The following is a 55,763-nucleotide window of genomic DNA, read 5'->3' on the forward strand; positions in this document are numbered from 1 at the left end:
GCTCATGCTTTGCGCATTGCGTAGCGTAGGAGTTGCGTTGAGAGCGTTAGGGGCGGCGGATCAAAGCCGGTCGGCCTGACCGAATGGCCGAAAGACATCCGTCGGTTACAGCCGACTTTTGCAACAAAATCGGCCAAATCCGGACATCAACAGGACAATGCCAAAGACATGACAGCTTGTCGGGCGCGTCTTTGCCTTGCCTTGATCCCTACCTCAATCCATCCCGCCAATGACGCCAAGAAAGGAACCACCGAAGAAAGAGGCAACAAGCATCATCAGATAGGTCGTCGCGGTGGGACCAAGTTCTGCCTCGTGTTGAAAATGATGAAATCCGAGCAGCCCAAGCAGACAAAACCCCGCGCAGATTGTCGGCCAAAGCGCCCGCCGCCGTGCTGCGAGCCGCTGGGCCGGTGTAGCCCACTGAGGCTGTGATAGAGTTCTGGATCGACGAAGCGATACCGTGGCACTCACGACTACCACGATCAGACAGGCAGTGAGGAAGTACATCATACACTATCCTTAACGCCAACCGTGACCATCTCGAAGGCCACAGGCCGAGCCAATAGCGTGAATTGATTGCCACAACCCTAAATCGATAGAGAAAACGTCAGTCGCAACGGAGTGCTATAGCTGGCAGTGTCCTGTCTTCTTGACGCGCCGCTCTGGGTCAAAAGCGGCGGTCGAGGCAAGCGCGGCCCTACGTCCGGTCCACCGTCCTTCGGCTAAGGGCCGGAAGGCACAGTAGGCGCCCTTTGCAAACGCGAGATGCAGCTAATTCGAGCGATTTGAGCAAGAGTGCTTGCAGATTTCTATGCGAACAGGTTGGAATGGTCTGGATCATTGCTGTTGCGTTCTTAGGCTTTTGCTGGTGGCGCGTAACACGCGCTCGCGAACGGACTGCTGAACTGACAGCAGCGGGGATTTTGCGCTCGCCCTTGTACTGGTTGTCGAACTCGCTGGTCGGCCTGTTGTTAGCGTTAGTGCTCCACATCGCCCACATTCAATCGCCCGTTCCGACCTTCCTCTGGCTCGCCGCCCTCGCAATCATTGTCGCTTTGCTTTTCCTGCGCCGCACGTTGAAATGGCGCTACCCCGTTTGAATTAGCTGGCCGGAGTTTCTCAAGGGCACGTTCTATGCTGATGAACAGATCAGGGAAGCAATTGCGGCCTTGGAGAGCTACTCTCCAGGTATTTGGGAAATCATGAAGAAGATGGCATTGGTCGCAGATCCTTCCACGGACGAACATGCAACAGAGCAATCCGTCATCGTCCGCGCACTTACCGTCGTCTTGCCCAAGGTATCGTTCGTCGCACAGGCCCAGGACCCATTCGAAGCCCAGAACCTTCTGCTTATAGACTTGCGCAAGGCCATTTGGGCCGAAGTCGATGCGGCCAGGAGCGGTTCTTAGAGCGCAACTATACGTCCACAACGGGTCAAAGGTTGACCTCGGCATCTTGCAGGAGCTTTGTCCGTTCACCGTCTAGCAGCAGACATCGCGGTGCTCGCAGGGATGGTCAGCTACGGGCCACATCCGGACTCACGCAGCGCAACAAGATACGCACTCAGCCGATCACTTTATCAGTGCGCGCGAGTACCATCGGGAGTCGAACCTTGCAATTCGCTTCGAATTGCGCGGCGCTTCATTCGGCTAACTTTGTGCGTCGGCGCCAAGTTCGAGGCTATGTCCTGCGATTGGTCGAATCTTGGCTTCCAGGCTCCGCGCATCACCGGCTCCAACGGTCCGATCTTGGGCGCCAACACTAGTTCAACACTCTCACCAGATCATCAGCCTCGCTCAGATCGCGGGAAGTTTCCGCGGATGCGAATTTCGCCCGGGTCGATATTAGCAGGTCTCGTGCCTCAGTGCGTCCGTCTGCGCTCTCGCCTGCGCTGACCAGGCGCGCGATGCTGATCGCCGTGCGCAATTCCCAACCGACCGCCCCGAGCTTCCTGGCAGATGCAAGCGAGCGCTTGAACAAGCGCATGGCGGCCCGGTCGTCCCGCGATGGATCGCGACACAGCAGCGAGCCGTGGATCCGGTAAATCTCGGGAGCAGCCCAGCGCTCGCCGGTTTGCTTCACCAGGGCCTCAGCCGAGGCAGCGAAGTTTCGAGCCCTGCCCATTTGCCCGATCCGTCCGAATTCCGTGGCAAGCAGAATTCGATAGAGCGGCATCTGGATGCACCGGTTCTCGGCGGGTAGCTTATCGAGCAAGCCGCATAGCTGCTCGAGCACATCCGGCGCGGGGCCTCGTGCCGCCAACGCTGCGGTTGCCCACAATGGACCGATGACCCGGTACATCGGATAGCCATACTCGTCAGCGACCTTCAGACCACGCTTCACGCTGGCAAGGTTCTCCGCAAGGTCACCCTCATACCAGTGATCGGCGACGCCGAGAATGGAGGCAAAAGCCACCATGAACGGATGTCCGATCTCGTTCGCAAGCTGCCGCGCCGTCACGCAGCACTCTCTGGCTCGGCCGGGCCGGCCCAACAGCCATTCAATGTGTCCGGAATAGACGAGCGATACAATCAATGGATCATGCTGATAGATCTGGACCAGCTTGCCGTGCTCGCGCGGATTGTAGCGAGCGCTGACCAGAGCCGCGAGCTCACTCGCCTGCTGCAAACGACCGAGGAAAAAATTGGCGATCACGGCGGCGGTGTAGGCCATGAGGGCGGCCTCGTCGTTGCGCCACTCTTCTGCCCGCCGGACGAAATTTTCCGCGTGTTCGAGGCCCTTGGTGAGCTCGCAGTTGACCAGCTTGGCTATGGTACTTCCCCAGAGCACCGTCGCCTTCTCGCGAATGGTGCCATGGCTCGCGCAAAGCTCGAGTGCACGACTGTAGGGGCCATAGACGTTCGGGTCGGACCATCCGGCGTTGGCTGTGTACGCCATCGCCAGATTGGATTGCAGTCCGATTTCAGCCTCGAAGCGCCGTGGCGACGCCGGCATCTTGGATATCAGCGAGAGGCCTTCGCGAAGGTGAGCCACGGCTTCCTTGGTAGCAGATCTGCGCAGCGCGGATTTGCCAGCCTGGAGCCAGGCCTCGATCGCCTCCGGAATGTTGCCTGCGCGCGCATAATGATAGCCTAATACCGCCGGCTGGCCGCTTTCTTCAATGGAGGCTTCCTGGAGCAGCCACGATGCCACGCGCGCATGGAGTTCACGCCTTTCCTCCATGAGCAACGAGGAGTAGGCGACTTCCTGTATCATCGCATGTTTGAACGTGAAGACCTCGCCTTGAGGTTCCTTGCTGCGATACACGATCCCCGCTTTCTCGAGAGCTCGCAACGCCTGTGGCAGCGTTTGGCTCTTATCCGGAAACACGTTGAAAATGCCTTCATAGTCGAAACGCCTTCCGAAAACGGAGGCGATCTGGGCGACGCGCTTGGCAGGACCGAGACGATCAAGGCGCTCCATCAGGGAATCGTGAATACTTGACGGCACCAGGGGTTCCGGCAACTTCGGCGCAGGGCTTTCGGCGGCCAGCGGGACCGCACCGGCATCGACGACGGCCCGCGTGAACTCCTCGACAAAGAGTGGCACGCCGTCGGTCCTTTCCACGATCTGGCTGGTAATCTGGCGCGGCACGAAATCGCTGCCCGCGACGGCTGCGACCATCTGCTCGCATTCATGCGCCGCCAGCTTCCGGAGGGGGATCCGTCTAATTGCCGTGCTTGACAACCAGTCGGCCTTGTAATCATCGCGATGCGTGATCAGGACCATGATCCGCTCGCCAGGACAGCGAGCCATCACGCGCACCAGCAGTTCGATGGTGGTCGGGTCCATCCACTGGACGTCCTCGACGATCCCGAGGATCGGCTGCTTGCGCGAGGCGGCGACAAGAGCGTCGACGAACACCTGAAACGCACGCTCGCGCTCCAAGGGAGATCCGAAATCCGCGGGCTCGTATCCCGCGCATGCGGGGATCGATAGCACCGCCCCGTAGTAACGAAGCGCCTGCTTGAGATCGGTGACGGCGCTCGCCAACAGCGCTTGCAGTTTTGCCAGCGCGAGTTCCGCGTTGTCGGTCTCGTGGATGCCAGTCGCGCGTATGAGGCGCTCGATTTCCGGGGCAAGCGGCGTGTTGATGTGGAACGGTGAACATTGCAGCGACAGAACATCACGCGGAGACGCACCGAGCGAACTGCGGAACTGGCGGATCAAACGTGACTTGCCGATGCCGGGCTCGCCGGAAATGACGCCAACTTGCCCCGAGCCGGCGAGAGTCTGCCGCCACATCTCGGCAAGTAACGCACTTTCGCTGATTCGGTTTATCATCGGGGCAAGAGGCGACCTCCGCGCGCGGTCGAACCTGCTTTCGTTTGACCCAAGCGCCTCTGCACGCCAAGCCTCGACCGGCTCCTCCACGCCCTTGAGAGCTTGTCGGCCAAGCGGCGCATAGCTGAAGGTTCTGCGGGTCAGATCGTAAGTGCTCGAGCCGACTACGATACCGTTCTCACTCGCGAGTCCTTGCAGGCGGGCAGCGACATGCGCCGTACTGCCGAACACTTCCCGTCGATCGGGGGGCTCGCCGGGCACGCTGCCGACGACGACGACCCCCGTGTTGACCCCGATGCGCACGCCCAGGCGAACGAAGCTGCCGTCCGATAGCAGAAACTTGTGTTCCTTGATCGCCGCGGCAATCGCCAGAGAGGCGCGGACCGCGCGCTCAGGATCATTTTCATGGGCTTGCGGGACGCCAAAAAATGCGAGTAACCCGTCACCAATCATTCTCGCGATATGACCGCCGTAGCGGCGAATCTGCTCGTCGCAGATATCGCGGTAAGTTCTGATAATCGCGAAGAACTCCTCGGGATCGATCCGCTCGCTCAGGGGTGTCGAACCGACGATGTCGATAAATGTCACGGTGAGCTGGCGGCGTTCGGCATGCGGAGCCTCATTCTCGACATTCGGCGGCCCCTGTGTCCGCTGAAGTCCGCCCAAACGATCGGGCTTCGGCTCGCTGCTCATGACCCACCAAGTTCACTTTCCGCCGTACTTGCCGCGAGGCAAGATAGACGGTGAGCCGCATCCAGTTGACGCTGCCGAGCGGACCGTGCCCAGGCAGACAGTTCCAGGGATTGAATACCATGTGCTCGCAGTCGTACAGCGCATTCTGCGTCAAACTCTTGAAATGGCAGTGCTTCCCAGGCGCGCTTTAGGACGGGTCCACGGCCGCGAAGCGTCCCTGACGTCATCCGACGTGACGGCGTGCCGTACCCTTTTGGAGAAATCGAACACGACGTCATCGCCGCCTTCTTGCGTGCGCGGGTGCGGATCCCTCGCAAGCGATTCCTGAAGAAAGCTTTTCGATGGGCCCAAAACGCAGACGTCCACCATCTGATATCCTCATTCGACCATCGGGGGGACCGACCAAAATAGCGCACGACCTTGTGCTCGCCGATCTCGGCTTCGGGTCAAGCTCGGAAGTCGGCGGGTCCATGGTAGATGGTCTGCTCTGCCACTGTGAGCGGACATCACCGGATCCGCGGTTCAGGTCCGCGAGGCCACGAGCGGAAGTTGCTGGTTTGGCTGTATGAGCAAGATCGCCAACTGAGGCGGCCTTACTTGCTTTTCTGTTCTAGGGCGTTTTGCAAGTTGGCAGATTGAGCAAGTACGGTGGCGCTTTGGGCTAGAAGGCGATAGCTGCGCTCCATGGTATCAAGGCGTTCACGGATGAACGGGTCGGTGGCGCTGCTCTTTTGTTCGGCTATCCGATCTGCAAGGTTGAGATATTCGGCCGGGGTTTTCATAAGGCCAGTCCTCCCAGATTTGTGCCCCGCACTGGCCGCCAATTGCGCCTTACTTCTCTGGTTTCGAATGCATCGCCAACTTCTGGGCCTCGTACTGTTTCGCCAAACCATCGAGGGCTTCGTTGGTCAGCTTATCGTTCGCCCGCTCGGCGAGTTCTCGATAGTGCTGGAGCTTCTCGTCCAATTGAGCGCATCGATTGCACATGATCGCCGCCCTGCAATGGACGACAATTATCATATGTTAATTTTGTTCCCTAAGCGACTTAGATCACTCCACTTTCGAACTTGGGGTCGGAAACAGGCCAGCGCATAGGAACGAACCGCGACACGGGTACACTTCAGGAACGGGCGGCTGTTAGTCCGTTATGAGTCAAAATCGGCAATACTCTGATTGAGGAAAGAATGTCTGCTTAGACCCCAAAAGCCGACGTCTGCTCCTTTATGAGTACACGCCCTAGCGTTCGTCGACACCTCATTGCCCGCCCCCGGCGTGCATTCGTGAAAGCCCGCGCCGGCCCGGAGCAGGATCAGGCAAAGCAAGGCCGCTTCAGGCAAGACGACCAGCCGTCGCAGCGCATAGAACGCTCCCGACCCGTACTAATACGGACGACCGATCAGAGATCAGCTGGAGCCAAGCCATGACCGGGAGCACCGCACTCATGCGCAATCCCTCACACAAGGGACTGCCAGCCGTACCCGGCGCACAGCCGGACGACAGCGCGACGTCCGAGCGGCGCGCCGCCGACGCGGAGATGGCGCGCGTGCTCAAGACGCGGCCGCTTCGCATGGCCTCGGATTCTCAAAGCGGCGCCATCGCCTATTGGAAGCACGAGGCGCTGCACGACGTCGTCGAACCCATGGCCGATCACGTCATCATGACGTATCCCGCCGGCTCGCAGGCGCTGGAACGGCGCACGGGAAAGACGGCCGCGATCTCAACGGCGCGTCCCGGCGTCGTGACGATCATTCCGGCCGGCTCGACGTCGCGGTGGGACATTCACCGGCCCATGCATGTCGTCCAGCTCTACCTTCCGCAAAGGACGCTTCTGCGCATCGCCAATGAGGCCAATACCGCAAGCTCCGACGACCTGCAGGAAAGAACCGGCCATCCCGACGCTATCACGTCGCGCCTGCTGCTGAGCGCGGCAGACGCGCTCGACGGCAGCGCCACGCTGGACACGCTGTTCAGGCAGCAATTGACGGATCTTCTCGCCACCCGCCTGTTGGCCGCTCATGCCGGTGTGCCGGCCACGCCGCAGCCGATCATCGGCGGACTGTCACCATCGGTCTTGCGCCGCGCGATCGAACGCCTGCGCTCGGACAGCGATGCGGATGTCTCGCTCTCGGCGCTGGCTTGCGATGCCGGCCTGTCTCGCTTTCACTTCTGCCGTTCCTTCAAGGAAAGCACCGGACTTTCGCCACATGCCTGGCTGCGCCAGCACCGGCTCGAGCAGGCAATGAACATGCTGCGCGATTCGGACGAGTCGGTCGTCTCGATCGCCGCGGCGCTCGGCTATGCCTCGCAGACCGCCTTCGCCGCGGCTTTCAAGAAGCTGACGGGCGAGACGCCGAGCGATTGGCGCAGGCGGGTGCGTTAGCAGCAATCTCTCGACAGGGACGGCAATCGCTCTGGGGCAGTCGACGATCCGGTTCGCTAAACATCGCAACGTCACATCATGCGGACGGAGACAAACGATGGACTGGAAACGGCTCGCGATTGCGCCACGGCGGAAGGCCGTCTCGACGGCGCTCATATACGGACTCTCACTGACTGTGCGTTTCACCTCGCCGACGGCCGAAGAGGCAACGCCGCAGGCCGCGCAAAACGCCAATGCCTCGACGTCGATCCTGATCGATCGGAGCTGGCCCAACAAACCGACGCTGCCGATCGCCCTGCGCGGCTGGCCACTGGGCCCGCGAAGCTGCCGCGCAGGATGTGAAGGCCCCGCGCTGCTGTCCTCGCTGCCGAACTGCATCGCACCGTAAGGGCCCGGCAGTCTCCGTCTCACCTCTCCGCGTCATCACCGATCGCAACGGCTCCGCTCGCATCGGGCGGCGGCGATGGCGCGCGTTTCGAACCAAGCAAACCCAGAACCAAATCCAGGAATCAACAACATGCGACTGCTCATCATTGGCGCCGGCTTCGCCGGCATGTACGCCGCCCTCTCCGCCGCCCGCCTGCGCGACATTCAGGGCGCCTCGCCGGAGGAGCTTGAGATCGCACTCATCGCACCGGAGCCGACGCTGGTGGTCCGCCCCCGGCTCTATGAGCCGAAGCCGGAAACCCTGACGGCGCCGTTGCTCGATGTCCTCAAGGCGATCGACGTCGACTACATCCAGGGTAGCGCCGAGACTGTCAACACCGAAGCGCTGACGGTGCAGATCTCGACGCCCAAGGGCACGCGCAAGACCCTGTCCTACGACCGTCTCGTCGTAGCCACCGGCAGTCGCCTCTTCCGACCCAACATTCCCGGCCTTGCCGAGCATGGCTTCAGCGTCGACTCGCTCGACGATGCGGTTGCCCTCGACAAGCATCTGCATGGCCTCGCCGACCGGCCGGCCAGGAACGGACGCGATACGGTCGTCGTCGCCGGCGGCGGCTTCACCGGCATCGAGGCGGCAACTGAATTGCCTGCACGCCTGCGCAATATCTTCGGCAAGGAGTCCAGAACGCGCGTGATCATCGTCGAGCGCAACAGCGCGATCGCTCCGGACATGGGCGAAGGCCCCCGCCCGGTCATCGAGCAGGCGCTGCGCAAGCTCGGCGTGGAGACCCGGCTCGGCGCCGGCGTTGCCTCGCTCGACAAGTCCGGCGTGACGCTGTCGACCGGCGAACACATCGAAACCGAGACACTGGTCTGGGCAGCCGGCATTCGCGCCGCGCCTTTGACGGCGCAGATTCCCGCCGAGCGCGACAATTTCGGCCGGCTGCTGGTGGACCGTGATCTGCGCGTGGCTGGTGTCGCCGGCGTCTTCGCCACCGGCGATGCCGCGCGAGCCGCATGCGACGACGAGGGCAATTACGCGCTGATGTCGTGCCAACACGCCACGCGGATGGGCGCCTTTGCCGGCAACAACGCCGCCGCCGAACTGCTGGGCGTCCCGACCAGGCCGTATCACCAGAAGGCTTACGTCACCTGCCTCGACCTCGGCGAAGCCGGCGCGCTGTTCACGCGCGGCTGGGAACGCAAGGTCGAGATGGTCGGCGACGTCGCCAAGAAGACCAAGCAGGAGATCAACACCGTCTGGATCTACCCGCCCTGCGCTGAGCGAGCCGTCGCGCTCGCGTCAGCCGATCCGGAACGTGTGACGAGCCTCTAGGGGCACGCAACGATGACGGCCGCACTTCCCTGGCTGCGCGGCCTGCTCAACCAAGACCAGCCGGGAGCCCTACCTTGAAACAGGAGACAAACATGAACCTGCACAACACCTCATACCCCGTGACATCGGGAGCCGAAGAGCTCGTTCCGTCGCGCTACGCGCTGAAGGTCGGCGAGATTGACGTGCTGGTGGTCAGCGACGGGGTGCTGCCGCTGCCAACCACGATGCTGGCGCACAACGCCGACCCAGCCGTCCGGGCGACTTGGCTGCACGACATGTTCCTGCCGCAGGACGCTTTCGACTGGGCGCTGAATGCGGTCGTGGTCCGCAGCGGCGGCAAGACCATCCTGATCGACGCCGGACTGGGGTCCGACCCGGACCTGCATTTGCCGCGCGCCGGCCAGTTGATCAAGCGACTGGAGGCCGTCGGCATCGATCTTGGGTCCGTGACCGATTTGGTGCTGACCCACCTGCACATGGACCACATTGGCGGGCTGCTCGTCGACGGCGTGAAGGAGCGGCTGCGCCCGGACCTGCGGATCCACGTGGCGGCCGCCGAGGTCAAATTCTGGGAGGCGCCCGATTTCTCCCAGACGGCCATGCCGCCGGGCTTCCCGGACGCGCTTCGGGCAACCGCCAAGCGGTTCGTGAAGGAGTACGGCAGCCAGCTGCGGCAGTTCGATGAGCAGCACGAGGTTGCGCCGGGCGTCGTCGTCCGTCGCACCGGCGGTCACACCCCTGGACACAGCGTGGTTCGCGTGGCGTCCGGCGGCGACGCACTGACGTTCGCCGGCGACGCCGTGTTTGCTGTCGGGTTCGACCAACCCGACTGGCACAACGGTTTCGAACACGACCCCGAGGAGGCGGCACGCGTTCGGGTCCGCCTGTTGCGAGAGCTTGCCGAGAGCGGCGAGATGCTGGTGGCGACTCACATGCCGTTCCCGTCCGTCGGCCATGTCGCGGTCGCCGGCGACGCCTTTCGCTGGGTGCCGGTCTTCTGGGATTACTGACGGCTTGCTGCGTTAAGGCCAAATCAGGGCGCGTGCTCTTGGCGTAATGAGTTCGCGCCCTGGTTTCCACACTGCCGATCGAGCCGGCGACAGAGGCAACTATGCTGCCCCCCTTCGCCGCGCCGCGACCGGCCGGCACGATGTCGAGGCGGCCCAGCATTGCCCTCGTCTGCTCGGCGCAGTGCTCGATCAGCCAGCGTTCGAATGCGACCGGCGGAAGCGCAGGCGCGCAGAGCAACCTATTCAGCGCCGGTTCCCGCGGGAATCCTGTGCAGCCGGCCCGCGACGGCCCGCACCTTGCCCGGCGAGGCCCGCCATACCGCCAGCGCCGACAAGCCGCTCACGGCCATGGCGATGACGAAGGCGAGCGTGTAATCGCCGGTGCGATCATAGAGGAGACCCGTGAGCCAGGGTCCGGCGGCGCCGCCCGCCAGGGCTGCCAGCATGATCATGCCGAAAATGCTGCCCTGGTGCCTGCCCTGGAATATCTCGAACACCACGGCACCCATGATCGAGGTGAGGCCGTAGCCGAGCGCGCCTTGCGTGAACACCATGACGTAGACCAGCCACAGCGACGGCTGGAACTTCAGCGCGGTCAGCGCTGCGAAGCAGATCGCAAAGCCCGCGCAGCTGATCGCCCACACCGCCTCCCGCCCGATCCGGTCGGAGACGTGGCCGAGCAGGATCTGGCCGGGAATGCCGAGCAGGCTGACCACGCCGAGCGCCCACACCGCGACGCCGGGACTGAAGCCGATGTCGAGCAGGAATTTGGTTTGATGCACCTGCACCGCGTACCAGATGTACAGGCCGGAGAAATAGCCGACCGCGATCCACCAGAATCGCGCCGTCGCCACCGCACGTTTCAAAGTCCAATCGGTATTGACCCAGTCGTGGTCGACGACGTTGGAGACTGGCTTTGCAGCGCCCCCGGCCGGTGCGGCATCACCGTCCGGCTGAAGCCCGATATCCTCGGGACGCTTGTGCAGAAAGAGGTTGATCGGCGCCAACACGATCAGGATCATCAGGCCCATCGCGGTGCAGGCGGTGCGCCAGCCGGTCTGCTCGATCATGTGCTGCACCCAGGGCAGCAGCGTCACCGAGCCGATGCCGACGCCGGCGAACGCGATGCCGATCGCAAAGCCGCGCTTGCGGATGAACCAGTTCGGCAGGAACAGCGATTGGCCGGAATAGCCGAGACAGACGCTGCCGGCGCCGACCATGACGCCGAGCGTCAGGTAGAGATGCCAGGGCACGCTGGTGAGTGGGGCGAGCAGCATCCCCCCGCCCATCAGCACGACGCCGAGCTCCATCACCGCGCGCGGGCCGGAGCGGTCCATCAGGCGGCCGATCAGCGGGCTCGCCACGGCGGAAGCGATGAATCCGAAGGAGAAGGCGCCCGCGGTGACGCCCCGCTCCCAGCCGAACTCGGAGAGGATCGGCGGAAAGAACAGAGAGAAGGCGGTGCGCGCGTTGACGCCGATGGCCATGGTGACGAAGGTCACTGCGACGACGACCCAGCCGTAGAAGAACGGAAGACGCATGATGTGCTTATTTCATCCCTGGATGGTGCTACCGACCATCCGGGGCTGCCCTGGTCAAGCGATTTTCGCGAATGTATTTCTTGGCGGGACGCAGAAGCTGCCACATCGTCATGGCCGGGCCTGCGCTCAGGCCGCGTCGCGCTGCGAGGGCCGGACGGGCGCGTCGAACGTGATCTGGTCGACCGGCTGCGGGCGTCCGAACAGATAACCTTGCGCAAAATTGACGCCGAGCACCGTCAGCCGCTCGAACTCCTCAGCTGTCTCGACGCCTTCGGCAGTGACCGACATATCGAGTCCGCGCGCGAGCGTCACGATCGAGGCGATGATCGCGGAACTGCGCGGCCGATGCGTGAGGTTGCGGATGAAAGACTTGTCGATCTTGATCTTGTCGAACGGGAACGCGGTCAGATAGCTCAGCGAGGAATAGCCGGTGCCAAAATCGTCGAGCGCCAGCTCGATGCCGATGTGCTTCAGCCGCTCCATGAAGGCAAGGTTCTCGACGCCGCGCTCCAGCAGCACCGATTCGGTGATCTCGATCTCCAGCCGATGCGGCGCCAGGCCGGAATCTGCCAGCGCCGCGCAGATCGTCTCGAACAGCTCGGCTTCCTTGAACTGGATCGGCGACAGGTTCACCGCAACCATGAGATCGCACGGCCATGCGGCGGCGTCCGCACAGGCGCGCCGCAGCACGAATTCGCCCAGCGGCACGATCAGCCCGGTCTCCTCGGCAAGCGCGATGAACTGGTCCGGCGGGATCAGGCCGCGGCTCGGATGCCGCCAGCGCACCAGCGCCTCGAAGCCGCGACGACCACCGCTGGCGACGTCCACGAAGGGCTGATAGTGCACTTCGAGCTGGCACTGCGCGATGGCGTCGCGCAAATCGCCTTCCAGCGTATTGCGAGCCTCGAGCTCGGCCGACATTGCCTCGTCGTAGATGGTGAAGCAGTTGCGGCCGGCCGATTTCGAGCGGTAGAGCGCGAGATCGGCTTTCTTCAGCAACTGCTCCTGGTCGATGCCGTGGTCCGGAGCGATCGCGATGCCGATGCTGGTGCCGATCTCGACGCGATGGCCGGGCAGCAGGAACGGTTCGGCGACCAGCTTCGCGATCCGCGCGGCGAGCTCGGTCGCGCAGGCCCGCTGATCGTCGCAAGCCTCCTGGATGATGGCGAACTCGTCGCCGCCGAGCCGCGCCAGCACGTCGGTGGCGCGCAGCGCAGATCTCAGCCGCAGCGCCACCTGGCGCAGCAGCGCATCGCCCGCACCGTGGCCGAGCGAGTCGTTGACGTTCTTGAAGCGGTCGAGATCGAGCATCAGGATGGAGAACGGCAGGCCCCTCACGCTCAGCTGGCTGTTCATCATGTCGAGCCGGCTGAGGAAGAAGGCGCGGTTCGGCAGCCCGGTCAGGATGTCGGTCTGGGCGAGCTCCAGCACCCGCCGGTTCGCCAGCGACAGCCGCCGCGAGTTGCGGCTTGCGAGCATGAGATAGGTTGCGAGCGACAGCGTCAGCAGCAGGCCGACGACGATGACCGCAGCCGCGCGGTCGTAGGCCGTCTCCAGCGAACCGCCGGCCGTCGGCATGGCGCGCACCTGCCAGTCGGTATCGCCGATCTTGAGGCTGCCCGACCAGTGCAGCGCGCGGGCGACGTCCCGCATCGACTGCGGCGACGTGGCGGCCGACGAATAATCCGGGAGGGTTTGTTCCAGGCTGACGATCTGTCCCGTGAAGGGCGGATAGACGTTCACACTGACCGCGGGGCTTGCTCCCGTGGTCACGCGAATGGACTGGATCAGCAGCGGCAGGTCGAAGACGCCGACAACGAAGCCCGCCAGATTGCGGCGCCGGTCCGCCACCGCCTCGCGGGAGGTCCCCTTGGCGTAGACGGGAATGGCGACGAGCACGTCGGGCTGCCGGCCGCCCTCCTTCGAGTCGTAGAGCCGCGTACGAATGGCGGCGACGCGGTCGTTGTCGCGCGCACGCTCGAGGGCCGCCCGGCGCTCCGGAACAGTCGCGTAATCCATGCCGTAAACCGACGACGTCTTCGGCTGGGTCGAGTAGAACACCGGGAAATATTCATCGGCTTGCGGCGCGGTCGCGAAGGCCTCGCCCTGGAGCGACTTGATGCGATAGCCGGACACGCCGTCCGTGGCCGCGGCGGCCTCGTATTCGGCGCGCTCCTTGCGGTTGACGCGCGGCAGCCAGGAGATGCGCAGCATGCCGGGATGACGTTCGAACAGCCGGGAGCTGAAGGTCTCGAATTCGCTGCGGGTAATTTCCTCGTTGGTCGATTCGAACAGCGTCCGCAGCGCGACGAGCCTGGAGATGTACTCGCTCATGCCGTTCTGCATGACGATGGCTTCGGTTTCGGCGGCGTTCTCGAACTCGATCCTGTTGACGCGGTCTTCCCAGCGCGCCACGGCGGCCGCGCCGACGAGCGAGAACAGAAGACCGACGCCGACTGCGACGAGCGCAGGGCGATAGAGTCCGAGCAGCGGCGCCGCGCGCCACCATCCGGTCCTACGTTCCCGATCCTGATCGTTCTGAACCCGACCGCCCATCTTGATCCCGCAAGTCCCCCTCGGCGCGGCAACCCACTTCTGGTTGAGCTGCCGGAACTGCTATCGGACAAGGATCGGGGTTAAGAACCGCACAATTTCAGAACCGGGTCGTCGCAGATTGCGCGGCTTAGTTAACGATTGGCCTGCACGCAGGGCCCATTGTGCGAGCAATTTGCCGCTTTTCCCCGGAGTCTTACGGAACACCGTTACATCATGGGTTAGCGAGCTGTTCAGGACGACGGGACTATCGTTTCCGGCAGGTATTCCCTCATCCGGCATGCATCCTCATGACACGATCGCGATCAGCGGCCTGCGTCGCATTGGCCGTCGCGCTACTCGCCGCCGCCAATCCTGCAGCGAAAGGCGACGAGGTCGGCGTCAGCGACGATGCGATCCTGTTCGGACAGGCCGCCGCGCTCGAAGGCCCCTCCTCCGCGCTCGGACAGCGGATGCGGCAAGGCATCGTCGCGGCATTCACCGAGATCAACGAAAAGGGCGGCGTCCACGGCCGCAGGCTCCAGCTCGTCAGCCGCGACGACGGCTACGATCCCGACCGCTCGGTGGCGCAGACGCTGCGGCTGATCGAGGACGACAAGGTGTTCGCGCTGATCGGCGCGGTGGGCACGCCGACCGCGATGGCGACGATCCCGATCACCAGTACCAGGAACATTCCCTTCATCGGTCCGTTCAGCGGCGCCGAATTCCTGCGCGACCTCGAGCTTGCGAATGTCGTCAATATCCGCGCGAGCTATGGCGCTGAGGCCGAGGCCTGGGTCAAGCACCTCACCGAGGATCGCCACTTCACCCGCATCGGCATCTTCTACCAGGACGATTCCTTCGGCCGCGACGGTCTCGCCGGCGTGAAGAGCGCACTCGCCAGGCGCGGCCTCGAGCTCGCCGCCGAAGGCACCTTCGAGCGCAATACCCGCGCCGTCGGCGCGGCCTGGCGCATGATCAAGCGCGCCGAGCCCGAAGCCATCGTCATGGTCGGGACCTACGGCCCCTGCGCGGAATTCATCAAGCTCGCGCATCGCAGCGGCTCCCATCCGACCTTCGTCAACATCTCCTTCGTCGGCGCCAACGCGCTCGCCAGGGAGCTCGGGCCCGACGGCGAAGGCGTCATCGTCTCGCAGGTCGTGCCGTTTCCCTGGGATCGCTCGCAAAAGCTCGTCGCCGACTACCAGGCGGCGCAGACGGCGTTCGACCCGACGCTGACACCGGATTTCGTGTCGCTCGAAGGCTATCTCTCCGGCCGCCTCGCAGCCGCGGCGCTGGAAAAGGCCGGGCCGCGGCCAACCCGCGCAAGTCTCCTGCGCGCCATCAACGACGTCGGCCGCTTCGACATCAGCGGTAGCATCGTCACCGTCGGCGCGCGCATGACCGACGCGCCGCCGAAGGTGTTTTTGACCGTGATCCAGAAGGACGGGACGTTCAGGGCGGTGGATCGGCTGTAGCTGCAGCAGGAGGTCGTCATGCCCGGCCATGACGATGCGGAAGCTTTGGTGCGCACAGCGACTGCATAACTTGCGTTAGCACTGCAGCTTCAAGGCCGCCGCGTCCAGCGCTCGGCGTTCACTGCGCCTTGTGGGACCTCGCCTTTGACGATCGCCTCGACCTGCCGCACCGTTTCCAGCGACTGGTATTCGATCGCCTGTGGCGTCAGACCGCCGACATGCGGCGTGGCGATGACATTTGGAAGCTTTGCGAGCGCCGGGCTCGGCATCTGATCGGGCGCCCGGCCGACGTCCATCGCGGCGCCTGCGATGCGGTTCTCGCGCAACGCGCGTGCCAGCGCGGCCTCATCGACGAGATTGCCGCGCGAAAGATTGATGAAGACGGCATGCTTCTGCATGCGCGCAAGCGCCGCCTCGCCGATCAGGTTCTCGGTCTGCTCGTTGGCGATCGCGAGGCAGACGACGTAGTCGGACGCACCAAGAAGCTCGTCGAGACTGACCTGTCGAATCGCGCTGTCGCTGACATCAGCGAAGGGATCGGAGACCAGCACCTCCATGCGCATCACCTTGGCGATCTCGGCGAGGTAGCGCCCGATGCTGCCATAGCCGATGATGCCGATCCGGCTGCCGGCGAGCTGGCGGCCCATCCGCGCTTCCACCTTGCGGCCGGCCTGGTACTCCGCCGTCGCCCGCGACACGCCGCGGGAGAGATCGACCATGAAACCGAGCGCGAGCTCGGCCACCGCCTGCACGAAGCCGGGACCTGCGCGGGTCACGAGCACGCCGGCTTGCGAGGCCGCATCAACATTGACGTTGCGGATGTCGACGGCACAGCGGACGAAGGCGCGCAGGCGCGGCAGTTGCGCGAAGATTTCGCCGCGCCCCTCGGTCATGCGGTCGGCGACGATGATGTCGGCATCATCAGCGGCGCGCACGAGGCTGGCCGCATCCAGCGCGTCGTCGCTTTCGTGCAGGATCACCTCGGCGGCCGCGCGCAGGCCGTTCAGGCTGCGGTCGCCGTAATAGTTGCGACGCATCTCCGGCGTATGGGCGAGCAGCACTTTCACGACGGGACTCCCTTCAGTAGCCGAATGCCCGCGGCAGCGCGGTCGAGAGCCATGGCACGAAGGCGATGACGAGCAGGCAGAGGAACAACAGGCCGAGATAGCCCATGATCGGCTTCACCGTCTGCTCGATCGGCACGTTCCCGATCAGGCACGCGCCGTAGAGTCCGAGCCCGAGCGGCGGCGCGAACAGGCCAATGCCCATCGCGATGACCAGCACGACGCCGAAATGCAGGGGATCGACGCCGAGCTGCACGGCGACCGGCAGCAGCAGCGGCCCGAAGATGATGAGCGCAGCGGCGCCTTCCAGCACCGAGCCCATCACGATCAGCACCGCGATCGCGAGCAGGATGAACAGCCACACGCCTGAGGTCTTGGACAATCCAAGCATGAAATCGCCGACCGCATGCGGTACCTGCTGCAAGGTCAGCGTGAACGCCAGCGACTGCGCCGCGGCGACGATGAACAGCACGAGCCCCGCGCGCGTCGCAGCCTGGACAAAACTGTGCGCGGCCGATTTGAAGCCGAGCTCGCGGAACACGAGACTGCCGACAACGAGCGCATAGGCTACGGCAAAGGCCGAGATTTCCGTGGCCGTGGCAAAGCCACTCTTGAAACCGAAGAAGATCATGAAGATCAGGCCGAACGAGGCGATAGCGCCGCTCCATAGACCCGACACCGGCATCTGCGGCTCGATGTCCTCCGCCTCCGCCGGTCGCTTGCCGAAGATGATGGACACGGCGATCAGGACCAGCGCCATCAGCGCGGCCGGCAGCAGGCCCGCGACGAACAGGCCGCCGATCGACAGGTTCGCCACGAACCCCAGGATGATCAGGTTGATGCAGGGTGGAATGGTTTCCGCCATCACCGCGGACGCCGCGAGCAGCGCCACCGCGCCGCCCGGGTTCTGCTTCGAGCGGCGCGCCGCCGGGATCAGCACCGAGCCGACCGCGGCGACATCCGCCATCTTCGAGCCCGAGATGCCGGAGAACAGCACCATCGAGGCGACCATCACGACGTTGAGCCCGCCGCGCATGCGGCCGACTCCGCGTTGCAGCAGCTCGATCAGGCGCACCGACATGCCGTTGGCTTCCATGAGGTAGCCGACGAGGATGAAGAAGGGGATCGCGAGCAGCACGAAATTGTCAATGCCGCGCGCCATCTGCTGGGCGAAGATCACGCCGGGCAGCGCGCCCTCGACCCAGATGAAGATCAGCGCGGCCAGCGCCAGCGCGAAGCCGATCGGCAATCCGCCGAACAGCGTCGCGAAGAAGCCGATCAGCATCAGCGTGCCCGCCGACGGCACCGTGGACGGCGACAGATAATCCCAGGCGAGGTAGAGGCCGGTGACGACGATGATGGCAACAAGGCCCCTGAGGATGTCGGGCAGCGGCCTGGCACAGAGATGATCGATCGCGAACACCGTCATGAACAGCGCGCCGATGCCCATCGGGTAGAAGGTCAGCTCCAGGGGCAGGCCGGATCCGGTGGTCTGGCCTGAAGTCAATGATCCCAGCTTGACCGCGTTGTAGGCGACATAGCCGGAGATCAGCACGATCAGAAGCGCGCTCGCTGCATCGACCAGCGTGCGCAGCCGCAGCGGCAGCAGATCGCGGAAGAAGGAAACGCCGACATTCTCGCCACGCGCGAGCGCGCTCGCCGCGCCGAAGAAGGCCGAGCCGACCATCAGGCCGCGCGCGACGTCGTCGGACCATTCGACCGGCGCATTGAAGAAGAAGCGCAGCAGCACGGAGGCGCACACCACCACGAGATCGGCGGCCAGGAGGATCGCCGCGATCCCGTCGCTGAGGCGAAGCAGCAGGGCGATGCTCCCGTGGCGGCCGCCCGAGAGGGGCACGGCGGCTGTCATCGTCATCTCAAGCTTGCGTCGCGCGGATGATGTCGATGACGGCCTTGGACTCCGGCCGCGCCTTGATGAAGTTCTCGTGCTGCGGCGCGACGCGCTTCTTGAAGGCCTCGCGGTCGCATTCGGCCACCGTCACGCCCTTCTCGGTCAAAGCCGTCAACGCCTCCTTCTCGACCGCAAGCCCATGAGCGCGCGTGTCGGCCGCGGCCTTCTTGGCGGCATCGAGGAAACCCTCGCGCAGCTTCGGATCCATGCGGTTGTAGGTCACGTCGCTGAAGTAGATCGCAAGCGGCGAGAAATTGTGCTGCGTCAACGCGTAGAATTTTGCCGTTTCGAAGAACTTGCTGGCCAGGATCGTCGGCGGATCGTGCTCCAGCCCGTCCAGCACGCCGGCCTGCAACGCCGTGTAGATTTCGCCGAATGCCAGCGGGGTCGCGGCGGCGCCCATCAGGCGGAGGCATTCCGTGATCACCGGATTCGGCAGCGTCCTGATCTTGAGGCCGGCGAGATCCTCCGGCGTCTTCACCGGTTTCTTCGCGAGCACGCTGCGTGAGCCGAAATTATAGGCCCAGGCGATGATGCGGATGTTGCCGCCCTTGAGCAGCGCGTCCTCGATCGGCTTGGCCGCGCCGGAATCGAACGCCTTGGTCTGCTGCGGGAAGCTCGAGAATAGAAAGCCGAGGTCGAAGGTGCCGACCAGCGGCACCAGGTTGGCGGAGATCGACGAGCCCGACACCATGAGGTCGATGACGCCGAGCTTCACCGAATTGATGACGTCGATCTCCTGCCCGAGCTGGTTGTCGGGAAAGAAGGCGACCTCGACCTGCTCGCCGAGTCCGTTGCCCTTCAGGTTCTTGACGAGGTTGTCATAGTAGACGCGACCGTTGGCGTATTTCGGATCGTTCGGCAGCGAGGAGGAGCATTTCAGCTTCAGCGTCGCCGCTTCGGCGCGGCCGATGATGGCAGGAGAGAGAACGAGGCCGGCGGTGACCGCCGTCGACGACTTGATGAACGTGCGACGGCTCACGGGCACGATGGTCATGGCGCGGTCTCTCCCCGAACATTCTTGTTTACGGCCGAGATCGCTGCCACGGCCTGTTGCGCGGACTGTATGGCCAAAGCGACGGGGCAGGCAAGGGTGCGGCCGGCCGCGGCAAAGCGGCGTGTTGCGAATGTCGACGGCATCGGTGCGCAGCAAAACAACCATGTTTTTCCGGGATTCTCGATCAGATCGGCCGGGGGCCCGATGTGCGAAAGGGCGCTTCGCGCAGCAGCAGGGATCAATCCAATTGGCGCATGGATCAATGCGCAATTCACATGGATGCCGCGAGCGCGTGCCCCTGCGGCTCCGGCAGCCGCCCTGCCCCATTTTGCCGCAGCTTGCAGCGTGATCCAGTGCACAGACAGACGCGTGGCGGCGACCTAGAAAGGTGACATCATCGTGCGCATTGCCGATGGAGGTGACACCATGCGCCGTCCAGTCCTTCGCAATTTTCTTCTTGCCTCCAGCCTTCTCGCGCTCACGCAATTGATGACGCCGACGGACGCCCACGCCGAGGCGCGGCTCGCACTCGTGATCGGTCGGTCGGCCTATCGCACGGTGCCGGAGTTGCCCAACGCCGCCAACGACGCCAGGGGCATGACGGAGCTGCTCGGCAATGCCGGCTTCACCGTCACCACGACGGCCAACCTGGCGCAGAACGAGATGCGCGCTACGATCTCCGATTTCGCCGCAAAGGTCAGCGCCAGCGGCGCCGACACCGTCGCACTGGTGTTCTATGCCGGCCACGGCCTGCAGATCGACGGCGAGAATTATCTGGTGCCTGTCGATCTCGATCCCAAGCGTGAGGCCGACATTCCGCTCCAGGGCGTGCGGCTGAACGATCTGCTCAACACGCTCGGCGCGCTGCCGACACGGGCGCGCATCTTCATGCTCGATGCCTGCCGCAACAATCCGTTCCCGGCGCTCAGCGGCGCCGGCCACGGGCTCGCGATCGTCGACACCAAGGCCGGCGCGCCCGGCTCCTTCATCTCCTATTCGACCTCGCCCGGCGCGGAAGCCGAAGACGGCTCCGGCGCCGACAGCCCGTATACCACCGCCGCGCTGACCATTGCCAAGCAGCCCAATTTGCCGATCGAGGAAGTGTTCAAGCGCATTCGCGTCGCCGTGGCGCAATCGACCGACGGGCGTCAGATCCCCTGGGAGAGCTCGTCGCTGACGACCGACTTCAGGTTCTTCGGCGAGAGCAGCAGTCAGCAGCCGTCCCTTCCAGGCGCATCGTCGATGGCGCTCGCCAGCGGCACGCGCAGTGTCGAGGACTGGCGCAGGGATTTGCAGGGCAAGGACGCCAGGGCCGCCTATGAGCTCGTGATCGCGGACGACACCGTGCCGGCGTATCAGGCCTATGTCGAACTGTACGCGCAGGCGTCCTTCACACCGCGCCTGCGCACGATCCTGGAGCGCCGGCGCCAGATGCTGGCCTGGGAACGCGCGACCGCGATCAACACCCGCGCCTCGTTCGAGGCCTATCTGGCCAATTGGGACAACAGCGACCTCGCCGCCACCGCGCGCAGATTGCTGCTCCGCGTGCAGAACCGCAACTATACGCTGCCCGTCGCGGGCGCAGCGGCCCCTGCTCCGGTCGCCGTCGCAATGGCCCCGACCTGCCCGTGCTCGGCGCCGTCGACACCGGCAACGCCGGTCAATCCGGCCGTGGCGCCCGTCATCAAGAAGCGCGTCGACGACACGCCGCCGAAGCGCAAGGTGGTCGAGACGCCGCCGAAGCCACGCCGGCCGCCGCCGGACGAAGTGGTCTACGAGCGCGCGCCGCCCCCAGGCCCGCCACCTGAAGCCGTGGGGGTCGGAATTGGTGTCGGGATTGGTCTCGGCATGGGCATGGGCGGCCGTGGCGGAGGCGGCTACGGACGCGGCGACTACAATCGCGGCAGGTACTGAGACCGCTCGCGCAATGCGGAGGACACATGTGCCCTCCGTCATTGCGAGGAGCCCTTGCGACGAAGCAATCCAGACTCCCTCCGCGGTGGGATTCTGGATTGCTTCGCTTCGCTCGCAACGACGACGGAGAGGCCACAGAGAACCAATCTTCCCGGAAATGCTGTAGTCTGATCTGCTGACGCCAGCCCTTCCGGGGATTCCATATCGATGCCGCACGACGCTCCCGCCAAGCATGCATGGCCGCTGTTCCGGTCGCTCGCGTCCTATTCCCTGCCCGGCGATCTCATGGCGGGGCTGACGCTGGCGGCGATCGCGATCCCCGAGCAGATGGCCACCGCGCGGCTCGGCGGCTTCGCACCGCAGATCGGCTTCTTCGCCTTCATGGCGGGCTCGCTCGGCTTTGCGTTGCTCGGCGGCAACCGCTTCCTCTCCTGCGGCGCCGACTCCACGATCACGCCGATCTTTGCCGGCGGCCTTGCGGCACTGGCCGCAGCCGGCTCGCCCGAGTATCAGGGGCTTGCAATCGCACTGGCGCTGATGGTCGGCGCGATGATGCTGGCCAGCGGCGCCTTCCGCCTCGGCGGCATCGCCAATCTTTTGTCGGTGCCGGTGATGGTCGGCTTCCTCGCCGGCATCTCCGTCCACATCATCGTCTCGCAAGTGCCGGGCGTGCTCGGGCTTCAGTCACCGAGCGGGCCGACGCTCGACCGCATCGGCGTGCTCGCGACCGAACTCGGCCGCACCAACCCCTTCACGCTCTGCATCGGTCTCGGTGTGCTCGCCGTGGTCTTCATCTCCGAGAGGATCAGCGCGAAGATTCCAGGTGCGCTGATCGGGCTCGTCGCCGCGACATTGGCCGTGATCGGCCTCGGTCTCGAGAGCAAGGGCGTCAGCGTCGTCGGCGCGGTGCCGGGCACGCTGCCGCGACCGACCTTGCCTGACCTTGCGCCGGAGCTGTGGGTGCGCCTGGTGCCGCTCGCCTTCGTGATCACGGTCGTGGTGATGGTGCAGACCGCCGCGACGACGCGGTCGTTCCCGTCCGATCCCGACAAGCCTGCCGACGTCGATCGCGACTTCCTCGGTGCGGGCGCCGGCAGCGTGCTGTCCGGCCTGTTCGGCGCGTTTCCGGTCAATGCCAGCCCGCCGCGAACCGGGATCGTTGCCGAGACCGGCGGACAATCGCAGCTCGCGGGCCTTGCGGCCGGGACAATCGTGCTGGCGCTGCTCGCATTCGGAACGGGGCTGCTGCAGCACGTTCCGGACGCCGCGCTCGGCGGCATCCTGTTGTTCGTGGCGCTGCGGATCATCCGGGTGAAGCAGATCGCCATGATCTATCGGCAATCGTTCAGCGAGTTCCTGCTGATCGTCGCCACTGCCGCGCTGATCATCGTGCTGCCGATTGAGCAGGGCGCCTTCCTCGGCATCGTGCTGTCGCTGCTGCACGGCATCTGGAGCACGACGCGCGCGCGGCTCGTCGAGTTCGAGCGCGTGCCGGGCACCACGATATGGTGGCCGGCGCATCCGCACATCACCGGGGAGCGCATCGCCGGCGTCGCCGTGATCGGGCTCCAGGCGCCGCTGTCGTTCCTCAACGCGCCGGGTTTTCGCAGCGACGTGGCGAACGTGCTCGGCAGGTCGACACCGCAACTGCTGGTGCTGGAGGCGAGCGGCATCGTCGAGATCGACTTCACCGCCGCGCAGATCCTGCTCGACGTCTTCAAGGCGTGCAGCGAACAGGGCGTCACCGTCGCGCTGGCGCGGCTGGAATCGGCGCGCGCGCAGGATGCGTTCGAGCGCTTCAGACTGTTCGACGCCCTCCCCCGTGACCACGTCTTCCACAGCGTCGACGAGGCTGTGCGCAAGCTGGCGAAATAATCACCTTCATTGCGCCAGGATGGGGTGATCCCGCTGCACCGCCTCACGAATCCAGCTGGCATGGATCGCGCGAAACAGGATCTGCGCGGTCTTGAGATCGTCCGCCTTCATACAGAGATCGACGATGCGACGGACCGCGGCGTCGCGCATCAATCCATCCGAGATCTTCATCGCGATTTCCATCGCCACCTTGGCCGCGCGCTCGTACCGCCCGCTTTCGCGCTTGTCGTTGCGCGCCGAACCGGCCGCGCTCGTGGCCGCGGCGTCACAGATCGCACGGATGCGCTCGGCGGCCTCGATGTCGCCGAGCGGTGCTTCGATCGTCTCGTCCCAGATGTCCGCCGGCTTCTGCTTCGCGAACCACTTCATCGCCCCGCCACCAATGGTCTTCCAGCCGCCGTCGCGCTTCCGCCTCGCCCAGCATAGAGAGGCTCATCGGGATCGGCGAGGCGATTTTTCTGCCACACATCATCGATATGCATTCAGGACATCCGACGTGGTCCGATGGCCTCGAACTGCGCCTTCTGCTCGTCATTCAGCGTGGCGTAGAAATCCTCCAGCGCCGCGCGAACCGACTTGACGCCGTCGAGCATCGTGTCGAGCCGCTTGCGGACCGCGGCCATTCGCGCCGGCGGCGTCATCACGTCGCTGGGCTGGCAGGCTGCCTTGAGCGATGCGCTGACCTTGGCGCTGGTATCCTGGAGCACCTGTAGCGCGGCACGCTGGGTGTCGTTGGGATGAAGCCTCGCCTCGATGTCAGTGCTGGGCCAATCGAGCGCAGCAGGCGTCGCGCAATTCTGGACCAGCGATCCCGCGGCGTTGCTGGAAGCCGTCGCACGACGCTGATCCTCGGCAAGCGCATTGAAGCGCGCCTTCTGTTCGTCGGTGAGCGAGCTGTAGAATCGATCGAGGGCGGGCTGCACGAGATCGACGGCTTTCTCCATCGCCTCGATGCGCTGCTGCATCGCCGTCAGCCGACCTGGCGCTGTCGCCGCGACCTGCGACGGGCAGGACGCGCGGATCATCTCGGACGCCTGGATCGAGGCATTGCCGAGTTCGTCGAGGCTCGCGCCTTGCGTCTCGGTCGGCTGCACCGCGGCGGCGATCTGGTCGATCGGCAGACCGACGATTTCGCGGCGGTCGCTGCCGCAGAGCCGATCCAGCGGGACACCTCGCGCCTGGCGCCGTCCTTGCGGCCGCTGCGGCAGATAGGCCGAGAGACCATCGTAGCCATAGGGCCCGAAGATGCCGGCATAGATGTCCGGATAGCCATAGCCCCAGAAGCCGAGGCCGTCGCCCCAGATCGTGTAGTCGTAGAGATCGTTGTAGGCGAACGGCCAGAACAGCGGTCCGACCCAGCCATAACCGCCACCCGCATGTTGCCACCACCCGCTGCTGGCGCCGTGCCAGCCGGCGAGTGCGGCCGCCGCCGCGATCTGGGCGCGTGCGGCCGGATTGCTGATCAGACGTCCGTTGCGGAAGGCGCTGGAATGCGCGTTGAGGGCGCTGCGAAAATTCGCAGGACGGACCGCCGCATTGCGGATCTGGCCGAAGTTCGGGCCACGATGTCGAGCGCCAGTTGCGAAGCGGGGCCCGCCATGATGCCCGCCGCCATGCGCGTGTCCGAAGCCATGACCACCAAAATGGCCGCCTCCATGATGACCACTACCGTGATGACCGCCGCCGTGATGACCGCCGCCATGATGGCCACCGCCATGCCCGCCTCCGTGCCCGCCACCGTGCCCGCCCTTGCCCAGAGCCGCGCCCGCCAGCATGCAGGCAAGCGCCATCACGGCAATTCCAATGACAGGTCGCAACATCGCATCCTCCGGCAGAGCCGCGCCATTGAGGCATCGGAAATTGACGAAATTGGAACCGGCCTGACTGCCGAAAGTTCCGCGACCGCGACGCAGCCGGCCGCGCTATGCCTCGGGCACGATCTTGCCGGGATTGAAGATGTTGAGCGGATCGAGCGCCTTTTTCAGTGCCCGCATCGCGTCGAGCGCTTCGGGGCCGAGTTCCGCCTTGAGATATTTCTGCTTGCCCTGGCCGATGCCGTGCTCACCGGTGCAGGTGCCGTCCATCGCCTGCGCGCGCTCGACCAGGCGATGCATGAACTCCTCGCCGCGCGCCATCTCGGCGGCATCGTTGGTGTCGCAGACCAGCGAGCAGTGGAAATTGCCGTCGCCGACATGGCCGACGATCGGCGACAGCAGGTTGAGCCGCTTGAGGTCTTCCTCGGTCTCGCTGACGCAATCGGCAAGACGCGAGATCGGCACGCAGACGTCGGTTGCAACCACGCCGATGCTGTCGCCGGGCCGCAGCGCCTTCACCGACCAATAAGCATCGTGCCGCGCCTGCCACAGCTTTGTGCGATCCTCAGGCTTGGTGGTCCAGGAGAAATCGCCGCCGCCGCAATCCTTGGCGATCTCGCCGAACGCCTTGGACTGCTCGCCGACCTCGACCTCGCTGCCGTGGAATTCCATCAGCAGCAGCGGCGTTTCCGGCAGCGTCAGCTTCGAATAAGCGTTGCAGGCCTTCACCTGCGCGGCGTTGAGCAGCTCGATGCGTGCCACGGGAATGCCGGTCTGGATCGCCAGGATCACGGCCTGACACGCGCCGTGCACGGTCTCGAACGACACCGCGCCGGCCGCGATCGTGTCGGGGATGCCGCGCAGGCGAATGGTCAGCTCGGAGATGATGCCGAGCGTACCTTCGGCGCCGACGAACAGATGCGTCAGGTCATAGCCGGCGGATGATTTCTTGGCGCGCGTGCCCGTGGTGATGATCTCGCCGTCGCCGCGCACGACCTTCAGCGCCAGCACGCTGTCGCGCATGGTGCCGTAGCGCACCGCGTTGGTGCCGGAGGCGCGGGTCGAGGCCATGCCGCCGAGCGAAGCATCCGCGCCGGGATCGATGGGGAAGAACAGGCCCTGGTCGCGCAGATGTTCGTTCAGCGCCTTGCGGGTGACGCCGGGCTGGATCACGCAGTCGAGGTCCTCGGCATGCACCGCGAGCACCTTGTTCATGTCGCGCAGGTCGATCGAGATGCCGCCGGCGGGCGCGTTGACCTGGCCCTCGAGCGAGGTGCCGGTGCCGAAGGCGATGACGGGGACGCGGTTCCTGGCGCAGATCCGCACCACGTCCTGGATGTCGGCTGTCTCCTGCGCCATCACCACGCCGTCCGGCGGCTGGTTGACGATCCACGTGGTGGTATGGCCGTGCTGCTCGCGAACGGCCTGCGAGGTGATGAGGCGGTTGCCGAAGCGCGCGGCAAGCTGCTCCAGCGCGCTTGCGAGGGCTTTCGGCTCGACCCGCGGCGGATTATTGGTGATGGTCGTACCCACGGACATTCCTCCCGACAGAAGGACCGTGGCAAAGGACATCTGACCGGTCAAGTCAAGCGACCGGACGCATAGCAGGAAAGACACATGCCGGAGACCGCCGCTGCCGAGCCGTTCCGCTCGTCGATCATGCAGATCGAGCCGCAATGGATCGACTATAACGGCCATCTCAACATGGCCTATTACAACGTGATGTTCGACCGCGCGATCGACCAGATGTGGTTACAGCTCGGGATCGGGCCGGGCTACATGAAGGAGCGAGGCGGCTCGACCTTCACTGCCGAATGCCATGTGCGGTATTTGCGTGAAATCCACCTCGGCGATCCCGTGCAAGTGTCGGTCTGGCTGCTCGAAGCCGACGACAAGCGGCTGCACACGTTCGAGGAGTTGCGGCACGCGACCGAGGGCTGGCTGTCGGCGACCTCCGAGAACATGTCGCTCCACATCGACATGGGCTCGCGAAAGGTGGCGGCCTTTCCGCCCGATATCCGGCAGCGCATTGCAGCCGTCGTGGGCGCCCACAGCGCCGTGCCGCGGCCCGAGGGCATCGGCCGGAACGTGGCAATGCCCCCGAAGCGGTAGTGCATGATCCGGACCCGAAGGGCCGCGTTCGCGCAAAGTGTGAAGCGGTTTTCCGGTAAGATCATGCACGAATCAGACCGCGCTATATCCTGTTACGGCCCCGGGCGAGGCCCACCACGGCCGAGACCAGGAACAGCACGACCGCGATGAAGAAGATGATCTTGGCGATCTCGATCGAGGCGCCGGCGATGCCGCCGAAGCCCAGGATGCCGGCGATCAGTGCGATAACCAGAAACGTCACAACCCAGCCTAGCATGGTCAAACCCTCGTCTTGATGTCTGTCTGCGTCGGCGCGGCTGGCCGCGCCACCTGTCCAGACAATCTCGACGCGGGAACGATGGTTCCGGGCGACGCAAGGTGGAAATTCGTCCTCGCCGGAGGAACAAATCGGCCCGCCGCGCACGTGGAAAAACCCGCCCCGGCGCCCCATATAGGCAGCAATCCCTGTTATGAAGGCTCCCTTCCAACACCCCGCGGTGCCATCGTGGGGCCAATGATTCGCATGACCGAGCCGAGCAAGATCACCAGCGTCCCCGACCACCAGCCCGCAGCCGGCGGCATCGCCGCGCGTGCGCGCGCCTCGGTGGGCCCGAAATATCTGTCCGGGCTCAATCCGGAGCAGCGCGATGCCGTCGAGACACTGGACGGCCCGGTCCTGGTGCTGGCCGGCGCCGGTACCGGCAAGACGCGCGTTCTGACCACGCGCATCGCCCACATCCTCAGTCAGGGCCGCGCCCGCCCCGCCGAGATCCTGTCGGTGACCTTCACCAACAAGGCCGCGCGCGAGATGAAGCACCGGCTCGGCCAGATGCTCGGCCATGCGGTGGAAGGCATGCCGTGGCTCGGCACCTTCCACTCCATCGGCGGCCGCATCCTGCGCACGCATGCCGAGCTGGCGCAGCTCAAATCGAATTTCACCGTGCTGGACACCGATGACCAGGTGCGCCTGCTCAAGCAGTTGCTGCAGGCCGACAACATCGACGACAAGCGCTGGCCGGCGCGCATGCTGGCCGGCCTGATCGACGGCTGGAAGAACCGCGGCCTGACGCCGTCGCAGGTGCCGTCGGGCGAAGCCGCCGTCTTCGCCAACGGCAAGGGCGGCAAGCTCTATGCGAGCTACCAGGAGCGGCTGAAGATCTTGAACGCCGCCGATTTCGGCGATCTGCTGCTCGAGGACATCCGGATCTTCCGCGAGCACCCGGACATCCTGCGGCAATATCAGCAGCGCTTCAAATTCATCCTGGTCGACGAATATCAGGACACCAACGTCGCGCAATATCTGTGGCTGCGGCTGCTGTCGCAGGCGCCGACGTCTCCCTCCTTCACCTCTCCCCGCGTGCGGGGAGAGGTCGCATCGCAAAGCGATGCGGGTGAAGGGGACTCTCCGCAGACTGAACTCGTGGAGACAGCCCCTCAGCCCGACGCTCTCAGCACGAGCGAAGCTCGTCGCGCCCCCGCAAGCGGGGCGAGCGAGCAGACACCCCACGTCAAAAACATCTGCTGCGTCGGCGACGACGACCAGTCGATCTACGGCTGGCGCGGCGCCGAGGTCGACAACATCCTGCGCTTCGACCATGATTTTCCCGGCGCCAAGGTGATCCGCCTCGAGCGCAATTACCGCTCGACCGGCCATATCCTCGCCGCCGCTTCGCACCTGATCGCACATAACGAGGGCCGGCTCGGCAAGACGCTGCGCACCGAGGACCATGACGGCGAGAAGGTCACGGTGACGGGCTCGTGGGATTCCGAAGAGGAAGCCCGCGGCATCGGCGAGGAGATCGAGCAGCTCCAGCGCCAGGGCGAGAAGCTGAACGAGATCGCCATTCTCGTGCGCGCCTCCTACCAGATGCGCGAGTTCGAAGACCGTTTCGTCACGCTCGGCCTGCCCTACCGCGTCATCGGCGGCCCGCGCTTCTACGAGCGCGCGGAAATCCGCGACGCACTGGCATACTTACGCGTCATCAATTCACCGGCCGACGATCTCGCCTTCGAGCGCATCGTCAACGTGCCCAAGCGCGGCCTTGGCGACGCCACCGTGCAGATGCTGCACGACCACGCCCGCAAGCGCCGCATTCCCCTGTTCGAAGCGGCGCGCGCGGTGGTCGAGACCGACGAGCTGAAGCCGAAGGCGCGCGGAAGTCTGCGCGATGTCGTCGCCCAGTTCGACCGCTGGCGCGCCCAGCGCGAGGTCACAGCTCACACCGATCTCGCCCAGATCGTGCTCGACGAGAGCGGCTATACCGAGATGTGGCAGAAGGACCGCTCGGCGGACGCTGCCGGCCGGCTGGAGAACCTGAAAGAACTGGTGCGCTCGATGGAGGAGTTCGAGAACCTGCAAGGGTTCTTGGAGCACATCTCGCTGGTGATGGACCGCGACAACGGCGCCGAGGAAGACGCGGTGTCGCTGATGACGCTGCATTCGGCCAAGGGCCTCGAATTCGACAACGTGTTCCTGCCGGGCTGGGAGGAAGGCCTGTTCCCGAGCCAGCGCACGCTGGACGAGCAGGGCCGCGCGGGCCTGGAGGAAGAGCGCCGGCTCGGCCATGTCGGCCTGACCCGCGCCCGCCGCCGCGCCAAAATCTACTTTGCGACCAACCGCCGGATTCATGGCACCTGGTCGACCACGATCCCGTCGCGCTTCCTGGACGAATTACCAGCGGCCAATGTCGAGATCACGGAATCCAAGGGCGGCTCGGCCTGGGGCGGCACCGGCGGCTACGGCGCCTCGCGCTTCGACGACATGGAGGCCTTTGGGTCGAGCTATTCGACGCCGGGCTGGCAGCGCGCCCAGGCCAATCGCAATCGGGGCGGCGGCAGAAGCGGCGGTTTCGAGGAGGAGGCTTCGTCGTTCTCGTCCTCGTCGTCCTCACCCGATTTCGGCAGCTTCTCGTCCCGCCGCCGCGGGCCGATGACGATCGAGGGCGAGCTGGTCGCCAAATCCACCGGCACGACCTCCGAATTCTCGCTCTCGGACCGCGTCTTCCACCAGAAATTCGGCTACGGCCGCGTCACCAAGATCGACGGCAACAAGCTCACCATCGCCTTCGACAAGGCCGGCGAGAAGAAGGTCGTGGACAGTTTCGTGCAGCGGGCGTGAGGCCCGAGATGGCTGAGTACGTTGCCATCATCGAAGACGCCGGCCCGGACGACGCCGTCAGCTTGTGGTTTCCGGATCTGCCCGGCTGCATTTCCGGCGGCGACGACGTCGACGAGGCCCTGGAGAATGCGCCCGAGGCGCTCGCATTCTATGCGCAGGAGCTGATCGCGGACGGCCGCCAGCTTCCCCCGCCGCGGACGTTGGACGAGCTCAAGGCCGATCCTGATGTGGCCGACGACCTCAGGAACCACACGGTCGCCCTGATCGAATGGCCGCCCCTCGCGGACCCGACTGAGTGAGGACTGTTCGCCGCACTCGCCGGGCGTTCGACAGTTCTGGCCCGAACAGCCCTTGACCACCGCGAACTTCCCCGTATCAGATGCAGCCATGGTCCGGGGCTCCATCACATTGATCGCGCTTGCATTGGTTATGCCGTCGCTTGCGGCGGCGGAGACCATGAGCTTTGGCGATTCGATCGGAAAGCTGGCGGCGAGCTGTGGTGCGGAAATCGTCGCCAATTGCCGCGGCGTCAATCCGGACTCGACCCGGCTGAAGGAGTGCCTGTCACGCAACCGCGACGTGCTCTCCCAGCAGTGCCAGAGCGATTATCTCGGCGCCTTCGACGCCATCCAGAAGCGCGTCGCCGCGCGCGTCACGGTGGCGAACGCCTGCCAGCGCGAGATCGTCAAGGTCTGCGGCGGCTCGACCAAGGAGACCAGCAAGTCGATCCCCTGTCTGGTCTCGACGCCCAAGGGCATCAGCAACAACTGCCTGAAGGCCGTGGACGACGCGGGGTATCGGTGATGCGCGCGAGCCGAATCGCCATCACGCTGGTCGGGGTCCCGGTCTTGGCCCTGCTCGCGGGCGCAGCAAGCGCGCAGACGGCGGCGCCGACCCGTGACGACATCGTCGGCAGGCTCAACCATTTCGAACAGGCCGCCGAGGTCGACCTTCCCGCGCTGAAGACACAGGTGATGGAGCGCGCCAAGACCAGGATCAAGAACGACCCGGGTCCGGTGAACCGGCCGCTGATCGCGCCTGATCTGGCCAACCTGCCCGCCTTCAACGCGCAGATCCAGTTCGACGCCGACACACCGATCATCCAGCCGGCGTCCTACCAGACCGTCGGCCGCATCGCGGACGCGCTGGTCCACTCCTCCCTGCTGCCCTACACGTTCCTGATCGTCGGCCACGTCGAGTCCAATGCAAAGACGCGCGAGGCCAATGCGATCCTGAGCCAGCGACGCGCCGACGCGATCCGTGACGTCCTGGTGAACACCTTCAAGATCTCGACCAAGCGGCTGCATCCGGTTGGTCTCGGCGAGGAGCAGTTCCTCGACCGGGCCAAGCCGACCTCGGCCGTCAACGGCCAGCTGCAAATCCTGACCTATGCCAAGGTGCCGGAGGACGCGCCTGCGCGTCCGGCTGCGGCGCCTGCGCCTGCGGCGAAAAAGCCCGCCAAGAAGCGCTGAGCGAGCGCGCGCCACCTGACGGAACCCCTTGAAGTCCTGACCGTTTTGCGGCCTGTCGAAAGCGCAACAGCCATGCTTTGCGCGACACGCGGGCCGGTTTGTGCACTGCTCTATCCGGTGCTATAGCCTGTTCTCGCCCTTCCCGACCCCATGCTGCACGAGACCGAGATGGCCAGTTATTTTCAACGCCAACTGGCCGACTACGTCGAATATCATCGCGATCCCTGGAACTGCGCGATGCACGTGGTCGGTATCCTCCTGCTCTTCACCGGCGCCGTGCTGCCGCTGACCCTCGTGCGTTTCCCGATTTTCGGGATCGAGGTGAGCCTGGCCGTGATTGCGGCCCTGCCGGTGCTGGTTTACTGGCTGATGCTGGACGCCGGGGTCGGGCTCGGCATCCTCGCCGCGATGACCGTGCTGCTATCGGTCGCAACCGCGATCGGCAATCAGGTCTCGATCGTCATGATGTGGTCGATTTTTGCGGTGCTGATCGGATTTGGCGTCGCAGCCCAGATCGTGGGCCACAAGGTTTTCGAGGAACGGCAGCCGTCGATGGTCGACCATCCCGCGCATTTCCTGCTTGGACCGATGTTTGTCATGGCGAAATTATTCATTGCATTGGGCTTCCGTCGCGACCTTGCCGCGATTCTGGCGCCTGTTCCGGCCAATTCCCTTTCAACCCGATAGCTCTAGAAGCGAAACAGCAAACCTTCTGCATGGCTCTCGTACTGGTTACCGGTGGCAGCGGCTTCATCGGACATCATCTCGTAGAAGCGCTCCGCGCCCGTGGGCAGCGGGTGCGTGTGCTCGACGTTCGTCCGCCGGCCGCGGCGAACACCGACGTTGAGCATGTCCACGGCTCGGTGCTGGATAGCACCGCGGTCGATGCTGCCGTCGCGGGCGTCGATCAGGTCTATCACCTCGCCGGCCTGCCCGGCATGTGGGCGGCCAACAAGCAGGACTTTCACGAGGTCAATTGCCGCGGCACCGAAGTGGTGCTCGCAGCCGCAATGAAGCGCGGCGTCTCGCGCTTTTTGCACTGCTCGACGGAATCGATCCTGTTCCCCTATTCCAATCTCAACGGCGTTGCCGCCGAGGAGGCGCTGCAGCCGGCCGACGCGATGCCCGGCGCCTATACGCGCTCGAAGTCGCTCGCCGAGCATCACGCCGCCAAGGCCGCGGCCAGTGGCTTTCCGCTCGTGATCGGCACGCCGACCATGCCGATCGGTGCCGCCGACCACAATCTGACGCCGCCGACCGCGATGCTGTGGTACTTCCTCCAGAAGAAGGTGCAGCCGCATCTCAACTTCCTGGTCAATCTCGTCGATGTCCGCGACGTCGCGATGGGCCTCGTGCTGACCATGGAGCGCGGCCGCACCGGCCAGCGTTACATCCTCGGCGGCGACTGCGTCCCGCTCGGCGACATCCTGCGGATGATGTCGGCGATGAGCGGCCGCCGGCAGTTTCCGGTCGTCGTGCCCGGCAAGATCGCCGAGCTCTCCGCGATCATGCTCGAATCCATCTCCGATCGCATCACGCGCCGGCCGCCGAACGGCACCGCCGAGGGCGTGCGCATCGCACTTGCCGCGAGCGATCTTTCGATCGGCAAAGCCCGTAACGAGCTCGGCTATTCGCCGCGCCCGATCGAGCCCGTGCTGCGTGAAACCATCACCCATCTGCTCGCCCGCAACGGCCAGCAGCCCTCCGGCGCCATCAAGCATCACGCGCTCTCCTCGCGCGCGGGCTGACGCCGCCGCCTAACGCAAAGAACCTTCATGTCCTTCGATTTCAGCAAGCTTCTCTCTGTCGCCTGGGGTGGCTGGACCACGACCTGGCCGACACAACTGCTCGCCCTGATCTGGCTCGCCTGGCTCGCAAGCTGGGTCGGCGCCTCGTTCTGGCAGGGCCGCACCCAGAAGCAGGTGATGACGCTGGAGTCCGGCCGCTATCGCATCCCGATCCTGGTGGGCGGCATCCTGTTCACGCCATGGACCGCGGAAGTGCTCGGTGAAAAGCCGCTTTGGGTGTTCAGCAACGCCGGCGTCTACATCGTGGCGCTGATCGTGCTCGCCGGCATCTCCTTCACCTGGTGGGGACGGCTGCATCTCGGCCAGTTCTGGTCCAACACCATCACCCACAAGGAAGACCACCGCGTCATCGACACCGGCCCGTACGGCATCGTGCGCCATCCGATCTACACCGGCCTGATCCTCGGCATGCTGGTGACCGGCATCGCGGTCGGCACGGTGACCGCCATGCTCGGCGCGATCCTGATCTCGCTCGGCATGTGGCAGAAGGGCCGGATGGAAGAGGTGTTTCTGTCCAAGGAGCTCGGCGAAGACGCTTACGGCGCCTATTGCCGCCGCGTGCCGATGATCATTCCGTTCCTGTCGCCGCGGTGAAGCGTCCCGAAGGCGCGGTCGCTGCGTTCCGCTTTCTCGGCACGACGTTACTGCTAGCGTTGGACTTGCGCTCGATCCAAGCTTTACCATCAGTCGCTTGCTTGTCAGCCAAGCAAGCGACAATACGAAATATCTCGCAGGACGAGAGCGGGTCTGCGAGGGCATGCGCCTAGCCCTAGCGGTGGTGCCAGAGGAGCGAAGTCCGTAAACTGACAACGCTACGGAGAAGCCTATTATGCAGTTGTCAAAGGTCGCCGCGTTGGCGCTCATCGCTAGCTTTCCAAGCCTACTGTCTGTATCTCGGGCGGCGGCCGTTTCTGAATGCTCAATCTCAGGCACACTGGCGGATTGGGGCGAGAACTCGACGGCCGACATTGACCTCACGTCCGGAGGAAGTTGCCAATTTCCAATCAAGATGCGCGGCACGGTGAGTGGCTCGGACATCTCTCAAAAGCCGTCACACGGCAAGCTGAAAAGGCTCAACCTGTCTACGTTCGAATACAAGGCAAAGGCCAAATATAAGGGTAGCGATACCTTTGCCATCAAAGCGACGGGTCAGGGACCGACAGCTTCTGGCACGTCGGTAATCACTGTGCACGCGACGATCAAATAGCGTTCCTCGCTCGATTGCATGGTGAACGCGGAAGCGCCAGCCGCCCGATGTCTCGCGCCAATGGCACCACGATGAAAAGGGACCATCGGAGTGACCGATGGTCCCAAAAGCCTCAAAGGCTCTTCGCTGGCAAAGGCCTTGCCGTGTCTTGCCAAGTTGGGCTGCGAGCAGACTTGGCGGGCTGCTTGCAGGGTTGATGCTCGCTTTACGCTGGCCTTCTGGACCCTGGCCTCTTTGACGCTGGCCTTATGGACGCTGGTCCCGTCGGACACTGGTTGCCATCGGCTCTGGTCACGTTGGCGCTCGTCGCTCTCGGCGCTGGATGGTGCGAGAAACCGACTCGATCAACCAACGCCAATTGAACTGCCGACCCGACGAATAGTCTAGGTGTTGTTGTCTGTTCCTTTCGAAGAAATTTGGGTTAGCGAGGCTGCCAATTCCCGCATCGTTGGATGTCATTTAACGACAACCGGCAGCCTGCCGACCGAATTGCGAATGGCGCACGTCCTCGCGCTCGACCCGTCAGCGCGAGTTTTGCTTTTTCGGGAATCGCACCCTTCTGGCGGGTTTTGTCACTGCAATGTCAGCCACGGCAGGGCTTGCGACCGACGCCGCGAGAATTTCGCATTGAGCATGCATCCAATGGACTTCCGCCTTTCCGTCGGGTTGACCATCGGCGACCCAGAGGTGGTAGGCGCGCTCGCGAATTGCCTCTTCCAGATTTGGCATGGGATTTTCCTTGCGAATGATCCGCCCGGCCCCAGCCAAAAGACTTGCTCCAGTAGGGTTAATGAAATCTTAACGGGGCAGCGAAAGCCATGAGCCGTGTGGGTGCGGCCCAATGGCGGTCGGCGCTCATTGCGAGAAATCTCGGCAGCCGTCGCGGACGCCGGTCGCAACGAACGATAATCCGCATGCGGCGACCGGCATCAAACTCATGCTTACCGGGGGTCGACGAGGCCGTGCACGGGCCGCCTCTTCGGGGGCTCGGGGTCCGATTGACACCAGCACAGCGAAACTAGTCAGTCGACTGGCGCGAGCCGTTCGTTCCACCGCGCCGCAAGGTTTTTGATCTGCTCGAAATGCAGGATCGCCGGTTCACCCTCGCGGACGATTGTCGTCCGCTTGCGTTCCTTGGGTGGCAACGTCATCGCGCGCGATACTGCCGCGCGCAGTTTCATCGAGCCGTGATCTGTCAGGGTGACGAGTTCTTCCGGGTCAAGGGCCATGGGTCCACGCCTACGCTACCGGCTGGCCCGCAAGCCAGCACACGCGCCCCGAATGCCCAATTCTTAAGATAGCCCAACATGGTTAATAGTTCGTTATCGTTTGGCTCAGACTTGCAGCAGGGGTAATTCGCCCGTGCCGCGCCGGTCCGCGCGGTAGCCCCCAGAGTGGGCCATTGCAGTCGCAATTGATCAGGCTACCGCTGCCAACCTGCCATCGGCATGCGGATTTGCGCAAAGCAGACGCTTGCGAATGGCCTCTTCAACGAGCGCGAGCGCTTCCTTGGCTTGTCGCGCTTCGGCTTCCGCAACCTCGGCGCGAAGCTCTACGGCCGTCAACTTATCCTTCTGAGCCTCAATGCAGCACTGGGCTTGCTCCAGCGCTCGGCAAGCATCTTGCAACTTACGTTCGGTGGTGACGGTGAGTTCACGCTGTGCCCGCTCGGCGGCCTCCGCTCGCCCTTCGGCCAGCCGCAATCTTTCTAAGGCGCTCGTGCAAAGCGATTGGGCACGCGCTTCGGTCTCGCGGGCGTGCTTCTCCATATCGCGGAAGACATCGGCCGCTTGATATACCAGATCGAGAGCTGTTGCTCCCTTGTCTGGTGCCAGCGGTGAGGGAAAGCTCAGGACGCCCTCATCCCCTCCAACTGGCGCTCTGGAACCACGCTGCGCCATGCAGTTCAAGCTCGTCGCGAACACACATACACGAGCAGTATCATGAACATCTGTGGTTAACGGATGGTTAAACAGTTGCACGCCTGGAGATGTCGTGACGGCGCGCGGCGGGCAATGGCACGGAAAATCAGTCGGCAACGTTCTTTGGGCGTGCCTAGCGTTGGAGCAGAGGCTCGCGCCGGCGGCTGGACCGGCAGATCGGCCGCTGACCTTCCCTCTCCATGCAAATTTGGTCGGCTGCCATTCCGCGGGAATAGGCGTCGGTCGAGTTCCGCAACGGTTGACCTTTTTACCGCTAACCAGTTGGATGCGCGCGCAACTGGGCATGACGACATCCATCGTGGATCTGGAGAGGTCGACGATCAGGCCTGAGCCCGCGCGGGGCTTGGTGCGATCCGGTGTTGGACTGTGCACTGTGCCTAGGGTTCGACAGGGGTTCTCATGACTTTTTCCAGCATCTTCGCGCAGTTCGTTGCGCTCCTCGGTGGCATCGCGCTGCAATGGCGGAAGTTATCGGGCACCGTGCCTGCGCCGGCCTGGGGCCAGACGCCCTCCATTCCCGACGCGAAGCCGCAAGGCGCGATCCCGACGCTGAAGATGCCGACCGCCAGGGGCTGGAGCGAGGGCCACAAGCCGACGGTCGCCCCCGGGCTCAAGGTCAATGCGTTCGCGACCGGGCTCGACCATCCGCGCTGGATCGAGGTGCTGCCGAATGGCGACGTGCTGATCGCGGAGGCGACGCAGATTGCGGGCGCGCCGAGGTCGGTGTTTCACTATGCGATGCAGGCGACGATGCGGCGCGCCGCAGCGCTCGGCGTCAGCGCCAACCGCATCACGCTGCTGCGCGACAAGAACGGCGACGGCGTCGCGGAGCATCGCGGCGCGTTCATGGAAAATCTGAGCCAGCCGTTCGGCATGGCACTGGTCGGCGACACCTTTTATGTCGGCAACACCGACGGCGTGATGGCGTTCCCCTATGTCGCGAATGCCGACCGCATCACCGCGCCGGGCAAGCGGCTCACCACGTTCAAGCCAAGCGGCCACTGGACGCGCAGCCTGCTCGCAAGCCCCGACGGCAAGAAGCTCTATGCCGGCGTCGGCTCGCTCAGCAACATCGCCGAGATGGGCATGGAGGTCGAGGAAGGCCGCGCCGCGGTCTACGAGCTCGATCTCGCCGCTGGCACGCATCGCATCTTTGGTGCCGGATTGCGCAACCCGGTCGGATTGGCGTGGGAGCCAACGACCGGCGTGCTCTGGACCGTCGTCAACGAGCGCGACGGTCTCGGCGACGAGACGCCGCCGGACTATCTCACCTCGGTGCGCGACGGCGGCTTCTACGGCTGGCCCTATTGCTACTGGGGCAAGACGGTCGACGATCGCGTACCGCAGGATCCAGCGAAGGTCGCCAAGGCGCTTCAACCGGACTACGCGCTCGGCGGTCACACCGCTTCGCTCGGCCTGTGCTGGATGCCCGCAGGGACCCTGCCCGGCTTCCCTGACGGCATGGTGATCGGCCAGCACGGCTCGTGGAATCGCAGCACGCTGTCCGGCTACAAGCTGGTGTTCATCCCGTTCGAGAACGGCAAGCCTTCCGGCCCCGGTCGCGACATACTGTCGGGCTTCCTGTCCCCGGACGAGAAGGAATCCTACGGCCGCCCGGTTGGCGTCGTGATCGGACCCGACAAGAAGTCGCTGCTGATGGCCGACGACGTCGGCAACGTGATCTGGCGCGTCACGGGCGCGTAGAGGTTACGTTCCGACACAGAGCGTGGCGCGCTGCTTGCGCAGCAGCGCGATCACGGACAGCGCGGTGATGATCCCGGTTTTGGGATTTTCGGACGGGATGTTCTCGATCGACATCGAGAAGCGCGCCGAATCCGCCTCGACCTCGATGCGGTGAACATTGCGCGTCACGGTCGGGTCGGCCCAGATCTGCACGAAGGTGCGGTCCGGCCCGACGCCCGCGAGCGACAGCGCGACCGCGACGTTGAGATTTGCTGGAAAGCCCTTTGCGGCCTCGCGCGCGGTGCCCTCGAACAGCTTGAGCGGCTCGCGCAGATTGTCGATGTCGATGTTGTTCTGGACGATGAACGGGGCGCCCCTCAACCCGTCGATCGGCTTGCGCGTCACCATCTTCACCGAATGAATGGTGCCGATCGCGGCGGCGTCGACGGCGTCGAGCCCGATCAGCGCGCCGGTCGGCACGATGATTCTGCCGCCATTGGTTCGGGCGAGATCGACGAGATCAAAATTGTCGAGCAGTCCGCCGACGCTGACCACGACCGCGGCCTTGCCGCGCTTCACAGCGGGTTCGACGATCGCGCGCAATTGGCTGCTCGGTGCGCACTCGACCACGATGTCGGCGGCGTCGCCGAGCTGGTCGATCGGCATGATCTGCGGCGGGCGGCGCAAGCCGTTGAGGAAGGCCTGATGTTTTGCGGGATCGCGCACGGCCACGGCTGACAGCGTCAATCCCTCGATGCCCTCGTCGAGCGCGGTCGCGATCTTGCTGCCGATCGAGCCCAGTCCCGCGATGGCAACCCGCAACTCGCCCGACGCTTTCTGTTCAGTCATCGCATCCACCTTCTGTCGAAGCCAGTGTCATAGCTCCTCACGCCTCCCGCGCATAGCTGCGCAGGCGCCCCTCGAGCACCGCCAGCATGGCATCGCGGGCCGGGTCGCGCGAGCCGCGCAGCCATGCGGCCGCGAGCGGCAGCCGGCCGACGGGACCGCTCTGCCTCGGCCGAAGCGGGACGAAGCGCACGCCTGATACCGCCATCCGGGTCGTCCAGCGCGGCACGATCGCGACCCCGAGCTTCGTGGCCACCAGATGGATGATGGTCTGCTTCTCGTCGGCGACCTGCACGATGCGCGGCGTCAACCCGGCCTGCTCGAACAGCTTTATGGTGAGGTCGTGGCTGTGCGGGCGCGAGCGGCGGTCCGGCACCAGCATCGCTTCCTCGGCGATCTGCGCCAATGTGACCGACTTGCGTTCGGCGAGCGCGTGCCGCTGCGGGAACGCCACGATCGCGGTCTCCTGGAGCAGATCGCGGAATTCGAGCCGCTTGTCCGCGCTGTCGGGCGGACGGACGAAAGCGAGATCGAGCGCGCCGGTCAGGATCTTTGGCAGCAGCCGGACGGTCTTGTCTTCGAGCAGTTGCACCGCGATCTCCGGATGCTTGTCGCGGAAGTCGCGCAGCAGCGCCGGCAGCAATCCTGCCGCCGCGCTGTCGATGGCGCCGACACGGAGCCGCCGCGCGGCGCCTGCGCGTGAGCGGTTTCGCAGATTGTTCTCGACCGCCTCGACCTTGGCGAGGATCGCGCGGGCATCACGGAGCAGTGTCGAGCCGTCTTCCGTGAGCGACACCGCGCGCGTCGTCCGCGCGAACAGCCGCGTGCCCAGATCCTCTTCCAGCAGCCTGATCTGCCGGCCGAGCGCGGAAGGCAGCATCTGGAGCTGCTGCGCCGCATGGCCGAAATGCAGTTGCTCGGCCGCCGCCACGAAGCATCGCAACTGATGCAATTCCATCCAAGGTCCTCTGGTCTCGCCCTACGCAATCGCATCAAGCGATTTACACCAGGTCGTCATGCCCGGGCATAGCCGTCCGAAGGACGGCGTCGCTTCCGTTCGCCTACGCCCGGGCATCCACGTTCTTTGTGCCGCCAGGAAAGGCGTGGATGGCCGGGACAAGCCCGGCCAGGACGGCGTGGCGGCCTTCCAGCGAGAATTATATCATTTTTTTGTATAAACCAGCGCCAATTGAGTATGCCTCCTTCCCCCGCCTAGGCTCATGGCCGGCGTGGACCTCCAGGTCCGCCGACACACCAACAAACCGGAACTTGGGAGGCCAGGGTGGCGAGCGAGATTCAGACGCGCGTGCTGCGCAAGATCACCTGGCGCATCGTTCCCTTCATCATGCTGCTGTACTTCGTGGCCTTCATCGACCGCGTCAATATCGGCTTTGCCTCGCTGACGATGAACAAGGACATCGGCCTGTCGCCCACGGTCTACGGCTTCGGCGCCGGCGTCTTCTTCTGGGGCTATTTCCTGTTCGAGGTGCCATCCAACATCATCCTGCACAAGGTCGGCGCGCGGATCTGGATTGCGCGGGTGATGATCACCTGGGGCCTCGTGTCGGCGGCGATGGCGTTCGTGCAGGGCACGACCAGCTTCTACGTGCTGCGCTTCCTGCTTGGCGTCGCCGAAGCCGGCTTCTTTCCCGGCATCATTCTCTACCTCTCCTACTGGTTCCCGGCGCGCCAGCGTGCCGCGGTGACCGCGCTGTTCATGGCGGCCGCGCCACTCTCGACCGTGCTGGGCTCGCCGATATCGGGCGCGTTGCTGGAGATGGACGGCCATCTCGGCTTCAAGGGCTGGCAATGGCTGTTCGTGCTGGAGGCGCTGCCGGCCGTGGTGCTCGGCTTCGTCGTGCTTGGTTTCCTGACCGATCGCCCCGAGAAGGCGAAGTGGCTTGCGGAGGACGAGCGGCGCTGGCTGGTCGAGACCATGAACGCTGAGACCACCAGCAAGGCCGCGACCGCGAGCCACAGCATCTGGCGCGGGCTTGCGGACCCGCGGGTCCTGGCGCTGTCGCTGATCTATTTCGGCACCTCGGCCGGCCTCTACACGCTCGGCGTCTGGGCGCCGCAGATCATCAAGCAGTTCGGCCTGTCCTCGCTCCAGGTCGGCTTCCTCAATGCATTGCCCGCAACCGCCGCCGTCGTCGCCATGATCCTGTGGGCGCGACATTCGGACCGCACCGGCGAGCGCACCTGGCACGTCGTGTGGGCCTGCCTGATCGCCGCTGCGGGCCTCGCCTATGCCGGCCTAGCGGCCGGCGTCGTCGCCGTGCTGGTCGCGCTGGCGATGGTGAACATCGGCATCTCTTCGGCCAAGCCGCCGCTGTGGAGCATGCCGACGTTGTTCCTGTCCGGCCCCGCGGCCGCGGCAGGGATCGCCACCATCAACTCGATCGGCAATCTTGGCGGCTTCGCCGGTCCCGCCATGATCGGCTGGATCAAGGACCAGACCGGCAGTTTTGTCGGCGGCCTCTATTTCGTCAGCGGCCTGCTCGTTCTCTCGGCGGTCCTGACCCTGCTATTGTCGCGCGCGCAGACCGCGCCCGTCGAACCCGTCCCGCAATCCCACTGACATCCCAAACGGAGCATCTTCATGCGCACCCATTCGATCGCAGCCATTCCCGCCGACGGCATCGGCCCCGAGGTCATCTCGGCCGGCGTGCGCGTGCTGGAGGCACTTGCAAAGCGCAGCGGCGATCTCGCCTTCAACGTCAGGACCTTCGACTGGGGCTCGGACTATTACAAGAAGCACGGCGTGATGATGCCGGCCGATGGGCTCGCTGAGCTGAAAAAGTTCGACGCGATCTATTTCGGCGCGGTCGGCGCGCCCGACGTGCCCGATCACATCACGCTGTGGGGCCTGCGCCTGCCGATCTGCCAGGGCTTTGACCAATACGCCAATGTGCGGCCGACCAAGATCCTGCCGGGCGTCGCCTCGCCGCTGCGCAATGTCGGCGTCGGCGATCTCGACTGGGTGATCGTGCGCGAGAATTCGGAAGGCGAATATGCCGGCATGGGCGGCCGCGCGCACAAGGGCCTGCCGGAAGAGGTCGGCACCGAGGTCGCAGTGTTCACCCGCGTCGGTGTCACCCGGATCATGCGCTACGCGTTCCAGCTCGCGCAGTCGCGTCCACGCAAGTTCCTGACCGTCGTGACCAAGTCGAACGCGCAGCGCCATGGCATGGTGATGTGGGACGAGATCGCCGCCGAGGTCGCGACCGAATTCCCCGACGTCACCTGGGACAAGATGCTGGTCGACGCCATGACGGTGCGCATGACGCTGCATCCGAAGAGCCTCGACACCATCGTTGCGACCAATTTGCACGCCGACATCCTCTCCGACCTTGCCGGCGCGCTCGCAGGAAGCCTCGGCGTGGCGCCAACCGGCAACATCGATCCGCAGCGCCGTTTCCCCTCGATGTTCGAGCCGATCCACGGCTCGGCCTTCGACATCACCGGCAAGGGCATTGCCAACCCGGTCGCGACCTTCTGGACCGGTGCCCAGATGCTCGAGCATCTCGGCGAGAAGGACGCGGCAATGCGGCTGATGTCGGCGGTCGAGCGCGTCTGCGCCGCCGGCGTGCTGACGCCCGACGTCGGCGGCAAGGCGACGACGAAGGAAGTCACGGACGCCGTGATCGACGCGATCCACGGGACGAACGTCTAGAGCAAGCGCTTTTCGCTCTCTCCGCTTGCGGGGAGAGGAAGAGCCCTACTTCCGCCCGGCCGGCGGGGGCGCCGGCGCAGGCGCCGCCATCGCGGCCGCCGGCTCCGGCGGCGTCAGATGGCGCGGGACGATGATGGACTGGCCGGGAGTGAGCGGCGCATTCTCCGCCAGCGAATTGCTCTGCGCCAGCGTCCATAGCGGCACGCGGCGGGCGGCGGCGATGCTCTCCATGGTGTCGCCGGTGCGCACCGGCACCCGCACGCCGCTGTCCCACAATTCCACCGGCGTGTTCGCCGGCACGAGATAGCGCAACGGTACCGCATCGGCCTGGCTTTGCGCGGGGATGCGCGGCAACTGCGTCACCATCTCGATGATCTGGCGATGGATGTCGTCAGACTTCTCGATGTTGATGTGCGTGACGCGCGAGTTCTCCTTGAGGTCATAGCTCGCGTAGTGGCCGCGATAGCCGGGCACGGCCACGACGTCGCCGCCGCCGAGCACGCTGTCGGACATGAAAATGTTGATGAAGCGCTCGACATTGAGCGGCACGTCGCCGGTCGCATGCGCGGAATCGATGGCGATGACGAGGCTGATCGGGATGTTCTCTTTGGCCGCCATCTCGGAGATCACGACCGAGCACAGCCCGCCCATGGAGTGGCCGATCAGCACGATCGGCGCCGGGCTTTCCTTGTAGCTGGAGATGGCACGATCGCCGACCCATCGGCAGATGGTGAATTCATAGACGTCGGCCGAGAAGCCGGCCTTCGTCAGCTTTTCGCCGAGCCGGTCCATGCCGGTCGAGAAGATCGGCCCCATGGCGCCACGGAACAGGTAGATTTTTGGCCGCGGCAGCGGTTCGGCGGGCGGGGCAGGAGGCGGCGGCACAGCGGTCGCGACCGCGGGGCGCTTCGGCTTCGCAGGTGAGGCAACGGCCATGCCGGTGCCTAGGGCGAGCAGCGCAACCGCTGCCAGCACGACTAGCCGCCTCAGATCGATCATCAGTCCAGCAGTCCCACCATGAGAGGCAAAGGCCCCCTCCGCGGGCTTAGTGACCACCGATTGGGTGGAATTTGGGGCACGGAACCGGACCGTGACGCCCGTCGACGGGGGCCCGAATCCCGGCGTCAATTGAAGGTATCCCATGACCCGGCTTCGCAGGCATCGTGAATCACTGAACTCTGGACTCCCTTGTAGGTGTCATCATCGAAAAAGACCGAATAGGCGGGGTATCTGCTGGCTGACGAGCCGCGCTGCCTCAGGCAGACCAAATACGATCCCGGCCCATGGTCGGTATGATGGACGGCGGATGTCTCGAGTCCCCCGGTCAGCTTGACTTCGGCGGCTCCCTTCCTGACGCCGTCCTGCACTGCCTTGGCGGTCGGCGGACGCGGAGGATGATAGACCGGGGGCAAATTCGCGCTCGACGCGCATCCCGCCAACAGCAGTATCGCGACAGCGGACACGGCTTGCAGGGACCTGCTGCGGCCGAAGGCGGACCTTCGCCGGTCACGCCGCGCCAACTCATATCGTGAAAGCATCGCTTGCCCTCGGTGCCGCGCTCGATGCGCGCCTCAGCCCTGGGTCATGAAGAGATAGAGGCAGCCCGCGACCGTGGGCAGGAACGCGACCAGCGTCGCCATCCAGAAGCCAGGCTCGAGCATCGTGTCCTGGTCATCCCTCTCGCCAGCCTCCCGCCGATCCGCAACGGTGCGGCTCCACGCTTCATCGGCCGTGAACAGGGGAACGTTCCTCGCGCGCGCATCGTCGCGCGCTGCGCTTTGGCGCAAGGCGCGCTGGTAAGGGCGAATTGTTCCGGATGTCAGCATGTCATTGACTCTGATCGGCGACCAAGATGTTGAGCTCGGATGTTGCAGGAAGCGCAGCCGCGTCACTGCGTCAGCGCCTGCTCTGAATTCGCTGCGGACCCAGGCGGCGGGGCCGGACCGTTGGCCGGACTCTCCTTGGCGCCGGAATCTGTCCATGCAGGTGGCAGGCCGAGCCCCTGCCCCGCGAAGCCGGTGAGACCCGGAAACCGTCCGAATGCTTCGCAGGCGACATATTTGGGCGCACCGCCGAATCGCACGGGAATGCTGTCCATCGGAGGCAGCGCAGGGATGCCGCCGAACGGCGATTCTCCAGTCGTAACCAGCTTGGCGAAGTCCGCGCCGAAATCGGCGGCGAGATCGTAGGCATCGCCTTCATTGGCGACGCGCGGAGAGTTCGTAATAGAGTTGGCACCGCGCGCCCAGAGCATGGCCGCCCTCTGAAATCCGGCGAAATCGTGCGCTTCCGCCTCGACCGACAGGCTGCCGAGCCCGACCGGAAGCCTCGGCACCGGTACAGGCACGCCGGGAAGCGCGACGGTCTTGGCAATAGACAGGGCCTTCGACGCGCCGGAGGCGGTCGGGCTGGTCGGTGCGGCATGCGTCACCGTCGCCTGGACCGTGAGATCCGCATCGTCGTCGGATGAGACGATGCGGAAGCGCTCGCTCAAGCGGAGACAAAGCTCGCGGCTGATGGCGTTCGCAACCAGGCGGCGCTCCTTTTCGGTCAGCGCAACATCGGCGCGCGCGGGAAAGACGGTCGATGCGATCCGGATCGTCTTCGCCGCCAGCAGGTCCTTCTTGTTCACGCGGATCTTCGATCGCGTCACCAGCCCGTTCGCGTCCGACATCCGGTCGTAGCTCCTGAGCGAGCCGCCCTGTTCGAGCGGCGCGGCCGCGCACCCTCCGAGCGCCAGCGCGACACTCATCAGAGCCGTCCGTGGAAAACGCATGGGTCTCATTCCCGCATCGACGGATTATTAGAGAGATCGCTCCAATAATCATTTTCACGCCTCACAACATCCGTCAACATAAATAGATGGAACTCTCTAATTTTGATTTTCTCGTGGCGAATCGTCGTGCTAAACGGGGCAAGTGTGAATGGAGATGTACGATTTGAGGAAAGTGGACCCCGTCAAGCATGAGCAGAAGCGCGCCGAAATCCTCGGCGCAGCGATCCGCTGCTTCATCAGGGACGGCTTCCGCGGCGCCAGCACGACGGACATCTGCGCCGAGGCCGGGATCAGTCCCGGCCACCTCTATCACTACTTTCCGAGCAAGCTGGCGATCATCGAGGCGATGATCGACCTCGGTCTTGCGCGTTCGGCCGAAAAGTTCGAAAAAATTCTGGCCGCTCCCGACGTGATCGAGGCGCTGCTCGCCGATATCGAGGAGACCAGCCTGCGGTTTCGTCCCGCCCAGATCCTCAACCTGGATGGCCTCGCGGAGGCCGCCCGCAATCCGGAATTCGCCAAGATCATCGAACGCCACACCGCGGCCGTCCGCCGCATGTGGAGCGACTTCCTGCGCCAGGCGCAGGACCAGGGACGGGTGGATGCCGGGCTCGATCCGGACGCAACGGCAAACATCCTGATCGCCCTCATCGACGGATCCCGCGCAATGCCGATCCGCAATCCGAAGCTGGATATCAAGCAGAGCGTGGAGCATCTGAGGACGATGCTCGTCCGCTTCCTGAGGCCACCTGAGGCACAGAGCGCGGCGAGCAAGCCGCGCCCTCAAGGGACCAGTCGTCCGCTCAAGCTGGTCAGGAAGCGGTAACGCGAATCCGCGCGAGTCTCGCACGCGGCCGCGTCAACCGGCCTTGTGGCGCGCGATCAGCTGGTCAGCAACATCGTTGAGATCATTGCCGACGAGCTGCGGCTGCGGGCCGACACCGAGAAGGTCATTGCCGACGCGCCGGATCAGCGCCGCCTCCCAGCCTGCTGCCACCGCACCGAGCGTGTCCCAGGTGTGGCAGGCGATGAGACAGAACTGCGACGGTTTCGCGCCGAGCTTGCGCTCGACATAGGCATAGGCCTGGCGCGATGGCTTGTGGTGCTTGACGCCGTCCGCGCTGAAGCGCCGCTCGAACAGATCGACGATGCCGCCATGCGTGAGCTGGCGCGTCTGCACCTCGAGCAGATTGTCGGTGAGCGTGAACAGGCGGAAGCCGGCGGCGCGCAGCTTGCGCAGCGCCGCAGGGACCTCCGGATGCGGCGGCATCGTCGAGAAGCGCTCGGTCAGCTCCTTCTTGTCGCGCTCGTCGATCGTGATGCCCTTGGTGTCCGCCAGCATCTTCATCACGGCCGCGCCGATGTCGGTGAAGGGGACGTAGCAGCCGGCGACCGTGAGCGCCGAGGAATACAGGATGAAATTGGCGAACCACAGACGCATCGCGTCCTTGTCGCCGAAGATGCGCGCGAAAGTCGGCTCCATTGTCTGGAGGTCGAGCAGCGTCTCGTTGACGTCGAAGACGATCAGGGGAAGATCAGCCATGGTGTTGGACTCCTGGTTCGGTCCGCTCTCGCCCCCTGCCCGATCACTGCCTGCTCTTGAGCCTGCTGCGATGCGCCGCCTGCTTGGCGCGGTTGCCGCAGATCGCCATGGCGCACCATCGTCGCGCGCGGCGGCGGGTATGGTCCGCGAACAGCATCGTGCAGCTATGGCCCTCGCACACCTTCACGTCCGAAAAGTCTTCGTCGCAGACGAACCTCGCCATCGCCTCACCGATGGGCAACAGCAGGGATTGGGATGATTGCCAGCGCCGCGTCGTCCGCAGCGCGAGGCCTCGATTGCCGTCGTCATGTCGCGGTTCGATCCGGCTGAACACTTCGTCTTTTTCCAGGAGGCTGTTCAGCGGACCGAGCTCCCGCAGAGCCGCCGACGTGAGCGGCCGGCCCGCATGCTTGCGAACAAATTCCCTGAACCATTCGCGCAACGCCCGCGCTTGATCGGCAACCTCGTCCAACTCACCGGGCTTGGCGCGCGCTCTCAGCGCCTCCAGTTCCTCCGCGGGCACCAGCTTCGCCTGCGCCAGCCAGTCGATCAGCCCGTCGCCATCGTCGATCCAGTCGACGGGCGCATCGACCGGCGTCGCGATCGAATTGAGAAAATCGAGACCGAGCGTGTCGGCAATGAACATGGCAGGCGGTCTGTTTGGCACGTGTGGCTCCCCAGCCAGGAAACACCTCTTACATAACCTGCAAAACGCTACTTGACAAGTTACCACGTGCAAACATAACCTGCCTTAAGCTTTTAAACAGGTTACAACGGAGGCAGTGATGGCCAAGCGCGACGTGACGTTGATCCTGGCCCACGGCGCGTGGGCAGACGGGTCGAGCTGGGCCCGCGTCATCACGGCGCTCGCGGCCGAGGCGACCAAGGCGCAGGCGGCACCGCTGCCGCTGACCTCCCTTGCGGACGATGTCGCCGCGCTCAACCGCAGCCTGGATCGTACCGATGGCCCGATCGTGCTTGCGGGACACGCCTATGCCGGTGCCGTCATTGCGCTCGCGCGCGCTGTGCGCGTGAAGGCGTTGGTCTACGTGGCCGCGCTTGCGCCCGACGAGGGCGAGAAGGTGGCGGACGTGTTCTACCGCCTGCCCCCGCACCGGCAGGCCCCCAAGCTTGCTCCTGACGACAACGGCCTGATCTGGCTGCCCGAGGACGCCTTTGCCGCGGCCTTCGCACAGAACGCCGCCGCGGAGGATCGTGCTGTGCTGGCAGCCGTGCAGCGGCCGATCTCCCTGAATTGCATCACCGTCCCGGCCGGGCGTCCGCTCTGGAAGGACATTCCGAGCTGGTTCCTGGTCGCCGAGCAGGACCGCATGATCGTGCCCGAAACGCAGCGCTTCATGGCGGAGCGCATGAAGGCTAACATCCGCACGCTCGCCGTCGATCACATCCCGAGCGTCACCGCACCCAAGGCCGTCGCCGACATCATTCGCGACGCGGTGCATGCCGTGAGCGGCAAGTAGCGCGCCACCGCGCGAGCATCGGATCTCATCTCGTCAAGGCAACCACACCAATCACCAGTGACGGAGAATGTCATGACCTCCACCAGATATCGCACGGCCGACATCGACGGTTTCAAGGTGTTCTATCGCGAGGCGGGCCCCGCCGGCGCACCAAAGCTGCTGCTGCTGCACGGCTTCCCGAGCGCGGGCCACATGTTCCGTGACCTGATCCCGCTGCTCGCCGACAAGTTTCACATCGTGGCGCCGGATCTTCCCGGCTTCGGCCAGTCCGACATGCCTGCACGCGAAACCTTCCGCTACACTTTCGACAACGTCGCGCAGGTGATCGAGCGCTTCACCGAGGTGATCGGCTTCGATCGTTTTGCGGTTTACGTCTTCGACTACGGCGCGCCGACCGGCTTTCGGCTCGCGCTGCGCCATCCCGAGCGGATCACGGCCATCATCTCGCAGAACGGCAACGCCTATGAGGATGGCCTCAGCGACGGCTGGACTCCGATCAAGGCCTATTGGCAGGACCCCTCGCCCGCCAATCGCGAGGCGCTGCGCGCCTTCCTCACACCGGAGGCGACGCGCTGGCAGTACACGCATGGCGTCTCCGACCCGACGACCGTGTCGCCGGACGGCCAGAACCTCGACAATTTCTATCTCGCGCGTCCGGGCTCGGACGACGTGCAACTCGACCTGTTCGGCGACTACAAGAGCAACGTCGCGCTCTATCCGGCCTTCCAGGAGTATTTCCGCACGCACAAGCCGCCCTTCCTTGCGACCTGGGGCAAGAACGATCCGTTCTTCATCCCGCCCGGCGCCGAGGCATTCAAGCGCGACAATCCCAATGCGGTGGTGCAGTTCTTCGACACCGGTCATTTCGCGCTGGAGACGCATGCGAGCGAGATTGCGGCCAGCATTCGTGATTTCCTCGGCCGGCTGCGATAAGGGACGGAGATCGTCATGACGAAAACCGTCGCCATCGTGACCGGTGCAAGCTCGGGGATCGGCCGGGCCACCGCCGTCCGGCTTGCGCGCGACTTCGGCGCGATCGTCATCGCGGCGCGGAGCGCAGAGAAGCTCGACGAGGTCGGCCGCGAGATCAAGACGGCCGGCGCCGAGCCTCTGGTGCTCGACCTCGACTTGATGGAGGCGGCGGCAGCGGAGACGCTTGTCGGCCGAACGTTGGAGCGCTTCGACCGCATTGATGCTCTCGTCAATGTCGCCGGCGCGGTTGCCGGGCTCGACCTGTTCGAGATGACCGACACGCAATGGGATGCCGGCATGGCGCTCCTTTTTCACGGCGCGCGCCGGCTGACCATCCGCGCCTGGAACGCGCTGAAGCAAGCCAGGGGAAGCGTCGTCTTCATGTCCGGCAATGCCGCGGAGATTCCCAAGCCGGGTGCCGCGGCCGTCGGCGCCATCAATGCGGCGATCGAAGCTCTCGCCAAGGCGTTCGCGGAGCGCGGCATCGCGGACGGGGTGCAGGTCAACGCCATCTCGCCCGGCGCGATCATGACCGGCCGCCGGTTGTCGATGATCGAGAAAGCCGCGGCATCCCGCAGCATCTCGCTCGACGAAGCGAAGCGACAGGTGCTGAATCAGGCCGGCATCGCCCGCTTCGGCGAAGCCGGCGAAATCGCCGACCTCATCGCGTTCACCGTCTCGCCGGCGGCGCGGTGGATGACCGGCACGGTGCTGCGCATGGACGGCGGCGAAGTGAAATCGGTGTGATGCGGAACCAGGCTCGTGGCCTCCGCGTTCGGGCATCGGGTCTGTGTCGATTGAGACAGGGGCGGCCACCATGGCCCATGCGAGACGAACTCCGGAACGGCTCAGTGCATTTTCGGACGGCGTATTTGCCGTCCTGATCACGGTGCTCGTGCTGGAGCTTCGTCCACCGGAAGTCCCGACCTTCGCGGCATTGCTCTCACTATGGCCGACCTGGCTCTCTTATGCCGTGAGCTACATCTTCATTGCGATCGTCTGGGCCAACCATCACCATCTGATGCGCTATGCGAGCGAAGCAACGCCGCGGCTGATGTGGTTCAACTTCGCACACCTGTTCTCGGTGTCGCTGCTGCCGCTCTCCACCGCCTGGATGGCGGTGAGCGAACTCGCGCCGCAGCCGGTTGCATTCTATGCGGCGGTGTTCTTCCTGGTAAACGCGACCTATGTCGCCTTGATCTGGGATCTCGTCGGGCGGGCGCCCATCAACGATGTCCCGCCGCAAGAGCGCAGGATCATGCGCGTCCGCTCGATCCTGACGCTCGGCGTCTTTGCGCTCGCAGCTTTGGTCGCGTTGAGATTCCCGATCATCGGGCTCGCGATGTGCTGCTGCTGTCTGATCGTCTATCTGAAGCCGGAGGCCCCGGGTGCCGGGGATGGCACGCCGGTCAACCACGAGAAATAGCCGGCGGCAACCGCCGCCGATCTACGAAACGCCTTCGCCTCAATTCCTCGCCGGAGCCGACGCCGCCGCCGACCGTGCCTGCCGCGGGGCCCTGGGTGCGCCGGGTTCGGCGACCGGAGCTGCCGGTGCGCGCGAGCGCATGATGGCGGCGTCGATCTCGGCGATGACCCGGCGCTGGATCGCCTCGCTCTTGTCGATCGAGATGTGGCCGACACCGGTGCCGCGGACGTCGACATTGTCGAGCTTGCCGCGGAGGCCAGACGCGGCCCGCACGGGTTCGCCGGGGCCGTCGCCGATAAAGATGTTGATGTAGCGTTCGGCGCCGGTCGACAGCCTGGTCTTGAACACGGAATCGAGGCCGATCGCGAGCTTCACGGGAACGCCGAGCTGGTTGAGCTTGGCGATCATGTCCGGCAGCGCGGTCGCGCCGGAGGAATGGCCGACCAGGATGATGGTCTTGACTCGGCCGGCCCGGTAATCGGCCGCGGCTTCATCGGCGAGCGAAGACCAGGACACGAAATTCGCAACCGTTACCTGCATGCCTTGCGCCTGGAGCCGGGCGCCGATCGTGTCGAGCCCGAGCGAGAAGATGTTGAGCACGCCGCGGAGCAGGTAGACATGGGTGGTCGCGGCCGCCGCGGACTGGCTCGGCGCCGCCCTGGCGGTGGTCGGGCTGATGGCAACAGCTGACAGCAGGAGCAGGCAGATCGCCCACACACGGAGGGCGGGCAACTGGCTGGCGCCGGCGGTGTGACGGCCGTTCGGTCTCATCTCGATGTTTTCCCTGGGGACGATACGCTTTGCGATTGGCTGGAATCGTAGCCACGGCCCGCTCGCAGACGCAACAAAGAGGCGCGTGAGTGGCAATCTTAGCCACAGCCCGTGACCATCGCGCAACACTTTCTCGAAACCTGCCACCGAAGGGCCTGTTTTGAGACCATTTTTCTCCGGCCAATTGCGGCCGGGCAAGTGCATTCCTATTTCAGGGCTCCGCTGACCTCCTCCCGGACGGTTCCAGCCTCCCCTCCCCAGTCTTTACCTTTCAGCCCTGCGGCCATCATGTCCTCCATCATTTCCGTCGCCAATTTGTCGAAGACCTATGGGTCCGGCTTCAAGGCGCTCAAGAACGTCAATCTCGACATCAAGCGCGGCGAGATTTTTGCGCTGCTCGGCCCCAACGGCGCCGGCAAGACCACGCTGATCTCGATCATCTGCGGCATCGCCAACCCGAGCGAAGGCACGGTCCTCGTCGGCGGCGAGAACATCCAGACCTCGTACCGCAAGGCCCGCTCGCTGATCGGCCTCGTGCCCCAGGAATTGCACACCGACGCCTTCGAGAGCGTGTGGGCGACGGTGAGCTTCTCCCGCGGCCTGTTCGGCAAGCCGAAGAACCCCGACCATATCGAGAAGGTGCTGAAGGACCTCTCGCTCTGGGACAAGAAGGACAACAAGATCATCACGCTCTCCGGCGGCATGAAGCGCCGCGTGATGATCGCGAAAGCGCTGTCGCACGAGCCGCAGGTCCTGTTCCTGGACGAGCCGACCGCCGGCGTCGACGTCGAGCTGCGCAAGGGCATGTGGGAGGTGGTGCGCACGCTGCAGCAATCCGGCGTCACCATCATCCTGACCACGCATTACATCGAGGAAGCCGAGGAGATGGCCGACCGCATCGGCGTCATCAACAAGGGTGAGATCGTGCTGGTCGAGGACAAGGCGACATTGATGGAGAAGCTCGGCAAGAAGCGGTTGACGCTGCATCTGCAGGGCAAGGTCACGACGCTGCCGGACAGCCTCAGCCATTACGAGCTCGACCTCTGCGACGGCGGCGCGACGCTCGTCTACGACTACGACACCAAGGGCGAGCGCACCGGCATCACCAGCCTGCTCAGCGACCTCCGCAACGCCGGCATCCGCTTCAACGATCTCGACACGACTCAATCGTCGCTCGAGGACATCTTCGTCGACCTCGTGAGGACGTCATGAATCATCGCGCCATCCGCGCCATCTATCTGTTCGAAATGGCGCGCACCTGGCGTACGCTGCTGCAAAGCATCGTCTCGCCTGTCGTCTCGACCTCGCTCTATTTCGTGGTGTTCGGTGCCGCGATCGGCTCGCGCATCAGCCAGGTCGAAGGCGTCAGCTACGGCACCTTCATCGTGCCGGGCCTGATCATGCTCTCAGTGCTGACGCAGAGCATCGCCAACGCCTCGTTCGGCATCTACTTTCCGAAATTCACCGGCACGATTTACGAAATTCTCTCCGCGCCGATCTCTTATGTCGAGATCGTGCTGGGCTATGTCGGCGCAGCCGCGACCAAGTCGATCATTTTGGGCCTCATCATCCTGGCGACAGCCGGCCTGTTCGTGCCGCTCCATATCCACCATCCGATCTGGATGCTGACTTTCCTGGTGCTGACGGCGGTGACGTTCAGCCTGTTCGGCTTCATCATCGGCATCTGGGCCGACGGCTTCGAAAAGCTCCAGATGATCCCGATGCTGGTGGTGACGCCGCTGACCTTCCTCGGCGGCAGCTTCTATTCCATCGACATGCTGCCGGCAGGCTGGCGCTCGGTGGCGCTGCTGAACCCGGTCGTCTATCTGATCTCCGGCTTCCGCTGGAGCTTCTACGAGATCGCAGATGTCAGCGTGTCCGTCAGCATCTGCATGACGACGGCGTTCCTGGTGATCTGCCTCGCCGTGATCTGGTGGATTTTCCGCACCGGCTACCGGCTGAAGAATTGAGCTGTCATTCCGGAGCGGCCGAAGGGCGAGCCCGCAATCCATTCATCCACTGACTCTGCTGCCCAATGGATTCCGGGCTCGCGCTGCGCGCGCCCCGGAATGACGGCGGTGGACTCAACGATAGCAGTGGAAGCGGTGATAGCCGTCATAGTAGCCGCGGCAGCGGTAATGGCGATGATGCGGAATGCCGAACACGCCCTCTACCGCACCCACGGCCCCTCCAACACCGGCGCCGACCGCGCCACCAACCACGCCGCCCACGGGGCCGGCGATCCGATTGCCCTCGTAAGAACCTTCCTGGGCGCCGCGCACGATGCCCTGAGCATGGCCGGCTCGCGGCAAGCACGTCAACGCAAGAAGGATGGCGGCGGCTGCGAACAGCAGGCGGACGGGCAAGCCGGCCGGCAGAGCGGCGGCGGTAACACGGGCTTTGTTCATCTTCAGTCCCAAGGGTAAAAAGCGGTGGCGAGAGCCACCAATCGGAAGGCCACCATCAACGCCCGAGGCGGCCAAATGGTTGCGCCTTTGTGACGAATTGTCGGCGTTGTGAATGCGCGGCACGCTCGCGAAAATGTCAGCGTCGCCACCAGCCGCGCGGCACAAAGCGGCCTTGCTTACGCCCGGCATCGCGTTAACGATGGATGGGCAGGCTGGAACGAAAGCCGGATTGCAGGCATATTGCACGCCGGGGGACGGAGAGCCGCGGCGCCTAGCGTGAACAGGCCGGAGGCCAGAACTCAAATGCGTTTTCAGATGCGTAACTTTTTCATCGTTTTTTCCTCATTGATGCTTTTGAGCGCGGGCACCGCGCAGGCCAAGGTCGAGATCACCGTCGACAAGGACAATCAGCAGATGACCGTCGCCGTCGACGGCGTCGCGCGCTATCACTGGCCGGTGTCGACCGGCATCCCCTCGCGCGAAACGCCGAGCGGCGGCTTCCGCGCCTTCCGCATGGAAGAGGATCACTACTCCAAGGAATTCGACGACGCGCCGATGCCGCACGCGATCTTCTTCACCAAGGTCGGGCACGCCATCCACGGCACCGACTCGGTCGGCCGGCTCGGCTCGCCGGCGTCGCATGGCTGCGTGCGACTGTCGCGCCAGAATGCCTCGACGCTCTACGCGCTGGTGCAGCAGCAGGGCGTGCTCAATACCACGGTGACGCTGACCGGCTCGGCGCAGGTCGCGCTTGCTCGCAATCCGCGCGGCCGCAACCCCACAGCAGTGGCACGTGCGCCGCAGCCGGCCGAAGAGCAGTACGCCACGTCAGGCGATCCCGTGAACCTCGCACCGCCGGCGCAGCCCGCCCGCCGCTACATGCCGCAGGACGACAATTACATCTATCCGGCTGACGGCAGCGACACCGGCGCGCGCTACCCGGCACCGCGCTCGGCCAGCCGCCCGCTCTACGATGCGCAAGTCTATCAGCAGCAGCAGCAGCAGCAGCCGCCGCAGCAGTACTACAATCAAGGCTACGGCCAGCAGGGCTACTATCAGCCACAGCCCCGGCAATACTATCAGCCGCGCGGCTATTACTACCAGAACTGAGGCTACGGGAACGCGGCGCTGCCGCGTTCGACGATCTTTCGCGCAGCATCGACGAAGGCGCGCGCGACCGGCTCGAGGATCTCGGGCCCGGTCGCGGCGAGATCGTCCGACGGCGTATGAAACGCCCGATGGCGCCCAGCCATGCCGAGGAAATTGGCATAGCCCGCCGCATGCACATCGCGCAGCTCACCGACCACCTGCTTCTCCGTCACCAG

54 protein-coding genes (1 of these 54 running past the window's edge) are annotated in these 55,763 nt (G+C 64.7%); 29 read left to right on the forward strand and 25 right to left on the reverse strand.

What is annotated here, in order from left to right; all coding sequences use genetic code 11:
- The first annotated feature begins 827 nt into the window (after positions 1-827).
- Both JQ627_RS31760 and JQ627_RS31765 read left to right on the forward strand, forming a co-directional pair.
- Positions 828-1,100 (forward strand): hypothetical protein, encoded by a 273-nt coding sequence (locus JQ627_RS31760; RefSeq protein ID WP_212488304.1) that lies wholly within the window; start codon positions 828-830, stop codon positions 1,098-1,100.
- Positions 1,101-1,202: 102 nt separating this feature from the next.
- Positions 1,203-1,409: a hypothetical protein gene (locus JQ627_RS31765; RefSeq protein ID WP_249143560.1), complete on the forward strand. Its 207-nt coding sequence runs from the start codon at positions 1,203-1,205 to the stop codon at positions 1,407-1,409.
- A gap of 352 nt (positions 1,410-1,761) precedes the next feature.
- On the opposite strand, the gene JQ627_RS31770 is transcribed toward JQ627_RS31765, so the two are convergent.
- From JQ627_RS31770 to JQ627_RS39560, 3 genes are all read right to left on the reverse strand, one after another.
- Entirely contained in the window at positions 1,762-4,977 is a 3,216-nt protein-coding gene (locus JQ627_RS31770) for an adenylate/guanylate cyclase domain-containing protein (RefSeq protein ID WP_212488305.1), read from the reverse strand.
- A gap of 593 nt (positions 4,978-5,570) precedes the next feature.
- Positions 5,571-5,759 (reverse strand): hypothetical protein, encoded by a 189-nt coding sequence (locus JQ627_RS31775; RefSeq protein ID WP_212488306.1) that lies wholly within the window; start codon positions 5,757-5,759, stop codon positions 5,571-5,573.
- Between the two features lie 49 nt (positions 5,760-5,808).
- The gene (locus JQ627_RS39560) at positions 5,809-5,943 is read right to left on the reverse strand and encodes a hypothetical protein (RefSeq protein ID WP_283817150.1); all 135 of its coding nucleotides are present in this window, start codon (positions 5,941-5,943) and stop codon (positions 5,809-5,811) included.
- Positions 5,944-6,397: 454 nt separating this feature from the next.
- Here JQ627_RS39560 and JQ627_RS31780 point away from each other — a divergent pair, with 454 nt between their 5' ends.
- The 4 genes from JQ627_RS31780 (at position 6,398) to JQ627_RS31795 (ending at position 10,090) form a co-directional block, all read left to right on the forward strand.
- Positions 6,398-7,357: an AraC family transcriptional regulator gene (locus JQ627_RS31780; RefSeq protein WP_249143561.1), complete on the forward strand. Its 960-nt coding sequence runs from the start codon at positions 6,398-6,400 to the stop codon at positions 7,355-7,357.
- Between the two features lie 97 nt (positions 7,358-7,454).
- Complete coding sequence (locus JQ627_RS31785) at positions 7,455-7,745, forward strand: hypothetical protein (protein ID WP_212488307.1); 291 nt, start codon at positions 7,455-7,457, stop codon at positions 7,743-7,745.
- 129 nt (positions 7,746-7,874) lie between these two features.
- Positions 7,875-9,080, forward strand: coding sequence for an NAD(P)/FAD-dependent oxidoreductase (locus JQ627_RS31790; RefSeq protein WP_212488308.1), 1,206 nt, complete (start codon positions 7,875-7,877; stop codon positions 9,078-9,080).
- Between the two features lie 92 nt (positions 9,081-9,172).
- On the forward strand, positions 9,173-10,090 hold the full coding sequence (locus JQ627_RS31795) for an MBL fold metallo-hydrolase (protein WP_212488309.1): 918 nt from the start codon (positions 9,173-9,175) through the stop codon (positions 10,088-10,090).
- 239 nt (positions 10,091-10,329) lie between these two features.
- Here the strand turns inward: JQ627_RS31795 and JQ627_RS31800 are convergent, their stop codons facing one another.
- Positions 10,330-11,631 carry an MFS transporter gene (locus tag JQ627_RS31800; protein ID WP_212488310.1) on the reverse strand — a complete coding sequence of 434 codons (1,302 nt, stop codon included), beginning with the start codon at positions 11,629-11,631 and terminating at the stop codon, positions 10,330-10,332.
- Between the two features lie 126 nt (positions 11,632-11,757).
- Entirely contained in the window at positions 11,758-14,187 is a 2,430-nt protein-coding gene (locus JQ627_RS31805) for an EAL domain-containing protein (RefSeq protein ID WP_212488311.1), read from the reverse strand.
- Positions 14,188-14,474: 287 nt separating this feature from the next.
- Here JQ627_RS31805 and JQ627_RS31810 point away from each other — a divergent pair, with 287 nt between their 5' ends.
- Positions 14,475-15,641, forward strand: coding sequence for an ABC transporter substrate-binding protein (locus JQ627_RS31810; protein WP_212488312.1), 1,167 nt, complete (start codon positions 14,475-14,477; stop codon positions 15,639-15,641).
- A gap of 89 nt (positions 15,642-15,730) precedes the next feature.
- Here the strand turns inward: JQ627_RS31810 and JQ627_RS31815 are convergent, their stop codons facing one another.
- From JQ627_RS31815 to JQ627_RS31825, 3 genes are read right to left on the reverse strand one after another with little or no spacing between them, the layout of a single operon-like run.
- A complete protein-coding gene (locus JQ627_RS31815) occupies positions 15,731-16,708 on the reverse strand; it encodes a hydroxyacid dehydrogenase (RefSeq protein ID WP_212488313.1) in 978 nt (325 codons plus the stop codon).
- A 13-nt stretch (positions 16,709-16,721) separates the two neighbouring features.
- Positions 16,722-18,575, reverse strand: coding sequence for a TRAP transporter large permease subunit (locus JQ627_RS31820; RefSeq protein WP_212488314.1), 1,854 nt, complete (start codon positions 18,573-18,575; stop codon positions 16,722-16,724).
- 7 nt (positions 18,576-18,582) lie between these two features.
- The gene (locus tag JQ627_RS31825; protein WP_212488315.1) at positions 18,583-19,614 is read right to left on the reverse strand and encodes a TRAP transporter substrate-binding protein; all 1,032 of its coding nucleotides are present in this window, start codon (positions 19,612-19,614) and stop codon (positions 18,583-18,585) included.
- A 426-nt stretch (positions 19,615-20,040) separates the two neighbouring features.
- Between JQ627_RS31825 and JQ627_RS31830 the strand changes: the two genes are divergently transcribed.
- On the forward strand, positions 20,041-21,528 hold the full coding sequence (locus tag JQ627_RS31830; RefSeq protein WP_212488316.1) for a caspase family protein: 1,488 nt from the start codon (positions 20,041-20,043) through the stop codon (positions 21,526-21,528).
- Between the two features lie 207 nt (positions 21,529-21,735).
- Entirely contained in the window at positions 21,736-23,403 is a 1,668-nt protein-coding gene (locus JQ627_RS31835) for a SulP family inorganic anion transporter (protein ID WP_212488317.1), read from the forward strand.
- A 6-nt stretch (positions 23,404-23,409) separates the two neighbouring features.
- On the opposite strand, the gene JQ627_RS31840 is transcribed toward JQ627_RS31835, so the two are convergent.
- From JQ627_RS31840 to JQ627_RS31850, 3 genes are all read right to left on the reverse strand, one after another.
- On the reverse strand, positions 23,410-23,772 hold the full coding sequence (locus JQ627_RS31840; RefSeq protein ID WP_212488318.1) for a hypothetical protein: 363 nt from the start codon (positions 23,770-23,772) through the stop codon (positions 23,410-23,412).
- A 113-nt stretch (positions 23,773-23,885) separates the two neighbouring features.
- On the reverse strand, positions 23,886-25,223 hold the full coding sequence (locus tag JQ627_RS31845) for a Spy/CpxP family protein refolding chaperone (protein WP_212488319.1): 1,338 nt from the start codon (positions 25,221-25,223) through the stop codon (positions 23,886-23,888).
- A gap of 102 nt (positions 25,224-25,325) precedes the next feature.
- Entirely contained in the window at positions 25,326-26,750 is a 1,425-nt protein-coding gene (locus JQ627_RS31850) for an FAD-binding oxidoreductase (RefSeq protein WP_212488320.1), read from the reverse strand.
- A gap of 84 nt (positions 26,751-26,834) precedes the next feature.
- On the opposite strand from JQ627_RS31850, the gene JQ627_RS31855 reads away from it, so the two are divergent.
- Positions 26,835-27,329, forward strand: a complete 495-nt coding sequence (locus JQ627_RS31855) for a thioesterase family protein (RefSeq protein WP_212488321.1) — start codon at positions 26,835-26,837, stop codon at positions 27,327-27,329.
- An 82-nt stretch (positions 27,330-27,411) separates the two neighbouring features.
- Here JQ627_RS31855 and JQ627_RS31860 read toward each other — a convergent pair whose 3' ends face one another.
- Entirely contained in the window at positions 27,412-27,585 is a 174-nt protein-coding gene (locus tag JQ627_RS31860) for a DUF1328 domain-containing protein (RefSeq protein WP_008556598.1), read from the reverse strand.
- A 237-nt stretch (positions 27,586-27,822) separates the two neighbouring features.
- Between JQ627_RS31860 and JQ627_RS31865 the strand changes: the two genes are divergently transcribed.
- The 8 genes from JQ627_RS31865 (at position 27,823) to JQ627_RS31900 (ending at position 34,913) form a co-directional block, all read left to right on the forward strand.
- A complete protein-coding gene (locus JQ627_RS31865; protein WP_212488322.1) occupies positions 27,823-30,426 on the forward strand; it encodes an ATP-dependent helicase in 2,604 nt (867 codons plus the stop codon).
- Between the two features lie 8 nt (positions 30,427-30,434).
- Positions 30,435-30,725: a type II toxin-antitoxin system HicB family antitoxin gene (locus JQ627_RS31870; RefSeq protein WP_212488323.1), complete on the forward strand. Its 291-nt coding sequence runs from the start codon at positions 30,435-30,437 to the stop codon at positions 30,723-30,725.
- Positions 30,726-30,813: 88 nt separating this feature from the next.
- On the forward strand, positions 30,814-31,230 hold the full coding sequence (locus JQ627_RS31875; RefSeq protein WP_212488324.1) for a hypothetical protein: 417 nt from the start codon (positions 30,814-30,816) through the stop codon (positions 31,228-31,230).
- Entirely contained in the window at positions 31,230-31,898 is a 669-nt protein-coding gene (locus tag JQ627_RS31880; protein ID WP_212488325.1) for an OmpA family protein, read from the forward strand. Before JQ627_RS31875 ends, JQ627_RS31880 begins: the two co-directional genes overlap by 1 nt.
- 150 nt (positions 31,899-32,048) lie before the next feature.
- Complete coding sequence (locus JQ627_RS31885) at positions 32,049-32,585, forward strand: DUF962 domain-containing protein (RefSeq protein ID WP_212488326.1); 537 nt, start codon at positions 32,049-32,051, stop codon at positions 32,583-32,585.
- A 29-nt stretch (positions 32,586-32,614) separates the two neighbouring features.
- On the forward strand, positions 32,615-33,646 hold the full coding sequence (locus JQ627_RS31890; protein ID WP_212488327.1) for an NAD-dependent epimerase/dehydratase family protein: 1,032 nt from the start codon (positions 32,615-32,617) through the stop codon (positions 33,644-33,646).
- 27 nt (positions 33,647-33,673) lie between these two features.
- A complete protein-coding gene (locus JQ627_RS31895) occupies positions 33,674-34,300 on the forward strand; it encodes an isoprenylcysteine carboxylmethyltransferase family protein (RefSeq protein WP_028147658.1) in 627 nt (208 codons plus the stop codon).
- A 235-nt stretch (positions 34,301-34,535) separates the two neighbouring features.
- The gene (locus tag JQ627_RS31900; RefSeq protein WP_212488328.1) at positions 34,536-34,913 is read left to right on the forward strand and encodes a hypothetical protein; all 378 of its coding nucleotides are present in this window, start codon (positions 34,536-34,538) and stop codon (positions 34,911-34,913) included.
- Positions 34,914-35,435: 522 nt separating this feature from the next.
- On the opposite strand, the gene JQ627_RS31905 is transcribed toward JQ627_RS31900, so the two are convergent.
- The 3 genes from JQ627_RS31905 to JQ627_RS31915 form a co-directional block, all read right to left on the reverse strand.
- Entirely contained in the window at positions 35,436-35,642 is a 207-nt protein-coding gene (locus JQ627_RS31905; RefSeq protein WP_212488329.1) for a DUF2934 domain-containing protein, read from the reverse strand.
- A gap of 293 nt (positions 35,643-35,935) precedes the next feature.
- Positions 35,936-36,142, reverse strand: coding sequence for a hypothetical protein (locus JQ627_RS31910; RefSeq protein ID WP_014492997.1), 207 nt, complete (start codon positions 36,140-36,142; stop codon positions 35,936-35,938).
- Between the two features lie 189 nt (positions 36,143-36,331).
- Entirely contained in the window at positions 36,332-36,814 is a 483-nt protein-coding gene (locus JQ627_RS31915; RefSeq protein ID WP_080584010.1) for a hypothetical protein, read from the reverse strand.
- A 441-nt stretch (positions 36,815-37,255) separates the two neighbouring features.
- On the opposite strand from JQ627_RS31915, the gene JQ627_RS31920 reads away from it, so the two are divergent.
- A complete protein-coding gene (locus JQ627_RS31920; RefSeq protein WP_212488330.1) occupies positions 37,256-38,560 on the forward strand; it encodes a sorbosone dehydrogenase family protein in 1,305 nt (434 codons plus the stop codon).
- Between the two features lie 3 nt (positions 38,561-38,563).
- On the opposite strand, the gene JQ627_RS31925 is transcribed toward JQ627_RS31920, so the two are convergent.
- Together JQ627_RS31925 and JQ627_RS31930 are read right to left on the reverse strand one after the other, a co-directional pair.
- Positions 38,564-39,388: an aspartate dehydrogenase gene (locus tag JQ627_RS31925; RefSeq protein ID WP_212488331.1), complete on the reverse strand. Its 825-nt coding sequence runs from the start codon at positions 39,386-39,388 to the stop codon at positions 38,564-38,566.
- A gap of 37 nt (positions 39,389-39,425) precedes the next feature.
- Positions 39,426-40,343, reverse strand: coding sequence for a LysR family transcriptional regulator (locus JQ627_RS31930; RefSeq protein WP_212488332.1), 918 nt, complete (start codon positions 40,341-40,343; stop codon positions 39,426-39,428).
- 324 nt (positions 40,344-40,667) lie between these two features.
- Here JQ627_RS31930 and JQ627_RS31935 point away from each other — a divergent pair, with 324 nt between their 5' ends.
- Positions 40,668-41,966, forward strand: coding sequence for an MFS transporter (locus tag JQ627_RS31935; RefSeq protein ID WP_212488333.1), 1,299 nt, complete (start codon positions 40,668-40,670; stop codon positions 41,964-41,966).
- 21 nt (positions 41,967-41,987) lie between these two features.
- Entirely contained in the window at positions 41,988-43,061 is a 1,074-nt protein-coding gene (locus tag JQ627_RS31940; protein ID WP_212488334.1) for a tartrate dehydrogenase, read from the forward strand.
- Between the two features lie 45 nt (positions 43,062-43,106).
- On the opposite strand, the gene JQ627_RS31945 is transcribed toward JQ627_RS31940, so the two are convergent.
- The 3 genes from JQ627_RS31945 to JQ627_RS31955 form a co-directional block, all read right to left on the reverse strand.
- On the reverse strand, positions 43,107-44,060 hold the full coding sequence (locus tag JQ627_RS31945; protein ID WP_212488335.1) for a LysM peptidoglycan-binding domain-containing protein: 954 nt from the start codon (positions 44,058-44,060) through the stop codon (positions 43,107-43,109).
- Positions 44,061-44,632: 572 nt separating this feature from the next.
- Positions 44,633-44,953, reverse strand: a complete 321-nt coding sequence (locus tag JQ627_RS31950; protein ID WP_312015821.1) for a hypothetical protein — start codon at positions 44,951-44,953, stop codon at positions 44,633-44,635.
- Positions 44,950-45,813: a DUF3313 domain-containing protein gene (locus JQ627_RS31955; protein ID WP_212488336.1), complete on the reverse strand. Its 864-nt coding sequence runs from the start codon at positions 45,811-45,813 to the stop codon at positions 44,950-44,952. Before JQ627_RS31955 ends, JQ627_RS31950 begins: the two co-directional genes overlap by 4 nt.
- 172 nt (positions 45,814-45,985) lie before the next feature.
- Between JQ627_RS31955 and JQ627_RS31960 the strand changes: the two genes are divergently transcribed.
- Positions 45,986-46,663, forward strand: a complete 678-nt coding sequence (locus tag JQ627_RS31960) for a TetR/AcrR family transcriptional regulator (RefSeq protein ID WP_212488337.1) — start codon at positions 45,986-45,988, stop codon at positions 46,661-46,663.
- A gap of 33 nt (positions 46,664-46,696) precedes the next feature.
- Here the strand turns inward: JQ627_RS31960 and JQ627_RS31965 are convergent, their stop codons facing one another.
- Positions 46,697-47,380, reverse strand: coding sequence for a haloacid dehalogenase type II (locus JQ627_RS31965; protein ID WP_212488338.1), 684 nt, complete (start codon positions 47,378-47,380; stop codon positions 46,697-46,699).
- 43 nt (positions 47,381-47,423) lie between these two features.
- Positions 47,424-48,026, reverse strand: a complete 603-nt coding sequence (locus JQ627_RS31970; RefSeq protein ID WP_212488394.1) for an ABATE domain-containing protein — start codon at positions 48,024-48,026, stop codon at positions 47,424-47,426.
- Between the two features lie 139 nt (positions 48,027-48,165).
- Here JQ627_RS31970 and JQ627_RS31975 point away from each other — a divergent pair, with 139 nt between their 5' ends.
- From JQ627_RS31975 to JQ627_RS31990, 4 genes are all read left to right on the forward strand, one after another.
- Positions 48,166-48,861: an alpha/beta fold hydrolase gene (locus JQ627_RS31975; RefSeq protein ID WP_212488339.1), complete on the forward strand. Its 696-nt coding sequence runs from the start codon at positions 48,166-48,168 to the stop codon at positions 48,859-48,861.
- A 72-nt stretch (positions 48,862-48,933) separates the two neighbouring features.
- The gene (locus JQ627_RS31980) at positions 48,934-49,794 is read left to right on the forward strand and encodes an alpha/beta fold hydrolase (RefSeq protein WP_212488340.1); all 861 of its coding nucleotides are present in this window, start codon (positions 48,934-48,936) and stop codon (positions 49,792-49,794) included.
- A 15-nt stretch (positions 49,795-49,809) separates the two neighbouring features.
- On the forward strand, positions 49,810-50,580 hold the full coding sequence (locus JQ627_RS31985; protein ID WP_212488341.1) for an SDR family oxidoreductase: 771 nt from the start codon (positions 49,810-49,812) through the stop codon (positions 50,578-50,580).
- Positions 50,581-50,650: 70 nt separating this feature from the next.
- Positions 50,651-51,259, forward strand: a complete 609-nt coding sequence (locus tag JQ627_RS31990; RefSeq protein WP_212488342.1) for a TMEM175 family protein — start codon at positions 50,651-50,653, stop codon at positions 51,257-51,259.
- 39 nt (positions 51,260-51,298) lie between these two features.
- On the opposite strand, the gene JQ627_RS31995 is transcribed toward JQ627_RS31990, so the two are convergent.
- The gene (locus JQ627_RS31995; protein WP_212488343.1) at positions 51,299-52,030 is read right to left on the reverse strand and encodes a hypothetical protein; all 732 of its coding nucleotides are present in this window, start codon (positions 52,028-52,030) and stop codon (positions 51,299-51,301) included.
- Between the two features lie 288 nt (positions 52,031-52,318).
- On the opposite strand from JQ627_RS31995, the gene JQ627_RS32000 reads away from it, so the two are divergent.
- Together JQ627_RS32000 and JQ627_RS32005 are read left to right on the forward strand one after the other, a co-directional pair.
- Positions 52,319-53,242 (forward strand): ABC transporter ATP-binding protein, encoded by a 924-nt coding sequence (locus JQ627_RS32000; RefSeq protein WP_028156392.1) that lies wholly within the window; start codon positions 52,319-52,321, stop codon positions 53,240-53,242.
- Entirely contained in the window at positions 53,239-54,000 is a 762-nt protein-coding gene (locus tag JQ627_RS32005) for an ABC transporter permease (protein ID WP_028156391.1), read from the forward strand. The genes JQ627_RS32000 and JQ627_RS32005 overlap by 4 nt, the downstream gene beginning before the upstream one ends.
- Before the next feature lie 114 nt (positions 54,001-54,114).
- Here the strand turns inward: JQ627_RS32005 and JQ627_RS32010 are convergent, their stop codons facing one another.
- Positions 54,115-54,438, reverse strand: coding sequence for a hypothetical protein (locus JQ627_RS32010; protein WP_212488395.1), 324 nt, complete (start codon positions 54,436-54,438; stop codon positions 54,115-54,117).
- A gap of 315 nt (positions 54,439-54,753) precedes the next feature.
- Here JQ627_RS32010 and JQ627_RS32015 point away from each other — a divergent pair, with 315 nt between their 5' ends.
- The gene (locus JQ627_RS32015) at positions 54,754-55,548 is read left to right on the forward strand and encodes a L,D-transpeptidase (protein WP_249143564.1); all 795 of its coding nucleotides are present in this window, start codon (positions 54,754-54,756) and stop codon (positions 55,546-55,548) included.
- Between the two features lie 2 nt (positions 55,549-55,550).
- Here JQ627_RS32015 and JQ627_RS32020 read toward each other — a convergent pair whose 3' ends face one another.
- On the reverse strand, positions 55,551-55,763 hold the final stretch of the coding sequence (locus tag JQ627_RS32020; protein ID WP_212488345.1) for a hypothetical protein. 1,050 nt of this gene lie beyond the right edge of the window; the window shows 213 of its 1,263 coding nt (coding positions 1,051-1,263); its start codon lies off the right edge, out of view; the stop codon is at positions 55,551-55,553.

It is taken from the genome of Bradyrhizobium liaoningense (assembly GCF_018130785.1).
Taxonomy (GTDB): Bacteria; Pseudomonadota; Alphaproteobacteria; order Rhizobiales; family Xanthobacteraceae; genus Bradyrhizobium; species Bradyrhizobium liaoningense_A.

What these genes read in the sequence shown, in the direction of transcription:
- JQ627_RS31760 (WP_212488304.1), top strand. Translation starts at nt 828, where the DNA reads ATGGTCTGGATCATTGCTGTTGCGTTCTTAGGCTTTTGCTGGTGGCGC.
- JQ627_RS31765 (WP_249143560.1), top strand. Translation starts at nt 1,203, where the DNA reads ATGAAGAAGATGGCATTGGTCGCAGATCCTTCCACGGACGAACATGCA.
- JQ627_RS31770 (WP_212488305.1), bottom strand. Translation starts at nt 4,977, where the DNA reads ATGAGCAGCGAGCCGAAGCCCGATCGTTTGGGCGGACTTCAGCGGACA.
- JQ627_RS31775 (WP_212488306.1), bottom strand. Translation starts at nt 5,759, where the DNA reads ATGAAAACCCCGGCCGAATATCTCAACCTTGCAGATCGGATAGCCGAA.
- JQ627_RS31780 (WP_249143561.1), top strand. Translation starts at nt 6,398, where the DNA reads ATGACCGGGAGCACCGCACTCATGCGCAATCCCTCACACAAGGGACTG.
- JQ627_RS31785 (WP_212488307.1), top strand. Translation starts at nt 7,455, where the DNA reads ATGGACTGGAAACGGCTCGCGATTGCGCCACGGCGGAAGGCCGTCTCG.
- JQ627_RS31790 (WP_212488308.1), top strand. Translation starts at nt 7,875, where the DNA reads ATGCGACTGCTCATCATTGGCGCCGGCTTCGCCGGCATGTACGCCGCC.
- JQ627_RS31795 (WP_212488309.1), top strand. Translation starts at nt 9,173, where the DNA reads ATGAACCTGCACAACACCTCATACCCCGTGACATCGGGAGCCGAAGAG.
- JQ627_RS31800 (WP_212488310.1), bottom strand. Translation starts at nt 11,631, where the DNA reads ATGCGTCTTCCGTTCTTCTACGGCTGGGTCGTCGTCGCAGTGACCTTC.
- JQ627_RS31805 (WP_212488311.1), bottom strand. Translation starts at nt 14,187, where the DNA reads ATGGGCGGTCGGGTTCAGAACGATCAGGATCGGGAACGTAGGACCGGA.
- JQ627_RS31810 (WP_212488312.1), top strand. Translation starts at nt 14,475, where the DNA reads ATGACACGATCGCGATCAGCGGCCTGCGTCGCATTGGCCGTCGCGCTA.
- JQ627_RS31820 (WP_212488314.1), bottom strand. Translation starts at nt 18,575, where the DNA reads ATGACAGCCGCCGTGCCCCTCTCGGGCGGCCGCCACGGGAGCATCGCC.
- JQ627_RS31825 (WP_212488315.1), bottom strand. Translation starts at nt 19,614, where the DNA reads ATGACCATCGTGCCCGTGAGCCGTCGCACGTTCATCAAGTCGTCGACG.
- JQ627_RS31830 (WP_212488316.1), top strand. Translation starts at nt 20,041, where the DNA reads ATGCGCCGTCCAGTCCTTCGCAATTTTCTTCTTGCCTCCAGCCTTCTC.
- JQ627_RS31835 (WP_212488317.1), top strand. Translation starts at nt 21,736, where the DNA reads ATGCCGCACGACGCTCCCGCCAAGCATGCATGGCCGCTGTTCCGGTCG.
- JQ627_RS31840 (WP_212488318.1), bottom strand. Translation starts at nt 23,772, where the DNA reads ATGAAGTGGTTCGCGAAGCAGAAGCCGGCGGACATCTGGGACGAGACG.
- JQ627_RS31845 (WP_212488319.1), bottom strand. Translation starts at nt 25,223, where the DNA reads ATGTTGCGACCTGTCATTGGAATTGCCGTGATGGCGCTTGCCTGCATG.
- JQ627_RS31855 (WP_212488321.1), top strand. Translation starts at nt 26,835, where the DNA reads ATGCCGGAGACCGCCGCTGCCGAGCCGTTCCGCTCGTCGATCATGCAG.
- JQ627_RS31860 (WP_008556598.1), bottom strand. Translation starts at nt 27,585, where the DNA reads ATGCTAGGCTGGGTTGTGACGTTTCTGGTTATCGCACTGATCGCCGGC.
- JQ627_RS31865 (WP_212488322.1), top strand. Translation starts at nt 27,823, where the DNA reads ATGATTCGCATGACCGAGCCGAGCAAGATCACCAGCGTCCCCGACCAC.
- JQ627_RS31870 (WP_212488323.1), top strand. Translation starts at nt 30,435, where the DNA reads ATGGCTGAGTACGTTGCCATCATCGAAGACGCCGGCCCGGACGACGCC.
- JQ627_RS31875 (WP_212488324.1), top strand. Translation starts at nt 30,814, where the DNA reads ATGGTCCGGGGCTCCATCACATTGATCGCGCTTGCATTGGTTATGCCG.
- JQ627_RS31880 (WP_212488325.1), top strand. Translation starts at nt 31,230, where the DNA reads ATGCGCGCGAGCCGAATCGCCATCACGCTGGTCGGGGTCCCGGTCTTG.
- JQ627_RS31885 (WP_212488326.1), top strand. Translation starts at nt 32,049, where the DNA reads ATGCTGCACGAGACCGAGATGGCCAGTTATTTTCAACGCCAACTGGCC.
- JQ627_RS31890 (WP_212488327.1), top strand. Translation starts at nt 32,615, where the DNA reads ATGGCTCTCGTACTGGTTACCGGTGGCAGCGGCTTCATCGGACATCAT.
- JQ627_RS31895 (WP_028147658.1), top strand. Translation starts at nt 33,674, where the DNA reads ATGTCCTTCGATTTCAGCAAGCTTCTCTCTGTCGCCTGGGGTGGCTGG.
- JQ627_RS31900 (WP_212488328.1), top strand. Translation starts at nt 34,536, where the DNA reads ATGCAGTTGTCAAAGGTCGCCGCGTTGGCGCTCATCGCTAGCTTTCCA.
- JQ627_RS31905 (WP_212488329.1), bottom strand. Translation starts at nt 35,642, where the DNA reads ATGCCAAATCTGGAAGAGGCAATTCGCGAGCGCGCCTACCACCTCTGG.
- JQ627_RS31910 (WP_014492997.1), bottom strand. Translation starts at nt 36,142, where the DNA reads ATGGCCCTTGACCCGGAAGAACTCGTCACCCTGACAGATCACGGCTCG.
- JQ627_RS31915 (WP_080584010.1), bottom strand. Translation starts at nt 36,814, where the DNA reads ATGGCGCAGCGTGGTTCCAGAGCGCCAGTTGGAGGGGATGAGGGCGTC.
- JQ627_RS31920 (WP_212488330.1), top strand. Translation starts at nt 37,256, where the DNA reads ATGACTTTTTCCAGCATCTTCGCGCAGTTCGTTGCGCTCCTCGGTGGC.
- JQ627_RS31925 (WP_212488331.1), bottom strand. Translation starts at nt 39,388, where the DNA reads ATGACTGAACAGAAAGCGTCGGGCGAGTTGCGGGTTGCCATCGCGGGA.
- JQ627_RS31930 (WP_212488332.1), bottom strand. Translation starts at nt 40,343, where the DNA reads ATGGAATTGCATCAGTTGCGATGCTTCGTGGCGGCGGCCGAGCAACTG.
- JQ627_RS31940 (WP_212488334.1), top strand. Translation starts at nt 41,988, where the DNA reads ATGCGCACCCATTCGATCGCAGCCATTCCCGCCGACGGCATCGGCCCC.
- JQ627_RS31945 (WP_212488335.1), bottom strand. Translation starts at nt 44,060, where the DNA reads ATGATCGATCTGAGGCGGCTAGTCGTGCTGGCAGCGGTTGCGCTGCTC.
- JQ627_RS31955 (WP_212488336.1), bottom strand. Translation starts at nt 45,813, where the DNA reads ATGAGTGTCGCGCTGGCGCTCGGAGGGTGCGCGGCCGCGCCGCTCGAA.
- JQ627_RS31960 (WP_212488337.1), top strand. Translation starts at nt 45,986, where the DNA reads ATGGAGATGTACGATTTGAGGAAAGTGGACCCCGTCAAGCATGAGCAG.
- JQ627_RS31965 (WP_212488338.1), bottom strand. Translation starts at nt 47,380, where the DNA reads ATGGCTGATCTTCCCCTGATCGTCTTCGACGTCAACGAGACGCTGCTC.
- JQ627_RS31970 (WP_212488394.1), bottom strand. Translation starts at nt 48,026, where the DNA reads ATGTTCATTGCCGACACGCTCGGTCTCGATTTTCTCAATTCGATCGCG.
- JQ627_RS31975 (WP_212488339.1), top strand. Translation starts at nt 48,166, where the DNA reads ATGGCCAAGCGCGACGTGACGTTGATCCTGGCCCACGGCGCGTGGGCA.
- JQ627_RS31980 (WP_212488340.1), top strand. Translation starts at nt 48,934, where the DNA reads ATGACCTCCACCAGATATCGCACGGCCGACATCGACGGTTTCAAGGTG.
- JQ627_RS31985 (WP_212488341.1), top strand. Translation starts at nt 49,810, where the DNA reads ATGACGAAAACCGTCGCCATCGTGACCGGTGCAAGCTCGGGGATCGGC.
- JQ627_RS31990 (WP_212488342.1), top strand. Translation starts at nt 50,651, where the DNA reads ATGGCCCATGCGAGACGAACTCCGGAACGGCTCAGTGCATTTTCGGAC.
- JQ627_RS31995 (WP_212488343.1), bottom strand. Translation starts at nt 52,030, where the DNA reads ATGAGACCGAACGGCCGTCACACCGCCGGCGCCAGCCAGTTGCCCGCC.
- JQ627_RS32000 (WP_028156392.1), top strand. Translation starts at nt 52,319, where the DNA reads ATGTCCTCCATCATTTCCGTCGCCAATTTGTCGAAGACCTATGGGTCC.
- JQ627_RS32005 (WP_028156391.1), top strand. Translation starts at nt 53,239, where the DNA reads ATGAATCATCGCGCCATCCGCGCCATCTATCTGTTCGAAATGGCGCGC.
- JQ627_RS32010 (WP_212488395.1), bottom strand. Translation starts at nt 54,438, where the DNA reads ATGAACAAAGCCCGTGTTACCGCCGCCGCTCTGCCGGCCGGCTTGCCC.
- JQ627_RS32015 (WP_249143564.1), top strand. Translation starts at nt 54,754, where the DNA reads ATGCGTAACTTTTTCATCGTTTTTTCCTCATTGATGCTTTTGAGCGCG.